Source organism: Thermogemmatispora carboxidivorans (assembly GCF_000702505.1).
GTDB classification, from domain to species: Bacteria; Chloroflexota; Ktedonobacteria; order Ktedonobacterales; family Ktedonobacteraceae; genus Thermogemmatispora; species Thermogemmatispora carboxidivorans.
Map to the genome: position 1 here is coordinate 5,013,469 of NZ_JNIM01000001.1, position 57,671 is coordinate 5,071,139.

Here is a 57,671-nt window from a genome sequence, read left to right on the forward strand (position 1 = left end):
GAGGTTTTGCGCCACGCCGCGGAGGAGGCTCTCCAGCGCCTTCAGGCCGGCGAGGCCGAGCTGGCAATTCACCCCAACTGCGGCACTAACCTGGCCGTGGGCATCTCGCTGGTTACCATCGGAACCATGCTCGGCTTTGCTTCCTCACGGACACGGACACGGGTCACTTCGACGGTTCTTTCTTCTCTGGCCGGACTGCTGGCAGCGCGCCCCCTGGGGGAGCTGGTCCAGAAATACGTGACCACTTTGCCAGATCTGCGCGGCGTGCGCGTGACCGAGATCAGGCGCCGAAAGATCTTCGGCTTTCAGGTGATTGAGGTCCGTACTGCTCAGGAGTGATGCTATGTTTGGTCTGCCGATCCCAATCTTTCATTGGATTGTTCAGTATGGCATTGGCCTGATCCTTTTTACGCTGGTCTTACGGGCCATCGCTTCGTGGTTTGGCCTGGATGAGCGCTATGGCTTTTTCCGCTTTCTTGCAAGCTACACCGACCCGTTCATCAAGCCAGTGCGCCGGCTGGTGCCGCCGATCATGTTCATCGATGTCTCGTTCATGATCACCATGTTCCTGCTGTATACCCTGATGGTGCTGCTACTCCAGGCATTACCCCCAACATGGTAGCTCCTTGCGGAACAGATGGGAAAAGGCAGACAGACAGGTGGGAGGCCAGGCCAGGCAAAACCGCGAGATGACAGGCAGAAGAAGATGCTGAGGGTGCAGGCGCATGTGACGCCGGGCAGCCGACGGGAAGCGCTGGAGTGGGATGGTTCGCGCCTGCGGGTATGGGTGCGAGCTGTGGCGCGTGAGGGCGAGGCAAACGCGGCCCTGCTCGCTCTGGTGGCACGCCGTCTGGGAATCGGGCAGCACCAGGTGAGTATTGTCCACGGAGCTACAGCCCGTGAGAAGGTGCTGGCTCTGGAGGGCCTGACTCTGGAGGAAGTCCAGCGCCGCTTAGGTGGCGGCTCCTGAGTTGTGTCATCCTTCCGTGACGGTAAATCGGCCCGGCCCATCTTACCTGTCCAGGCCGGCTGCTTGAGGCCACCCAGGCCAGCATAGGACAGACTCAGCGTCAGGATGAGGGCCAGGAGGGGAAGGCTGCTTGACGCTGACAGGTCAGGAGCTCCTGGCGTCGCAGCGCTTCCCTTCTCCTGCAGAGAAGTTTTTTGGCCCTTTGCAACGGGTGTTCAGTTCTCCAGGCCGCGCAGGAGCAGATCGGCCTCTTCAGGAGAGAGCCGCCCCTCAGCTACCATGCGCAGGATGGCGGCACGGGCTTCGGCGCTTTCGCTGCCGCGCTCATGAGTGCAGTCCCCACCGGTTAGATCAATCCGCCAGCTACGCCGCCGCCTCAGCTCGCGGGCCACCTCAGAAGCTTCACGCCCTAGCTCGCGGCCCAGACGCCCTAGCTCCTCACCGACAGAGGCAAATTCCCGTCCCAATTGCCGCCCCCACTGATCCCAGGCGGGTCCCCAGGACCAGGACCAGGACGGTCTTCTCAGTCCCCAGGTTGCTGGTGCACCCGCTCCCCGCAGGCTAAGGTCACCACCAACTTGCAGCTCCATGGTGGCTGCCCCATCGCCGTAGGTGAGACTCACGGCCCCACCATCAGGAACAGGCACGTTGGCGCCGCTGATCGAACCCGAGACAACTGCCTCTATCTTGAGGTTGGCCTGCTCGGGCAGGATAATACGCGCATCGCCTCCAACACGCAGGCGCGTATAGCTGCCCGCCGGAAACGTACCGGCCAGCGAGAGATTGCCGCCGATCGCGCTGGCTTCGACGCCCCCACCCATTTCACGTAGATCAACGTCGCCGCCTACATGCCCCAGGCGGAGCGGGCCGGCCAGCGCCACCCCGCTCAGATCACCCCCAATGTTCCCTAGCTCAACCTCGCCAGCCAGCACCTGGATAAAGACATCACCCCCAATGTTATTGGCGTACAGGCGCTGCGCCTGAACAACGCGCAGGTCACCGCCAACATTGCCCAGTGACAGCGCGGCTTCAGCACTCTCTTCAAACCGACAGTCGCCGCCAACGTTGCCCGCCTCGCAGCGACGCCGCACCTGACGCACCTCGAGATCGTCACCAATATGGTCGATATCAGCTTCCTCCAGCTCGCTCAGCTGGACCTTTCCCCCAACTCCATGCCGCACGCGGAGGGTTCCCAGGCGCCGCGCCCGCAGGTCAGCACCACAGGCCAGCACCTCTGCCGGCTCCTGAATGGCTTCCAACACCAGGTCGCCTTCACAATGGCTGAGTCTGGTCCCTCCGCTGATCTCGCTCAGCACCACATCGCGCGCCTTCTCGATGCTGACATGCCCGCTCAGGCGCCGCACATAGAGATCAGTGATGGCCTTCGATCCTCCCAAGAAACGGCTGCCCAACGGGATGCGCAACGTCAGGTCGCCGACACCACCACGAATCTTGAGGAGATCCTGCTCCTGACTGATCTCCGGCAGCTCGCCAGCGGCCTCCACCGCGATGCTGTTCTCTTCCCAACCCCAGACCTCCAGACTTCCCGCAAGATCCTCAATGCTCACGCGCGGATGCCGCCCAACAGGAAACAATTGCTGTTGTCCCATCGCTTTTCTCTTCCTCTCTTCCGTTCCTTTTCTTTTTCAGCCCTCTTACTCCACAGACGAACACAGTGCGTCTCCAGACCTCAGAGCTATGGCCCATACCCACTGCTCTCCGGAAGCGAGGGCACAAAATCACCATAGCCCTAACTATTAGAGCTATCACTATCGTGATTTTATCACAACATTGCCATAAATTCAACATATCTATGCGAAATAATGCCAATATGATGAGGATATTTTGCCTGGGGGAAGGGTGAGCTGGGAGCTGGCGTCAGCAGCAAGAAAGCGCGACCGACCTGTCCGCTCTGGTCTGGCCTGAGAAATGAAGCGGACCAGGGTGGTCGCGCCTGGCTCCTGGTCGCTGTGTTGCGACCGCGGCTGGACTGCTACTTGAAGAACTTGCCTTCAATCGAGTTAATCTTGATGTGTCCCTGGGCGTCGACGTACAGGACGACGATTGCCTTATCGACGGGGTCGCCGTTACTCGCGAAAGAGATCTGGCCACTGAGGCCCTGGATCGCTCCGCTGCCACTGATCGTAGTGAGGGCCTGGCGCAGTTTGCTCCCCGTCAGGCTTTGCTGATTGCCCCCCAAGCCCAGCGCCCGTCGATAGGCTTCGAGCAAGGTTTCCGTGGCGTCGTAGGCCAGGATCGTATTGAAGTCAGCGCGGGTGTAGCCGTAGCCACTGTGCTGACCATTGCCGCTATAGAGGCGCGCATAGTCGCTGAAGAAAGGCGGCAGAGAGCGCCCCAGATAGCTCCACTCATCGGGATAGGCAAAGGTAGTAAAATGCAGGCGCGTGAAGACTTGCTTGACGTTGCCGTAGCCCTGCGGCTGGTAGAGGGCATCCCCGCCAAGGACAGGTAGCCTGGCGAATGTACCAGTGGTAGGCAGATACGTGAGCAAGGGCGTAATATCGCTGGCATAGCCTGCAAAGTAGATGAGATCGGGATTCTTGCCCAGGGCATCCGAGAGCAGGGTTGGCAACTGCTCGGTATGGCTGCGCTGGTAGTGCTCTTCAGCGACGATCTGTCCCCCTGCCTGGGTAAAGGCATCACGGAAGTCGCGGAAGAGGCTGCTACTATAGCTATTGCCTGGATCGTAGAAGGCCGCCACGCGGTGGGCGTGAAGGACCTGCAGGGCATAGCGGGCCCCGGCGCTGGCCTGGACGTGGTTGGAGGGCACCACGCGGAAAAAGTAGGGCGAGAGACCGCTGAGCTGGTCGCTGGAGGCCGTTCCCGAGACGAGCGGGATCTGAGCCTGCGCCAGCACTCCCACCGCATTGATGGTCTGCGAGCTGAAGGGCCAGCCCATGACACCCACAATGGTGCGATCCTTGCGAGCCTCCTGCACAATCTGCTGGGCCACCGTACCGGCGTAGTTGTCTTCGCTGCCCGAGTTGGCAATGAGCAGGCGTAGCTTGAGACCGTTGAGTTCATTGGAATCGTTGAACTCACGCTGCGCCACATAGGCACCCTGCAGAACCTCTCGCCCGACATCGGCGTCAGATCCGGTAAGCATGGCGCCGATGACGAGCGTCAGGTAAGACGAGCCAGAGGCCAGGACGCGCAGGTTTTCCTGATAGATGAGCGCCTCGGCATCATTGCTATCCTCGGCGATGGCCTGAGCAAGATAGGACTGGGCAGAGGCGTAGTCATGAGCTTTGAAGCTTTCAGCCGCTTGCTGCTTAAGGCTGGCATCTCCACTGGCGCGTGTCGTGTCGAAGATGATGCTGCCATCGCTGAGACCCAGCAGCTCAGGCTGTCCCCCGGTGTCTTTGATGGTGAAGGCCCCAATGCCGTTGATGTTGGCCGGCAGCGCTGTGCTGACGGCGGTCGCGCTGCTCTGCTCCTGCGAGCTTCCCGACCCTTGCAGGCGCTGGCGAAAACCGCTGAAGGCACCCAGGGCAATGGCTCCGATGAGGATCAGCACGAGCACCAGCACCAGAAAACTGGCGATCATCTGGCCATTGTAGCTTCGCTTGCCTGGTAGGCCAGGCTGGACGACAGGCGGAGGCAGAGGCTGAGGTGTTTGTGGCGCTTGCCCGACCTGACGCTGCCGCCGGCCTGGTACTGGGCCGGTGACAGGCCCCTGGGCAGTGGGTAGCGCTGAGGGTATCGTGGGCGGGAGCGGCGTAAAGGGACTCCTGCTCGGCGTGCTTACAGTTGTGCTTGTGCCTCTCGTCGGACTGGCCGGGACGGGACCGGGATAGCTGAAGCCGCCGCTCTGCGGGCGCGATCTGGTAATGGGATGAGCCCCCGTGGTCAGACTGGCACCCAGCAGGCCAAAGCGCTCCTCCAGGATCTGGTCAACCTCCTGCTTCATCTCACTGGCACTCTGGTAGCGCTTGGTGATATCATTCTGCAGGGCACGGGTCAGCAGCCGCTCGATCTCCAGCGAGAGCTGTGGGTTGAGCGCGCGCACTGGCGGATAGACAAATGGCGGATGCTCGCGTGGGTCACGGTTGGTCAGCAAATGATGCATGGTAGCCGCCAGGGCATAGAGGTCCGAACGCGGGTCGGCCTTCCCTTGATACTGCTCCGGCGGAGCGTAGCCAGGCGTGCCAAGCGCGCTCGTCTGCTTGCGCGCTGCGTCGGCAGCCAGATCAGGACGCGCGATGCCGAAGTCGACAAGGTGGGCTCGGCCATCGTTGCTGCCGATGATGATATTGGCCGGCTTGACGTCGCGATGAACAATTGGCGGCTTGCGGCTGGCCAGGTACTCCAGAACCAGGAGAATATCGGAGGCGTAGACCAGAACGTCGTCTTCGGATAAAGGCCGCCCCAGGCGATTCAGACGCTCTTCCAGGTTTTCCCCAGCGACATACTCCTGGACCATGAAGTAGTGCGAGCCTTCCTGGAAATGGTCGGTCACCGCCGGCACGAGAAAGTGATCAACGCTGGCCAGCGTCGCTACCTCACGCTTGAAGTTGCGCACGTCTTCCTGTAACTGGGCCGGGTCGCTGCTGTCAGAAATCAGCTCCTTGATGACGACGAGCTTGTTATTGAGCCGTGTATCTTCAGCCAGGAGTACTGCCCCCATCCCCCCTTCGCCCAGAATCTGCTTGATGACATAGCGATCGTTCTGGAGCCGGTCACCGGGTCGCAGCGAGGTCGAAACTTTCTCTCCCAGCCCTGGCCCCTGCACCTGTGTTTGCTGGGCTCCGCTGAGATCACTCGTCTCAGCATTTAATCGCCTGCCACATTGGTTACAGAAGCGCCCGCCCGGGCGGTTTTCAGCACCACAGTAAGGGCATTTCATGCTCAGCCTACCTTAATAGCATATAGAAGAACTTCGAATTTATCGCTTCTCTCTGGAGAAGTCGCTCACGATTTGAGAAAGCGGCCTTGAACCGATTCTAGTTTAATATGGCCGGCGTTATCGACCATCAGGACGACGACGGCCTTGTTAGCGGGATTTCCGTCCGCTCCGAAGGAGATGACCCCACTTATACCTTGCACTGCCTGCTTCCCCTTGAGTCCGGCCAGGGCCTGCCGCAGCTCTGAGCCGCTGAAGGAGGTTTTCCCCCCGCCACTGCTGAGCAGATGCCGACTGGCCTCCAGCAGTACTAGTGTAGCATCATAGGAGAGGATGGCATCGTTGTCCGGGCGCGTGTAGCCATAGCCAACGTGGCGGCTATTGGCATTAAAGGTCTGCGGGTAGACCGTGAAGAAGGCCGGTTGGGGCAGTGCCAGATAGCTCCACTCGTCGGGATAGGCGAAGGCTGTGAAGTGGAGACGTAAGAAACCGGCTCGGGCGCTGCTCTGATAGCCCTGCAGCTGATAGAGCGCATCGCCGCCCATGACCTGCAGTCCAGCCAGAGAGCCAGTCGTGGGCAGGTTCGTGAGTAGGGTGGCCACATCGCTGGCGTAGCCGGAGAAGTAGACCAAATCGGGACGCCGGATCAGGGCATCTTGCAGCAGTGCTGGCAGATTCGACGGCTTTCCAACGCGATAGCGCTCCTGGACGACAATCGTTCCGCCGTCGGCGATGTAGCGCCGGCTAAAAGCCTCGGCCAGGCTCTGGCTATATGGATCAAGCGGGTCAAGGAAGAGAGCCACGCGCCTGGCTCGCAGGTGCTGATAGGCGTAGTCAGCTCCGACAGTACCTTGTTGCTGGTCCGAGGGACAGACGCGGAAAAAGTACGCCGATTTACCGCTGAGCTGATTGCTGGAGGCGCTAGGCGAGACCATTGGTAGCTGCGCCTGGCTCAGGATGGGCAGCGCAGGTAACATGCGCGAGCTGTATGGCCAGCCCATGACGCCGACTATGGTTTTATCCGCCCTGGCCGCCTGCACAATCTGCTGAGCGATGGCAGCAGCAAAGAGGCTGCTCCCCCCCGAGTTGGCAATCAGCAGACGCACCAGAACCCCTGAGCCAAGTTTGTAGCCGCTGTTGTACTCCTTCTGAGCCAGATAGGCCCCCTGGAGGTTGTCGCGCCCTGTCCCTACTGCGCCGCTGTCGTTCCCGGTGAGAATGGTGGCCACGACCAGGGTGATGTAGGGGCTGCCAGAGGCCAGAACACGCTGATCTTCGAGATAGATCAGGGCTTCGGCATCGTTACTGTCGATATCAAGGGCCGACTGCCAGAGGGCCTCGGCCCCGCTGACGTCACCCTGCTGCAGGCGCCTGGCGGCCTGTTGCTTCAGATCGCCGTCAGGACGCGCGACGTCAAAGGCCACGCTGCCATCGCTGAGGCCAATATAGTCTTTCTGGCCCGTATCGGGATTCACTACGCTGTAGGCTCCAAGGCCCTTCTTAAGGGTCGGCGGCGGGGTAATCGTCCTGCCCTGAGCCTGAGAGTTTGCCGGACCGCTGCGGCTGACCAGGCGCGGCACCAGGAAGACCACAAGGCTGCCGACAATGACTAAGGCGATGACAAGCAGCAGCAGAGCCAGGTAGAGTACTCTCAACGGGAAAGGGCGCCCTCCCTTTCCACCGGCAGCCGCTGGGAAAGGAGTGGGAAAGGGACTGCGTCCACTTGTGCTGGCCGGAGGAACAAAGGTGGCAGCGGCAGCCGACGCCGGAGCAGCCCAGTCGTGCGGCAGTATGCCCCCGCCCTCTGTCGTCTGCATTCCTCCAATGAGACCCGTGGCCTGCGTCGGCTCCTCTGGTTTGACAGGACGAGCACCAGAGATGTAGCCAAAGCGCTGGAAGAGCAGGGCTTCAATATCACGCTGCATGGCGGTGGCGCTCTGGTAGCGCTGATCTGGCTCTGGCTGCAGAGCGTAGAGCAAGATGCGCTCAATCTCCGGCGAGAGCTGCGGATTCAGGCTACACACCGCTGGATAGCTGAAGGGCGCATAGTTGCGCGGGTCACGCCCAGTCAGGAGGTGATGGAGGGTTGCCGCCAGCGCGTAGAGATCAGAACGCGGGTCGGCCCTCCCCTGGTACTGCTCCGGTGGGGCATAGCCGGGGGTACCAAATGCACTTGTCTGCCTGCCCAGAGCACTGCGCACCCCTTCGGCACGGGCGATGCCAAAACCCACCAGATAGGCATGTCCATCGCTGGCGCCAATCACGATCTTGGCCGGCTTGATGTCACAATGGACCACCGGCGGGGTCTGCAGTTCCAGATATGCCAAAATATCGATGATATCGGTAGCATAGATCAGGGCTTCTCGCTCGCCTAGCGGACCCCGGCGCTCTAGCAGCTCTTCCAGGTTCTGGCCCTCGATATACTCCTCGACCATAAAGTAGCGCTCGCCCTCCTGGAAGTGGTCAGTGACGGCGGGGATCAGCGGATGATCCAGATGGGCCAGTAGCGCTACCTCGCGCTTGAACTGCCGAAGCTCTTCCTGGTGTTGCAGGGAATCGCTCGCTTCAGAACGTAGCTCTTTGATGACGACCCGCTTGCCGTTGAGGCGGTGATCGATGGCCAGCAGGGCGGTCCCGCTCTTCCCTCGTCCAAGGAGACGGATGATCTCATAACGCCCCCCCTGCAGGCGCGTACCCGGCATCAAGGGGTCAGGCACAGTCTGGCTACTGGCAGGAGAGCTGCTTCCAGCAAGCACAGGGTGGCCACAAGAGCTGCAAAAGCGCGCCTCGGGGCGATTGGCTGCGCCACAATGAGGACATTCCATAGTTTCGCGCCTGCCTCCTCTGCCCAATGGCAAAGCCTGTTCATCCGAATTGATCGCTGCTGCCCGCACCAATGGGGCGACCGACCGCCTGGCGTTTCAGTAGCCTGCCTTCCAAGCCTCAGCCAGTCGTCCAGCAGGTTGCCACCTCTCTTTTCCTGGCAGAATTGAGGAAGGGCAAAGGTCAGCCAGGAGCACCGGGTGCACACGAGAGAAGGCCTGGCCGGATCAAGCAGATCATCAGCTATCTCCGCTCGCCAGTCCGTCAGTCAGTCAGCCAGCCAGCCAGTACGCTTCTATCAGAGATGTTCTCTATCAGATAGAATACGCATACTGAGGGCGAAAGTTAAAGGCTGCCATGCGCTGACAAAGTCACCCAGCCGGAGCCAGAGAGCCGAGGGCCGGACAGAGCGGCTCTACAAAGAAGAACGATCGGCAGGCGTCCCCTGTTGCAGAGCCGCTCTGGTCGGAGGCCAGGTTGCTATTGGCGCCAGGGCTTGGGTGCAATCCTCAGAGGTAGGAGCTGCCTATTTCAAAAAGTGGCCCTGAATGGACTCCAGCCTGATATGGCCGATATTATCAACCATCAGCACCACTACCGCCTTGTTTTGGGGATTGCCGTCACTGCCGAAGGCAATGGAGCCGCTGATGCCTTGAATGCTGTGCGGACCATTGAGCTGCGTCAGCGCCCGCTGCAGGTCCTGGCCATTGAAGGCTGTCTTGCCGCCGCTGACAAGCAGCTTGCTAGCTTGCAGGAGGGCCAAGGTTGCATCGTAGGCCAGGATGCTGTCCGTGAAGGGTCGGGTATAGCCGTAGCCACTGTGCTGCCCGCTGGCATTGAACACCTGGGCATAGGTCGTAAAGAAGGCCGGCTGGGGCAACCCCAAATAGCTCCATTCGTCAGGGTAGGCGAAAGCCGTGAAATGGAGGCGCAGGAAGCCAGCGCGGGCATTGCTGGGATAGCCTTGCAGCAAATAGAGGCCGTCGCCCCCCATCACTTGTAGATGGGCAAAAGGACCAGAGGTCGGCAGCTTGCTGAGCAACGAGGCAATATCAGCAGAGAAGCCGGCAAAGTAGATCAGGTCAGGCTGATGGGTCAGGGCATCCTGTAACAGGGCCGGCAGAGTCGCCGGTTTGCCGACCGTATACTGCTCGCGGACGACAATGCTGCCGCCATCGCTGCGATAGCGCGTGCTGAAAGCGGTAGCCAGGCTTTGGCTGTAGGCATCGGCAGGGTCGAAGAAGAGGGCCACCCGTCTTGCTTGCAGACGCTGATAGCTGTAATCGGCCCCGATGAGCCCCTGCTGCTGATCAGAGGGGCAGACGCGGAAAAAGTAGGGCGAGCGGCCCGTCAGCAGATCGCTCGAAGCCGTCTCCGAGACCATCGGCAGATGAGCCTGTGCCAGAATGGGGAGAGCATTGAGAGCTCGCGAGCTGTAAGGCCAGCCCATGACGCCCACGATCGTTTTATCGGCCTGGGCTGCCTGGACGATTTGCTGTGCAACTGTGGTAGCAAAGAGGCTGCTGCCTCCGGAGTTGGCGATCAGTAAGCGCACCTGCAGGCCACCACCGAGCTTCCCGCCGCTGTTGTACTCCTTCTGAGCCAGATAGGCCCCTTGCAGATCACCGCGCCCGGCTCCTACTGCCGCGGGATCAGGTCCACTGAGCATGGTGGCGACCACGAGCGTGATATAGGGACTACCCGAGGAGAGGACGCGCTGATCTTCTCGATAGATGAGGGCCTCCGCATCATTTTCATCGACGCTGAGAGCCGATTGCCAGAGAGCAGCAGCCCCGGCGACATCTCCGCTCTGCAGGTGCTGGGCGGCCTGCTGCTTCAGCTTGCCATCGGGACGGCTCGTGTCAAAAGCCGCCCGCCCATCGCTGATACCGATGTAGTCCTTCTGACCTGTCGTTGGATCGATCACCGTATAGGCGCCAAGGCCGTTCTTCAAAGCCGGCGGCGAAGGCGCTACCGGTGGAGAGGCCCCCGGACGTGTAGCTGCCGTCGATCCGTTCTGGCTCACAGCGTGCGGCAGAGCCAGCAAGACGGTCGCTCCCAGGATGACCACTAGCAAGCCGACGGCCACAAGAAGGTGCACTAAAGGGACTTTCCTGCGACCGAGGGAGAGCGGCCTGGAGAGTAACGACTGCTGCCTGTTGAGAGGCTGAGGCCCAGGCCCTACCGACGAGGCAGTTGCAGCGGATGAGGGCGGCGGCAGCAGTTGCGGGCTTTCCGTCTGTGCGCTGGAAGCCGGGGGAGGTGTCTGGGGCAGACCTGGCCATCTCGAAGCGGGCACCGGGCTCTCCATCAGCGAAAGGGGCGTGCTCGGCCCAGCCGCCGCGCCGGGGGCCGGAGGGCTAAAGGGCACACCGAAGCGATGGAGCAAAATGGCGTCGATCTCACGCTTCATCAGGGCAGCATGCTGGTAGCGCTGGCCGGGGTCACGCTGCAGCGCCTGCATCAGCACGCGCTCAGTCTCAGGGGAAATGCCCGGGTGCAGGGTCCGGACAGGAGGATAGCTAAAGGGAGGCTGCTGCCGAGGGTCCCAGCCAGTCAAGAGCTGGTGGAGGGTGGCAGCCAGAGCATAGAGATCCGAGCGATGATCAGCCTGGCCTTGATATTGCTCTGGCGCCGCGTAACCCGGCGTCCCCAGGATGGTCGGGCGCTGACGCAGCCGATTGCGGGCCCGCTGCGCCGTGGGGGGCAGCAGGTTGACCAGGTGAATATCGCCATCTCGCTGGCCAATGACAAGGTTCGTTGGCTTGATGTCTCCATGAAAAATAGATGGTATGTTATTCTCAAGATAATCCAGCAGATCGAGAAGCTCAGAAGCGTAAATGAGCACCTCGCGCTCTGCAAGCGGCCAGGAAGATTGCGCAAGCCGCCTCTCTGCCTGCTCTCCTTCTACGTATTCCTGCACGAGAAAATAGCGCTCTCCCTCTAGAAAATGATCAAGCACTCGTGGCAGGAATGGATGATCAAGGCGTGCCAGCAGGGAGACTTCAAGCCTGAGCTGTTTGAGATCTTGCTCACGGCGCCAGGGGTCAGTGGCCTCAGTGACTAGCTCTTTGATGACCACCCGCCTGCCACTATGCTGCTGATCGTTGGCCAGCACCGCAGCGCCTGCCCCACCCCAACCAAGCACGCGAGAGACGTAATAGCGCCCGCCGTAAAGAAAGCTGCCTGGCGTCAGGGGGCCAGCAACGACGCTGGCTCCATCGGTAGCGGCTTCTCTTGGCAGAGGACCAAAGCAGTGGGCACAGAAGCCAGCCCCAGGGCGAGTCATTGCCCCGCAGTGAGGACATTGCATCGTTCGTGTACCTGCCTTCCTTGCCCGAACATTATGACTGGGCACAAATTGAAGAGAGAGCCAATGCTAACTTTCACTCTCCTCTTATGAGGATTCTCACCTTCTACACCCAATCAGAGACACCGGACACACTGCCTGTTACACGTGTTCAGAACAGACATCTATCCCCTCTAGGAAGAAGTACGTCTCTACCAGGGAGAGATTAACAAGCAGGGAGAAAAGCAGGAGCTTTGTCGGTGAGGCCCAGCTGCAGAATAAAGGGAGCACTGGGGGAGAGGGGAGGAGAAGAGGAAGAAAGCAGCAGCTACCCACGCCACGCGCAGGGGGGCCAGGGCAAAGCGCCAGGAAGAGCAGTCAGCAAGCGGTCAGCCAGGCAGGCAGCTTGCTTTTTTAGCAAAGGAGACTATCTGCTTTCGCCAGCCAGCGCTCAGCCAGGTTGACCCACCTGCGCGCAGCAGAGAGCTATGTCATGGGCAGGTCTTGCCACCCAGAACAAAGATGCCTTAGAGGTGCTGACAGCGCAAGGAGATGATTCCAGGAGCGAAGTGGTTTGCTTTTTTGAGATACTCCTCTTCGTTCCCTTCGATCATCAGCTTGTGCATGACCACCACATCGCCGTCGGGCAGAGGCTCGGCGGGCTGCAGGCACAGCTCCATGATGGGGCAGCCGCGTTCATAGACCTTGACCAGGCCACCGGCACCGGGAATGCGGTAGACGCGATGACTGATCGTGGGGCTAGCCACCTCCAGGTATCCGTACTTAATCAGCTGCTGATACTGGCTCTCCGTCAGCATCTCGCGCAGCAGCGCCTTGGCGCGGCTCTCGGCAGAGAGGCGCTCATTGCGTGAGAGACGCGGCCCGACGCTGTTCCCATCGAAGGATCGGGAGAGATAATAGATGGCCAGCAGCAAAAAGAGCAGCCAGATACCCAGGAAGAGCGTCAGAGTTTCTAACATCGCTGCTTACGCTCCTCGCCGGTTGCGCCGGTTAGCCTCCTACGACGCGCGGCACCATCACGATCTGCTCGGCTGTTCGATCAAACTCATCGATGCGCTGCGCTGGCTTGCCTGGCTCGACCTTAAAGGCCGTGGCACCACGCATACGCTCCTCGCGAAAGATACGTTCGGCCTCGCGCACAGCGGCCAGAGCTTCGGGATCACTGGACTCAACCTTCTGCAGATCCCAGGAGATCCGATCGTCGCCGCGACGGGACATTACCCGTAGCATTCCCAAAGCTAAACTCCTTCTCTGTTTCACAGACAAGCAAGCACACTAGACAAACCGAGCTCACCTGCATTGGCCTACCTTTCTTTGCTTTTCCTCGCCCTTGCACCTCCTCCAGCGCGCTGCCTCAGCCCTTCCTGATCTGACCCCGGGGCAAAGAACAGGAGCCTGATACAGGTTAGAATCAGGATAGCATGCTTTACCAACCTGAGTCAAGGGCTGCATGACTGTACTTTTTCATGTCAGCGTGGGCAGAGTGACGCTGACGGTGGTACCCCTCCCAGGTGTAGATTGCACCGCGATCGTCCCGCCGAGCTGTTCGACCAGGAGGCGCGCGACGCTTAGGCCCAGTCCCAGACCAGCACTGCTGCCCTCCAGAAGTTGCTCGCTGCCAGCGGGCGGCTCGGCTCGATAGAACGGCTCGAAGATGTGGGGCAAGGCTTCGGGCCGGATACCCACGCCGCTATCGGCGATGCTAATGGTCAGGCCCGTCAGGCCAGTGGGCAGGGTGACAGCCGTCGCCTCCAGGCTGACCTGCCCTCCAACTGGGGTATAGGCGAGGGCATTGGCCAGCAGGTTGCGCAGAATCTGGCGCGCGCGCTGGCTGTCGGTCCGTATCGTCCGGTAGTGCATCAGTAGCTCCTGAGCAAGGCTCTTCTCTAGCCGCAGCTGGCGCAGCCGTGCGCTATACTCCAGTTCTTCGACGGCGCTCTCTACCAGCTCTTCCAGGGCAACAACATTGCTGCTCAGGCGTAGCTGGCCACTGCTGGCTCTTAGCCAACAGAGGAGGTTCTCTAGCGAGAGATAGAGTTGCTCACTGCTGGCGCGCGCGCGCTGGAGGTAGTCGCGCGCCTCTTGGGAGAGTTCTGAGCTGCCCGGGGCCGCGCTCCTCTGGAAAGCACTCGCTTCAGCAGTGAGAAGCAGATCGAGAAAGCCGTTGATGCGGTTCAAGGGTGCCCGCAGCTCGTGGGCAATGCGCGCGAGGGGCAAATCGCTCAATGAGAGACCGTCACCCTTTTTGCGCTCCTGTCCACTCTGGAGCTTCCTGCGCTCGCCATCTTTGAAGAGATCGTCTGGCGCGGCGCTGTCTCGCTCATTGCTCATGATCGCTTCCACTCTCGTCTTTCAGCTAAAATAGGGTGTGAGAGTTTTGGCTTGCTGTAGATGTTCCTACGATAGAATTGGCGACCAGGCGCTTTCAGGCAGCGGCGCCAGGCCATTGCGGTTATTATAGCAAAGGCAAGGTGAAGAGGATACGGGCGCCGGCTCCGGGCACGTTCTCGGCCCAGATCCTGCCGCCGTGGGCTTCGACGATGGCGCGGACAATGGCCAGACCCAGGCCGCTGCCCCCAGTGTCGCCGCGGCGGGCCTCATCGGCGCGATAGAAGCGGTCAAAGATGCGCGGCAGGGCCTGGGTGGGAATACCGCTACCGGTATCGGTGACCGCTACAACCATTTGTCGCTCCTGCTGCACGGCGTCGATGACGACCATGCCGCCCGGTGGAGTATGGCGCAGGGCATTGTCGCAGAGGTTGGAGAAGACGCGCGTCAGCATATCGGGATCGGCCTGGATTGGCGGCAGGTTGTAGTCGATGGTGTTGCAGGGTTCGACATTGGCACGTTCAAATTCGGGCGCCAGAACGGCCAGCACTTCATCAACCAGGACGGCCAGACGCACGGGTTTGCGTTGCAGCTGCAGGGCGCCGGCCTCCATCTTGGCCATCATGTGCAGGTCTCTGACAAGGCGACGCAGGCGCAAGGTTTCGCGCACGATGATGCGACCGGTGGCCTCGTAGTCCTCGCGACTGCGGTTGACCCCATCGACGAGCGATTCGCCGAGGCCGGCAATGGCCGTCAGGGGCGTGGCCAGATCATGGGTGATGTTCATGATGAGTTCGCGCCTCCACAGCTCTTGCTTGCGCAGCTCCTCGACGTCGCGCTGCAGTTGGACAGCCATCTCGTTGAAGTTGTGGGCCAGCTCACCCAGTTCACCTTTGGCCTCGGTCTGGACACGTACCTCGTAGTGGCCGCTGGCCAGTTGTCGCGTGGCACGGGTTAGTTTGGCCAGCGGGCGCGTGATGGTGCGTGAGAAGAGGATCGCCGCCAGGGCGGCAATGAGGGCAACGGCGATGGAGGCGATGAGGACGGAGCGACTCAGGGTGGCCACCAGCGGGGGCATGGTGCCCTCCAGGGCGTAGCGCGAGGTGAGAAAGAGGACACCAACGACTGGACCGCTTTGGGAGTCTCCCCCGTAGAAGATGGGCATGACCACGAAAGGACGGGCCGAGCCTGGAGGACCCCCATCGCCTATGTCGGCGACGGTCTGCTGTCCATGCGTGCCCTGGGTGAGGGCCGCGCGCACCCGGGCATAGTTGATCTTGAGATCTGGATCGGTCGAGGCCACCAGCACGGTGGCCAGGGTGGGCCGCCCGCGGATGAGGGCCGGATAGACTGGCTGCAGATGGGTGGTCGCTCGCGGGAGATAGGCATAGACAATGACCAGGGAGTCCTGTCCCTGAGCGCCGCGTACGATGGGAGCCAGGACATCGCTGGCAGCCTCCGCCAGGGTGCGCTGATGGGCCAGCATGTCGCTGCCAATACGCCGGGCACTGCTGCTGGCCAGGTCGGTCAGTTGTTGGCGCTGGTCCAGACCATAGAAGTAGGCCACGGACAACAAAATGATAAGCGCCAGCAGGGCAGTTGCTAGCAGCGCAACAAGCATCGAGCCGAGCGCCAGCCTCCAGCGAATGCTGTGCCACCAGTGCGTACGCATCGTTCTCGCTCCCTTCCTCTCACTTACGCGAGTTACCTCTCACCACGCACCGTCTGACTGACCCTGTCAGTGCAGCCTTTTCCGCTTACTGCGACTTGCCATTAGCGGGTCAGTGGCGCAGGTGTCTAGCGTGCTCCTTTGAGAGCGCCAGCAGCGTCAAATTTGTAGCCCACACGCCAGACGGTCTTGATGTAGCGCCTCTCAGCATTGGTTTCGATCTTCTTGCGGAGGGCGCTGATGTGGACGTCGATGATGTGACCATCCCCCAGGTAGTCGTAGCCCCAGACTTTGTTCATGAGCACCTCGCGGGTAAAGACGCGATCGGGCGAGCGCGCCAGCAGGGCCAGCAGGTCGAACTCGGTCGGCGTGAGGGCGACTTCGCGCCCGTCAACTTCAACGCGTCGCGCAGGCAGATCAATGGTCAGACCAGGAAAGCGCAGCACTTCGCTTTCGCGCTTCTCCTGACCACCATTGCCCTCGCCACCGCCTCCGCTGGTGCGACGCAGGATGGCCCGCACACGACTGACCAGCTCACGCGGGCTGAAGGGCTTGACCAGATAATCGTCGGCTCCGAGGTCCAGGCCCCGAATGCGATCGTCTTCGTCACCACGGGCCGTCAGGATGAGAATAGGCGTCGAGGACCAGGAACGAATGCGACGGCAGACTTCGAAGCCGTCCAGCCCCGGCAGCATGATGTCGAGAATGACCAGGTCGGGCTTCTCGCGGGCGTGGAGGGCCAACCCATCCGCTGCATCGTGGGCCGCGACGACACTGTAGCCCGCATCTTTGAGGTACAGATTCAGTAAATGGATGATACCCTCTTCGTCTTCTATGATGAGGATTTTCTGTGCCATTGCTCGCTGCTGCGCGCTCCGCTCTCAGCTGGCCGCCTCGCTCCCACCCGGTTTGCCCCACCCAGGGGAACGGACCGGGAGCGCCCGGGTCGGCGACGCGCCGGAACGCGCGACCTCCTGTCCGTTAGATAATAGTATCATACGCTCTTCCTGCCAGCCGGCCCTTGAGCTGGCAGTTCCCTTCCTCGCTGCCAATCTTGAGCAAATCTTGAGCTTCTCATTGAGGACTTCTTTATTTCTGAGCGCTATGATACTTAGCGCCAGGGAGAGCGAGCGGATGTCAGAGAAAGTGGATGGCGCTCGCTCCCTTCCTCAGTGCCCTATGCGCTGAGCATGTCTGTCTTGTTTGTGCTCAGGAGAACTCTGTTAAAGGATCTACTCTTGAAAGAGCGAGAAGAAAAAGGAGCGATGTCGCTATGAAGCATATGAAAAAGGCGTTCTTGATCGGCGGTGGCGCTTTGCTCTTGCTGCTGTGTATGGTTTTCGGCGCCCTCTTTGCCAGGCCGCTGCTGGCCAGCGCGACCGGCCAGAGCGGCAGTCCGCAGGCAACGGCGACGCCGGCTGCGACCAGCAAGACCGGAGCCTATTGTCAGCAGTGGCTCAAGGATCTGGCGAACCGTCTGCATGTTTCGGTCGCGACGCTGCGCCAGGATAGCACCGCTGCCCTCAGCGATGTTCTTGACCAGATGGTCAAGGATGGCAAGCTGACGCAGAGCGAGGCCACGGCCATCAAGCAGCGTCTGGCCGCTCATCCGGGCTGCAGCGGCGTGCTCAAAGGCGCGACGCGGCTCGCCATCCGCCAGCAGCTGAAGCCTTACCTGCCCGATCTGGAGAACCAGATCGCTCAGGGTCTGCATCTGAGTGCTGATCAGCTCAAAGCGCAGCTGCAGGCAGGCAAGACGCTCAAGCAGATTGCTGATGCCCAGCACATTTCGGCCAGCCAGCTCCATACGATTGTCCTCAATGCCATCGAGCATGAGCTGGATCGCGCGGCCCAGGCCGGCACCATTACCCAGCAGCAGGCGAGCGCTATCAAGCAGTACCTGCAGAAGCACCCGGTGCTGATTACCCGGCTGGTCAACCGCCACTTTAAGTCTGGTACGCTCTAGTTTCCTCCTTTCCTGTCTCATGGTCTGATCGCGTCATAATGCTGGCGCTGCCAGCAGACAGGAGGGGTCGGGCGCAGGTCCTCAGATCTGCTGGCCCGACCCCTTTTGTGCTGCCTGCTAGGAGGAGGCTCCTGACTGGCCACTCTGGTCAAGCTTGCGACGACGCTCCAGTTCGCGTAGCTCGACGCGGCGGATCTTGCCGGAAATGGTCTTGGGGAGCGTCTCGACAAATTCGATCTCGCGCGGATACTTGTAGGGCGCGGTGACGCGGCGGACATGCTCCTGCAGCTCGCTGGCCAGCTCGGGCGAGGGGCTGTAGCCCGGAGCGAGCACGACAAAGGCTTTGACGATCTGCCCTCGGACCTCATCAGGGCTGCCAACGACTGCAGACTCAGCGACAGCAGGATGCTCCTTGAGAGCGCTTTCAACTTCGAATGGCCCAATGCGATAGCCGGCGCTGATGATGACGTCGTCGGCTCTGCCCACAAACCAGAGATAGCCGTCTTCGTCGCGATAGGCGCGGTCGCCGGTGATGTACCAGTCGCCGCGGATGGAGGCCGCGGTTGCTTCGGGATTGCGCCAGTACTCCTGGAAGAGCCAGCGCGGGCGCTCGGGCTTGATACGCACGGCGATATCACCTTCAGCACCAGGAGGCAGCTCGTTGCCTTCGTGATCGATGACGGCCACGTCGAAGCCAGGCGAGGGCTTGCCCATCGAACCAGGTCTGACCTCCAAGGGCGGAAAGTTGCCGCAGAGCAGGACGGTCTCGGTCTGTCCGTAGCCGTCGCGGATGGTCATGCCGGTCGCTTCCTGCCATTGACGAATGACCTCGGGGTTCAATGGCTCGCCCGCTCCGACGCAGTGGCGCAGGGCGCGGGGTGAGTGCTCCTTGAGATAGGTGAGCGGCTCCTCCAGGACCAGCATGCGGTAAGCGGTGGGTGGAGCACAAAGGACGGTGATCGGGTAGCGATGGAGCAGCTCCAGGGTCTCCAGGGGATTGAATTTGCCACGGGCGTCCTGGACGAAGACAGCAGTGCCCATGACCCAGGGACCAAAGAAGTTGCTCCAGGCCCATTTGGCCCAGCCGGTTTCACTGAGGTTCCAGAGCAGGTCGTCCTCATGCAGGTCGAGCCAGTATTTGCCGGTGATGGTGTGGCCGAGCGGGTAGCTGGCCTGGGTGTGCAGAACCATCTTGGGATAGCCGACAGTGCCCGAGGTGAAGTAGACCAGACAGGGGTCGTCGCTGCGCGTTTTGGGACCGCTGAAATCGGGAGAGGCTGCCGCTACGATTTCGCGATAGCTGGTCCAGCCGGGACGAGCCTCGCCATCGACTAGGATGGCCTGCTTGACGGTGGGACACTGCCCTCGTACCTGATCAAATTTCTCTGCCCCTTCGCGGTCGGTGATCAGGCCCTGGGCTTCGGCTACTTCGGCGCGATATTGGAGATCTTTGCTGGTGAGCAGCGTGGTGCAGGGAATAAAGATGACACCAAGCTTCATCAGGCCCAGCACACTTTCCCACCATTCGGGCAGGCGCGGCAGCATGACCAACACGCGATCGCCTTTTTTGAGGCCAAGGGCGGCAAAGGCGTTGGCGGCCCGACTGGAGCGCTCGGCAAATTCGGCAAAGGTGATCTGCCGCTCTTCTCCCTGCTGACCGAGCCAGTGGACGGCAATTTTCCGGGGATCTTGCGCCCATTTGCCAATGATGTCGACGGCGAAGTTGAAATACTCGGGGACATCGATGTGGAAGGCACGCCGCTCGACTTCGTAGTCGACCATGTTGGGGGTTCGCGAGACGGTCATTGTGAAGCCTCCTTTGTGCTGTAGAGCGCTCCTCTGACGGCGTTGTCAGAGGCGTGGGCTAGTGCGAAACGCTTGTGCTCTCTTTTCCTATGATACCATACGTCCGGCGAGCGGATATAATAAAACCTGATCTGTATTGATGGGGCTGATCCCTAGCCTCTTCATCTGGCGTATCAGTCAGCGATAACCAGGAGGCACTTTGCAACTCTTTGTCTTTTTTACTCCCCAGGCGATTTTGCCCGAGCGGGCCCAGGCCGGCGATGTCTATATTGTGATCGATCTGATTCGCGCAACGACGACGATGACAGTGATGTTGGAGCGCGGAGCCAGGCGCGTGTTGGTGGCTGAGTCGATTGAACAGGCGCAGGCCGGCGCCGCTTACCGCCCCGGTCGCGCCCTCTGCGGCGAGCGCAATGTGCGCCGCATTCCCGGCTTCGATTATGGGAATTCGCCGCGCGAGTTCGCTCAATTGGATCTGGCGGGTCGCGAGCTGATTTTGACGACGACGAATGGTACTCGTGCTTTCCATGCCTGCCCGCCTGAGACGATTCGCTTGGCTGGCTGTTTTCGAAATGCTCATGCGGTGACTTCGGCGGCTCTGCGGCTGGCTCGCTCCCACGATCGCGATATTGCTCTGGTCTGCGCAGGCGAGTTCGGTTATTTTGCTCTTGATGATGCGGTCTGTGCTGGCTACCTGGCCGCCGAGCTGCTGCGCCTGGCCGGCCACGCTCTGCACCCTCACGGCAGTGTTCTGGCCGCCATCGCCATCTATGAGACCTATAAGCCGCCACGCCTGCTGGAGCACAGCGAGTCGGCTTTGACGGTCGTGAAGGCCGGTGTGATCGATGATCCTCCTTTCTGCGTGGAGATCGATCAGAGCATGGTCGTGCCAGCAGTCTCCGGTCGTGAGGAGGAAACGGGCCTGCTGATCCTTGAGCCGCTCTCTCTCTGAGACCTCTCCCCCGCTGGGTGAAACGGCAGCAGCAGGCTCCGCTCTCCCAGCGGTCTCCCACTCCGGGTCGCTCTCTGGCCTCATCTGCCCAGGCATGGGGCAGGCCGAATGGCGGCCCGGGGTCCTGTGGGAAACCAGTACTTCTACTGAGGTCGCTCCCTGCCTACTCCCTCGGCTTAGGCTTCTGGCACTCGCTCAAGCCACTTCTCACCGCTTCCGAAGCCTTACCACCCCCCCCTCTCTCTCGCTTCAGCCCTCTGAGGCCGGCTGACACTCTCTCGGGACTTGATCCGTGTAAAAGGTGATATCGGTAGAGACTCAACAGCGATCGGAGTATCTTCAACGGTAGAGGAAACATCCTCGTTATTGCCTACAAGGTAGCTTTAGCGAGAGGAGGAGAAATTACATATGGTAACGGGTTTTGTTCTGGCGAGCGTGCTGGGCACGCTATGGGCCTGGATTGTCTGGATCATCATCGGTGGCTTAGCTGGGGCGATCGCCGACCGCCTGGTGCAGGGCGATCAGCTCGGCATCCTGGGCAACATTATCGTCGGCATCATTGGCGGTCTTCTGGGCGGTGCCATTCTGGGCGCCCTCGGCATTACGGTCAGTGGCATCTTCTGGACATTTGTCACCGCTCTACTAGGCGCGATTATTCTGCTGGTCATTGTCAAGGCCGTGACTGGCGGACGGGGCCTTGGTGGCAAGCGCCCCACCGTCTAATGGCCTCTTGCTCTTCGTCTCCTTGCCTCGGCAGACTTCCAGGTCGAGGCACAACAGTCTCTCTTCTGCGGGCTAGCCACAGATGCTAGCCCGCTTTTTTTCTTGAGAGACTGATCTCGCTCAGATGGTCTGCTCCTCGGCTGTGCGCTGAAACTGCTCGGCGTAGAGGCGGGCGTAGAGTCCCTGACGCTGTAGCAGCTCTTGATGGGTGCCGCGCTCGACAATCTCTCCTCGATCCAGGACGAGAATGGTGTCGGCGGAGAGGATGGTCGAGAGCCGATGCGCAATGGCCAGCGTGGTGCGCCGGTGCATGAGCGGCTCCAGGGCGGCCTGAATGAGGCGCTCGGAGTGGGTGTCGAGGGCACTGGTGGCTTCGTCCAGGATCAAGATGCGTGGATCTTTGAGGATGACGCGCGCAATGGCGATGCGCTGCTTCTCACCGCCAGAGAGCTTGTAGCCGCGCTCTCCGACCAGGGTGTCGTAGCCATCCTCTAGCTCCATGATGCGATCGTGAATGGCTGCCGCCCTGGCGGCAGCGATCATCTCTTCTTCGCTGGCTTCGGGCCGCGCATAGAGCAGGTTTTCGCGAATGGTGGCATTGAAGAGGTAGGTCTCCTGGGTGACCATGCCGATCAGTTCGCTCAGGGATTGCTGGGCAATGGTGCGCACATCGTGGCCATCGATGCGGACGCTGCCTTCGTCCACATCGTAGAGACGGGCCAGCAGATAGGTGATAGTGGTCTTGCCGGCTCCGCTTGGCCCTACGAGGGCCACCAGCTGCCCCGGCTCGATAGTGAAGGAGATATGGCTGAGCGCCGGACGCTCCTCGGCGAGGTTCGTCTCTGCAGCCAGCGAGGCCACGCTACCGTTGCGCTTCTCGTTTGCCTCTCCTGGTTCGGCTCCGGCTGTCTCCCACGGCGCTTCTTCCTTGCGGTAGCTGAAGGAGACGTTTTCAAAGCTGATGGCGCCCCGCACCTCCTCGGGCTTGAGCCGGAGGGCATCGGGCCGGTCTGCTATTTCGATCGGCAGATCGAGATACTCGAAGATACGATCGAAGAGGGCCAGAGCGCCCTGGATGTCTACTTGAATGTTGAGCAGCTGGCCAACTGGGAAAAAGAGTCGGCTCTGTAGGGTGGTGAAGGCGACGATGGCTCCCAGGGTAATGGCCTGCCGTGGGTCGAAAATGGCTTGCAAGCCGGCTACCAGGTAGACGACCGCCGGGGTGATCGAGAAGAAGGTGCCGACGAACATGAAAAACCAGCGCCCGATCATTTGCTGGCGAATTTCCAGGTCGGAAAGACGCTGGTTCTCCTCTTCAAAGCGCTGCTGGGCCAGCTTCTGCCGGCCAAAGGTCTTGATGAGCAGGATGCCGCTGACAGAGAGGGTCTCTTGCATGAGGGCACTGAGGGAGGCCATGCTCTTCTGCGTCTCTTTACTCGTCAGGCGGCGGACGTTGCCGACTTTGTAGGTGATCCAGAGGAAGAGCGGCAGTAGCCCCAGCGAGATGATGGTCAGCAACGGGCTGATGATGGCCATAGCAATGATGGTTGAGAGGGCCGTGGAGATGTTGGCAACGATGCTGGTGGCAGTGCCCGTGACGACGTTTTCTACGCCGCCGACGTCGTTGGCAAGCCGCGACTGAATTTCTCCAGTGCGGGTGGCCGTGAAGAAGCGCAGCGACATCTGCTGCAGATGAGCATAGAGGCGGTTGCGAAAGTCACGCATGACGCGCTGCCCAACCAGGTTGCTGAGATAGCTCTGGCCTACGCCGATGACTCCGCTGACAACAGGGGTGATGAGCATGATGCTGACGAAGATGATGAGCAGCGTGAGGTCACGCTTGCCTATGGCATCATCAAAGATGAAGCGGATCATCAGGGGGTTGATCAATCCCAGCAGGGTCGTCAGGATAATGGCTATGAGCATGAGGGCCACTTGCCCTCGATAAGGCCGGAAGGCCGCGATGACTCGACCGAGCGTTCGCCGATCGGTCTTGCGCCCTGTGCGCCGCTGCTCGTCAAGATAGGTCTGCAGACCTCCGTCCATGCTGTGACCGTGTGCTGCCATCGTTGTCGCTGCTCCTTGTTTGCTCCTCTGGTCGAAGTGGTGTGCTGAGAATAGGCAGCCTGCCCCCGCCTTGCATCGCTCCCCACCCGCCACCTTGCTGCATTGGGAGAGTATAGCACAGGGCCAGAGCACCGACACTGGTCAGGAGAACAGTTCTGTTTGTCTGGACGGCCAGTCTCTGTTGCCTTGTTTGAGTTTGCAATGCTGTTGCTTATCTTGTGTATCATTACACAAGCTAACAAAAGGACCTGATAAAAGGTCCTTTTGTTTTCTTGATACCCTCCTTTTGTTTGATAGAATCGTGCCAGGTTCGTCTATATAGTAGCAACATGAAGGCTGGCCAGGACGAGACGGCCCGCTTCCTCTGATCAGTGCCTGCTTGCCATGACCGCCTCGCCCTGGCTGCCTGTTGCTCCTTAGCACAAGCAAGGAAGATCCCGACGGGAACAAAGGCGTGAGCCGCTGCTCGCCCACTGATCAGAGACAGGCAGACGGGTAGGAGCAGAGGCACCAGCAGTGGCAGAAGGAAGGACGTGGTATATGGCGAGGAGGGAAGCGACCCCTGATGTATGTCGAGATGGCCCGCGCCGCGCTGAAACTGGCGCGGGTCGGTCAGAGCTGCAGCGTTGTGCAGCAGCCTGATCGGCGGCTCTGGGTCAGAGAGCTGGCCGCTTCCCAAGAGCGGCAGTAGAGAAGGCGGCCAGAGGGAGGACCAGAGCCAGAATCTATCTCCAGGCCCAGCAATCGGGCTTTTTCCTGGTCTTTTCGGCAGGTAGCCAGACCTGGCCATCTCATTTATGAACGCAATTTTTTGCATTGATTACTTTGATGCATTGTTGTTCCCCGCTTGCACCAAGCCGGGGTTGTGGTTGGATGATTTGCTCTCAGCTGAGGGCAGCCTTGGGCCGGCCCAGGCGTTGGGTTCAGCGTTTGAGCGCTTTCCCAATGTCTCAGCTCAGCTTGTACCTCTCTCCTCCTGCGGAGGGGAAGGGCGAATCTGGCGCCTCAGACGCCCGAGCGTTGCGCCCAGTTCACAGCCAGCAGCACCGCTCCTATCCATGTATGCAGGGTGAGAGGAAGGATGCGCTGGTAAAAGAAGGTCATATCATGGAGTTTCCACAAACCATCAAAAACATTGTGGTTTCTCGGGCCATTCATGCTCTGGAGCAGATGGGATATCTCTATCAGGATGCTTCAGCCGAGGGGGCAGGCCATTACGCTATTACCGGGCGCGGCAGCGCCGAGGAGGTGGTGTTGCTTGAGCCTCTTCGTGCGGCTCTGCAGCGTTTGAATCCCGAGGCCAGCGCGGAGCAGATTGCCCACCTCTGCGCTCTCCTGACACGCGATCGCAGTGCGCTGCATCCGCTGGCTGCGAATCGCGAAATCCATCATCTGCTGCGCGAGGGGGTAGCCCTGAGCGACGAGGGGCAGTCAACTGCCCTTGCTAAAGCCCAGCCAGGCCGGCGGCGCTCCAACGGCCTGGCCTCAGCTTCGGCGCTGAGTAGGGAGGGTGGTGAAGTGCCGACCCTGCGCCTCATCGATTGGCAACATCCTGCGGCAAACGACTGGCGCCTGATCTCGAACTATTGGGTGCAGGGGCGCTGTGGTCAGCACTGCCTTCCCCTGGTTGGCTTCGTCAACGGCCTTCCGCTTCTGCTGTTCGTCATCGGCGTCGAACCACTTGAGCAGCTCTATCAGAACTATCTCCATTGTTATCGCAGCGAATTGCCACAGCTGGTGTGGTATAATGCCCTGGCGCTCCTCTCCAATGGTCCTTTGAACCGGGTGGGCAGCATTGATAGCCTCTGGCCGCAGTTGACTCCCTGGAAGCGCGCCCAGGGCGAGGACGAGCCGGAAGATTGCTCGCTAGAGGCAGCACTCTACGCTACCTGTCACCCCAAGCGCCTGCTTGATCTTGTCGAGCACTTCACGCTTTTCTTGACGAAGCCACGACCCGGTAAGGTTGTCGCACGCAATCATCAGTATTTGGCGGTCAATGCGGCCTATGCCCGTCTGCGCGAGGCTGGGGCTTTGCGGGGCCGCCTGGGAGTGCTCTGGCAGGCGCATGGCAGCGGCAAGAGCTATACGCTGGCCTTTCTCCTGCAGAAGGTCTTGCGCCAGGGCCAGGGGTCGAGGCCGACGTGCCTGCTGGTGACAGGTCACGAGGATCTGTGGCGCCAGCTGGTACGCTCGCTGACGGACTGCGGTCTGCTGGCAAGAGAGGCAAGACCGGCCCTGGTGCCGGTGACGACTCCAGGCGAACTGCAGCGCGTGCTGGAGCAGCCAACCCCGGATCGCTCGCAGCCGGGTCGTTCCGCCCTTCTTCCTCTCTATGGCGCTCTGCCTTCGGCTTTTGAAAGCGCTGAGCCGCTTTCGCTGCGCACGGATCTGCTGGTGCTGGTCGACGAGCTGCAGACCTGCACGCTGGAGCAACTGCAGCGGATGCGCCAGGCGCTACCGGCGGCGGCTTTTCTTGGCCTGACGGCCACTCCCGGCAGCGAGGAGCAGGAGCCGGCCCTGCGCAGCCTCTTCGGCCCCTACCTCAGTTGCTATTCCTGCGCTCAGGCGCTTGCCGATGGCGCTATTTTGCCAGTTTACTACGAGGATCGGAGCGCCTTGCTGGGTGCGCAGACTCCACCTGGTTTCTCCGAGGCCATGCAGCAGCTCGCCGAGGCTGCCGGCCCTTGTAGCGAGTATCAGGAGGAGCTGGCTCAGCAGCTGCGCACCCCCTATGCGCTGCTGACTCATCCTGAGCGCCTCGACCTGGTGGCCCGCGATCTGGTCGAGCATTGGATGGCCCGGGGCTATCGCGCCAAAGCTCTGGTGCTCACGCTCGATAAAATCACCGCTGTGCGCCTCTATAACCGGGTGCGCTCTTTCTGGGAGCGCCTGCTGCGCCGGCTGCAGCGGGAGCGGGATGACACTTTCGACTGGCGCCGCCGTGCTCTGCTTGACGAGCACCTGGCCTACTACCGGGCGACGGAGATGGCCGTGCTCGTTTCTTCGTCGCCCGATGACTATCGCCGCTTCTCCGACTTCAATGATAGGCAGGGCCACGTCTACTGCGAGACGATCGAGATCCGTTCCCATCACGAACGCCTGCATCAGGAGGATCTGATCGCTCGCTTCCGCGAGGCGAATGATCCGCTCCGCCTGGTCTTTAGCTGCGATCCCTGGCTGGCAAGCCTGGCCGCGCCGGTACTGGCAACGCTCTATCTCGATCGTCCTTTGCAAGGTCCAATGCTGCTGGCCGCTCTGACTGCCGTGAATCGTGTGCACGATGAAGAGAAGATCTGTGGGCTGGTAGTCGACTATATCGGTCACTGGCCGACACTCTCTGCGCTGCAACAGCGCTACGTCCGGCTCGCTGAGCGGGCGCTCCCTCAGTCGCGGAGCGTCCGCCGCCGGACCAGCCGCGAACCTCTCGAACCTCTCGCTGCCGAGATGAGCGCTATTCTAGAGAAGCGTCAGCTGGTGGCGGAGCTAGAGAAGACGCTCGGGGAGACACTGGATTTTTGTGCTCGCCACGGCGTCGAGACCAGCGCGCTGCTGGCCGCCAGCGAGGAGCAGCGGCTCGAAGGGGCCGTCCGTCAGGCCGCTGATCGCCTGCTCAAGGGGAGCGAGCTGCGCCAGGCCCTCTTTGCTCAGGTGAGGCGCGTCGAGGCGCGCTATGCCGCTCTGCTACCCGACGAGGCGGCGCCTCGCTTCACAGGAGCGGTCAAGGCCCTGGGGTTGGTGGCCCGCCTTATGCGCCGCGCCCAGCGCTGCCGTAGCCTGGACGAGCTGCTCGATCGCCCACGCGCTCAGGCCGGGCTGCTGGCCGAGGAAAGCCTGAGCGCACGTTACGGGGACGGGAGCCAGCCGGGGCCTACAGAGAGCGGCCCGCCTTCGCTGACCAGCCTCAATCTGCAGCGTGTGAGCTTCTCGCGCCTGGCGACGCTGCTCAAAAAGAGCCGGACGCCGCTGCTGAAGGCCGAGCAACTGCGCAGCCTTCTGACCTGGAACCTGGAGCTTATGAGCAGCCATCAGCCACGCTGCGCTGAGGCCCTGGCACGCCTGCAAGAGCTGCAGCACAAGTACGAGAGCGGTCAGGCTCCCTGGGAGCAGTATCCTGCCGAGCTGCTGCTTTTCGTGCGCTCCTTGCTGGAGCCACCTACCAGCGGCAGGCAAGAGCCAGGCAAGGGAGAGGCCAGGCCACACCCACGGCAGCGCTCTGGCGGCACCCAGCCTAAAACCAGAGGCCCAGCGGAGGACGACGACCAGCGTCCCCCAGACCAGCGTGGCCCGGCCAATCCTTCAGCAGCGCACTGACGGCGGCCAGCCACGCCGGTCACCCAGTCGGACGGTCGGGGTTTTCCAGATACGTTCTTTCCCCTCCTCTCTCTGGTTGAGCCGCTCGCCGCGCCAGCCGGGCCCTGCTCTCGACCCTGGCAGGCGCGACGGGCGGCTTTCCCCCTTTCGCCTTGCTGTTCCTCCCTCGGCTGCGCTTAGTGGGTGTGCTCGCTTCCCTGGGCCGGTCCTTCTAGTAGCAGGAGACCATAGATGCGGCGCTCGACAGCTTCGATGACTTCTTTGAGGATGAGGCTGGCCTGGCGATCACCCGCTACTTCCGCTAGCCGCTCGTAGGTCTCGTAGGAAGGGGCTGCATCGCGCTCGCCGGCCCGCAGCGCCTGCGCATACTCGTGCGCTAGCTGCTCCTTCAGGCGCCCGATCTCCTGGCTCGCTTCTGGCTGCTCACGGTCACGCTGCCCATCACGCTTCTCTTCATGCCATTCTTCAAGGCCAGACATGGCGTTCTCCTTCCTGCTCTGACACTGGCCCGGCCTGGTTCAGCCTCTCAATCTGACCCTGCCCGGCTCAGCTTTGTTCACCCGCTATACAGCAAACGATGCTATGATTTTAATGCTAGTGTATAGCGATAGCGTTAATAGCTATCTCTATAGAGCTTACCTCTACAGTGTATAGCATGATGTCACTGCTGTCAAGTCTTGGAAGCTGCTACACTCCTTCTGAGGATATAGCTACAGAGCACTGGGATGATACGCCTACGATTACGAGAGATAGCTGAAGAAAAGAACATCAGTATGAGTAAGCTAGCGAAGCTAGCAGATGTCGATTATCGAACCGTTCGAAAAATCTTTCGCGACCCGCACGCTATTGTCGACTCAGATACCTTAGACAAGCTCTGCTGGGCTTTGGGGGTGACGCCAGCCGAGCTGATCTACTACGAGCCGACGGCGCCTTTGATCTGGCAGAAGCGCCTGGAGCAGCTTGCAGAGGAGCAGAAAGAGAAGGAAAAGAGACAAGTGGACCAGGAAGAGCGAGATTACGAAGAAGAGGAGCAGTAGAAGCGCGATCTGAGCTGACCCATGAGCAGCAGCGAGGAGTGTACAGATGGCGACGCCAGTGAAGCTCTTCTATGTCTACGCGCGGGAAGACCGTCCCTTTCTGGAGCGGCTAGAGCAGCACCTGGCTCTGTTGCAGCGTCAGGGTTTGCTGGCCACCTGGCACGATGGTGCCCTCTTGCCGGGCAGCGACTGGCGGCGGGTCATTCGCCAGCAACTGGAGCAGGCTCAGCTTATCCTACTGCTGGTTAGTCCTGCCTTTATGGCCTCTGACTATTGCTACGGCGTTGAGATGCAGCGCGCTTTAGAGCGTCAGCGGCGAGATCAGGCCCAGGTCGTACCAATTCTGCTGCGGCCCGTCGTCTGGGAAGGCGCCCCTTTCGCCCACCTGCAGGTTCTCCCTGCTAATGCCCGGCCCATCTCGACCTGGGCCAACCAGGACGCTGCCTTTGCCGAAGTTGTCGGGGGACTGCGGCGTGTCATCGCCTACCTCATGGAGCAGGAAGACCAGCGCGTGTATAATAGAGCACAACAGCACGCTCACAGAAAGGGGTCGTCGTCCGTGTCCACCAAGGTTCTGATCAGCACGCCCGCCGCACTCACACCCACCTTACTCAAGCGGGCCATCGAGCGCTACCGCAAGCAGCTCCGCTCGTACGAGGGCTTCGCCACTCATGAGCTGGCCCTGCGCACCGCCTTTCAGCGCCTGCTAGAGGAGACCGCCAGCGCTGTCAATCTCAAGCTCATCCCGGAGCAGACCCTACCCAATGGCCTGCGACCTGATGGCGTGCTTCGTGATGTCAACGAGTTCTTCATTCGTGGCCTCTGGGAGGCCAAGGCGCCTCACCTCGACCTCGAACGCGAAGTCCAGCGCAAAATCGAGGCCGGCTATCCCCTGCGCAATACCCTCTTCGAGAACAGCCGGCGGGCTATCCTCTACCAGGACGGTCAGCGCCTCCTCTTCAACCTGGACGACGACAGCGAGCTGCGCGATCTCCTGACCCGCTTTCTCACCTACAGCGAGCCGCAGATTGCCCGCTTCGAGGCCGCCGTTGAGGAGTTTCAAGACCGCATTCCCGAGCTGGCGGCCCGCCTCCTGGAGATTATCCAGCAGGAAGCCACCCACAACCGCGCCTTCATCGCGGCGCTCAACGACTTCACCACGCTTTGCCGCAGCAACCTCAACCCGCAGATCAGCCAGGCAGAAATCACCGAAATGCTCGTGCAGCACCTGCTCACCGAGCGCCTCTTCCGCACCGTCTTCGACAACCCCGATTTCGTCAGCCGCAACGTCATCGCCGCCCAGATCGAGCAGGTCATTCGCGCTCTGACCAGCCGCGCTTTCAACCGTCAGGAATTCCTCCGTTCGCTCGATCACTTCTATCTGGCCATCGAGGAGGCGGCGCGCAGCATCCGCGACTGGACCGAGCGCCAGCGCTTCCTCAACACGGTCTACGAGCGCTTTTTCCAGGGGTTCTCAGTCAGAAAGGCCGACACCTACGGCATCGTCTACACCCCGCAGGAGATCGTCGACTTCATGGTTGCCAGCGTCGACGAGGCCCTTCAGCGCGAGTTTGGCTGCTCGCTGGCCACGCCCGGCGTTAAGATCCTCGATCCCTGCACCGGCACCGGTAACTACGTGGTCAATATTCTGAAGCGCCTCCCCCGCAGCACCTTGCGCCAGAAATACACAGAAGATCTCTTCTGCAATGAAATCATGCTGCTGCCCTACTACATCGCTTCGCTCAACATCGAGCACGCCTACTACGAGCGCATGGGGGAATACGAGCCATTTCCGGGCATCTGCTTTGTCGATACGCTGGAGCTGGCCGAGCGCGTCCAAAGTAATGGCGGCACGCTGGTCACGCAGCCGCGGCTCTACTTCGTCGAGGAGAACACGCAGCGTGTCTTGCGCGAGAAAGAGGCCGATATCATGGTCATCATCGGCAACCCGCCCTACAACGTCGGCCAGAAGCGCGAGAACGAGAACAACCCAAATCGCCCCTACCAGCTCCTCGACCAGCGCATCCGCGAGACCTATGTCCGCGACTCCCAGGCCACCAATCGTAACATGCTCTACGATGCCTATGTGCGCTTCTTCCGCTGGGCCAGCGACCGCCTGCGGGGTCGCGACGGCATCGTCTGCTTCGTCTCTAACAATTCTTTTATCGATCAGTTTGCCTTCGACGGCATGCGCCATCACCTCCTCCAGGACTTCACCCACATCTACCATCTTGATCTGCATGGCAACGTCCGCCGCAATCCGCGCCTCTCGGGCACGACCCATAACGTCTTCGGCATCCAGGTTGGCGTTGGCATCACTCTGGCGATTCGGGCGGCCCATCAGCAGGAGCGCCGCCTCGCCTACTACCGCGTCCCCGAGGACTGGCGCAAGGAGGAGAAGCTAAACTTTCTGCGCGAGAAGCGCAGCATGGGGCAGATCCCCTGGCAGCGGCTAGAACCACCCACACCACGGCACTGGCTGGAACGGGCGCCAGCCCCTGAGTGGAGGAGCTTCTTGCCGCTGGGCACTAGGGAGAGTAAGCGTGGTTATAGCTCTGACCCTGTCCTCTTCCTCTCCTATTCAAGCGGAGTGAAGACCAACCGTGACGTTTGGGTCTACGATTTCCAGTGCGAGGCTCTGGAGCAGAAGGTGAAGCGCCTCATCGAGACCTACAATAGCGAGCTGGCACGCTGGCAGCGGCGCCCAGATGACTCCGTCGCCCTTGATCAGTTCCTGGTCAGCGATGAACGCTTGATCAAGTGGAGCAGCGACCTGAAAGTGGCACTCCAGCGCGGCAAGACAGCCGCTTTCGAGCCAAGCCACATCCGCCTCAGCCTCTACCGCCCCTTTACCAAGATGTACCTCTACTTTGACTCTATGCTAAATAACAGCACCCACTTGCTGCCCTCCTACTTCCCCACCCCAGCCAGCGAAGAGGAGAACCGCCTCATCTGCGTCCCCGGCCCGGGCAACCGCAAGCCCTTCGGCTGCCTGGCCAGCAGGCACATCGTCGATCTTGATCTGGCCTTCGAAAAGATCCAGTGCTTCCCCTTCTATGTCTACGCTGACGACGGCAGCCGGCAGGAGAACATCACCGATGGCGCCCTGGCCCTCTTCCAGCGCCACTACGGTCCCCAGGTCAGCCAATGGGACCTCTTCCACTACGTCTACGCCATCCTGCACCATCCCGCCTACCGCGAGCGCTACGCCGAGCAGCTCAAGCACGAGCTGCCACGCATTCCCTTGCTCAAGCGCAACGAAGCTTTCTGGGCCGCCGTCAGCCTGGGTCGGCAGCTTCTCGACCTGCACATCCACTACGAGCGGGTTGATCCCTATCCGCTGCGCGAGATCGAAGACGAGCGCTTCAGCTACCGCGCCAACCGCCGCATCGAGCGCCTGCGCCTCAGCCCCGACCGGCGCACCATCCAGGTCAGTCCCGGCCTCATCCTGGCCGACCTCCCAGAGGACTGTTTCCGCTACGTGCTGGGCGGTCGCTCAGCGCTGGAGTGGGTTCTGGAACAGTACCAGCTCCGCCGTGACCCCCATAGCGGCATCGTCCTTGATCCCAACCGGCCCGACGACCCTGACTACATTGTGCGCCTCCTCAAGCAGGTTGTGGCCGTCAGCCTGCAAACCCTGACCCTGGCGGAAGAACTCGAACAGGCAGTCACCCCGGAGGACTGGCAGGCCGCCTTTCCATCAGCCTGAAGCCAGAGCGGCGAAGCCCGCTCACCAATCTGCGGCTGGCGACGATCAGGCAGATGGCTTCTCGCCGATCGTCAGATAAACCTCCCAGCGCCGACTGCGCACCCGCTCTGCGCGACGACGCAGTCCATAGCGCTCCAGCGGAATGCGCCGCCCGAAAGGCGTCGCCGGCAGCTCCTCCGTCGTCAGCCCGGTCGCCTCATCGCGCTCCACTCGCACCACACGATGGCGCTCTTCTAGAGAAGAAGAGCGCGGATAGAAGCCATAGACCAGCAGATGGACCAGCAACAGCACAGGCTGCAACAGGCCGACCGGGAGCAGATTGGCCCCCTCCACCACTACCAGACGCCCACCCGGACGCAGCACGCGCGCCACCTCAGCGATGGTATCGGGATCAAAAATATAATCAGAGGGGAAAGTACTGACCACCGTATCAAAGGAGGCATCAGCAAAGGGGAGATGCTGGGCCTCGCCGAGCAGCACCTGACCTGGCTGACCAACCCGGCGCCGCTGCAAGGTTGCGCGCGCCGCCGCCACCATCTCCGGCGAGCGTTCAACCGCCATGCAGCGATAGCCCTGCTCACAGAGATCGGCCAGCAGATCGCCCAGACCACAGCCCAGCTCCAGCACGTCATGCCCCACCACGCGCGGCAAGACCAGCCGCTGCCAGACGCGCCACTGTCCCGCAAAAGGCACCGTGCTGGCAAAACGATAGAGATAGCGATTGCGATAGAGCGTCTCAAAAAGCACCTGCCGCAGACGCTCTCTCACACTCACAGCTCACCCGCCTTTGGAAAAATCTCCAGCAGATCGCTCAAACGCTCGATCATCAGATCGGGCTTATACTCCTCCACGTCGCTCGCCAGCAAAGCCAACGGATCGCTCCCTGGCCCCTGCACCGTCGAGAGCACATAATCATCATCGGTCACATGCAGTCCCGGGGGCAGATCCGGCGGGAGATCGCTGGCCGCGCTCACCACCGTGGGAGGAGAGAAGGACTCTGGATGCCCGAAAGTAGCGCTGGCACTGGCCGCCCCAGGCGCCACCAGCCGGGCCTGCAGCGCCTCACGTACGCGCGGCTTCGGCTTCCAGATCGCCAGCAGACCGAGGCGCTTGGCCCCGACGATATCGGAGCGCAGCGAATCGCCGACCATCGCCGCCTCAGAGGGAGAGACATTGAGCGCCCGGAGCGTATGCAGAAAAATCGCGGGGTCGGGCTTGCGCACCCCCAGATCGGCGGAAATAGCGATCGTCGCGGGCGGGAAGTACTCAAAGAGGCCAAAGGCCCGCAAATCCTCTTGAAAAGGAGGACCTCCCCAGAGGCGATTGGTCACCACACCAAGCAGGAAGCCACGCCGGCGCAACTCTGCCAGCGTCGAGAGCGCATCATCGTAGAGCAAGCGCGAATCGATAATGCGCACGCGCAACGCCTCAAAGAGGGCCGCCCCAAGCTGGCGATCGATCTGGCCCCAGCCCAGTTGAGCCAGCGTCTCCATCGCTATCTCGGCCCCATCTGGCTCATGGCTGGGATCACGTCGAATGCGCGCCCGCGTCTGCGCATCAAAGGCGACGCGCAACGACCGGCCCAGCGCCAAATCATCTTGATCTGGGAGGCTGCACGACTCCAGATGCGTCCGTAGGAGGGCGATCGCCTGGCAATTAGCCGCGAACTCCAGGCGACGCCAGGTCTCTTGATCCTTCCGGTACCAGAGCGTATCGCCAAGATCAAAGAGCACGCAGCGAATGATGCGTCCCTTCACAAGCAATAACCTCAAGTCGCTCTTCCCTTGAGCGGGGGCAGGGGCCGCCCCGCCTCTCTCCTTCCCGCCGTCGTAGCCATCCTCGCAGGCTCGCCCGAGCGCTCTCTTGTCATAGCGCCCAGGAGACTCTTCACCCGCCACCGCGAAGTGTTTGCTAGCTAACACTTCGCAGAGCAAGCAAGAGAGCTAGATAGCATCCAACGGCAGGAACGATGAACGGACAGGGGCAAAAAAGGACGGCCCGCCCTTGGCGGCTCCCCGCCTCAGCTAGCGCTCGCTCTCCTCAGCTTTGGAGAGGACATCATCGGCGAGACCGTACTCTACCGCCTGCTGCGCAGAGAGGTAGTAGTTGCGGTCAGAGTCCTGCATGATGCGCTCCACCGTCTGGCCGGTGTGACGCGAGAGGATCTCATAAATGATGCGGCGCAGGCGCAGGATCTCGCGAGCCGTGATTTCGATATCGGCAGCCTGGCCTTCAGCACCACCCAGCGGCTGATGGATCAGCACCGTCGAATTGGGCAGGCAGAAGCGCTTACCCTTGGTCCCAGCGGCCAGCAAGACCGCCCCCATGCTCATGGCCATGCCCACACAGACCGTCGAGACATCTGGCTTGACCCACTGCATGGTGTCGTAAATCGCCAGACCCGCATAGATGCTGCCACCTGGAGAGTTGATATAAAGGTAGATGTCCTTGGTCGCATCCTCGCTCTGCAGGTAGAGCAGCTGAGCCACCGTGACATTGGCTACCTGATCGTTAATGGGTGTCCCGACAAAAATGATGCGCTCCTTCAGCAGGCGCGAATAGATGTCCCACATGCGTTCGCCGCGCGGAGTCGACTCCACAACACCGGGGATGACGCCTCGCGGCTCTAGAAATTCCCTGGACTCCTTAATCCACTTGGGGTCCCGGGGGTTGAATACCGCTCCCATGTTCGCTCCTTATGATCTCAGTCAGTTCTTGTTCCTGAATATATCTTGAGAAGAAGCGGCTCTTATATCCGAGCTCTGCACTTCCTACTCTATCTGCTTATGACTGACTTGCCAGGCCAATCGCTCAAGCGTGATGCCTCCCTCCAAACCAGCTCAGATCTGGCACCGCCCGCGCAGACTGCTCGGGCACCGGCCCGGCTCCCTGTGGACATAGCCCGGTTCCTACCATCCGCTGACCAGGCCAGCCACAGCAAAGCCGCGCTCTCTGTCTGTCCATGCCATCTGTTGTCTCTATCATATCCTATCTGCCTGCGAACCGCAAGCAGCGAGGTCGCCGCTCCAGCCCCGGCCCCTGGTGCCCTTCCAGCCTTCTCGGCTGACGCTCAGTCAGTTAAGCAATCAACTGATCATGTCAGGCGCCAGAGCGTTTCGGCATACCAGGCTTCACCGAAGCGCCAGCCTCCGTAGAACAAGAGGGCCGGCTCGCCCGTGGCCGAGATCTGTCCGTGGTGAGTAAAGAGGAAGGAGCGCAGGCTCTCGGCGCGCGCCGGCAGCGAGAGGAGACGCTCTATCTCCCGATCCTCCGGCTGGCGCTGCCTGACCTCCTCCAGTGGAAGACGCAGGCAGGTAAGAAAGCAAAGTTCAGGATGGGGCATCATCAGATCGTAGACCAGGCCCAGGCAGAGCTGGCGGACAATGTCTTCACTTCGCAGGCCGGTCTCCTCGCGAATCTCACGCTGGATAGCCCCAAAGAGGTCGGGCTGCCCCACGTTATCGCGATCGCGCTCGCTCTCAGAAAAGCCACCAATGACATGATAGCGCCCCTCGTAGACATCCACGCCCCGCCGCCGCTCGATCAAAAGCTGCCCGTCGGCGGTCTCGATCACAGAGCAGACGGCCAGAGGGTTGCTCAGCTCGCGCCGCCCACGACCCTGGGCAAAGCGCGCGTCTCGGCTCGCCACATACTCTTTATAGCTGGTGACTCCTAGCTCCAGCCAGAGACATCCGTCAAGGCGCACCTCCCAGTTAGCCAGTCGATAGAGGGTCCCATTGTAGAGAGCCGCCCCGCGTTGCTGCATCTCCTGCATCTTCTGACGCCAGCATGCCTCAATGCAGTCCTCATCATCGTGCTGAGTGCGCGGCATGCGCAGGCGCTCGTCGAAGCTGACGACGAGCCGCCCGGCATCGAAGCAGCCGCGCACCAGGATTTCAAACTCGCGCATGGCTCGCCCTGCACTTCTACACTGAAGAGATGTCGTTACGAGTAGAACCAGACAATCATTCTGACGCCATCATCGCCATAGTTGGACGCCAATGCCTCCATGACCGAGAAAGTCGCTTTCCAACTAGCACGCGCATCTTTGCGTCGCAGGCGCACAGAGCGATACACTTTTCCTCCGATTTCCCACTCCTGCCCTTCTGGCCAGGTGCAGGCGCCGAAGATCCCCTCGATCAACGAGTGACCGACTACTTCGGCAAAATCCCGATCCCAGGCGGATTTACCTTCATAAACGAGGCTACCATCTTCAGCGCGGCGGTAGCAGTGAATGCGGGCATCTGGCAATTCTGCCGGCTCTTCCCAATCAATGGCCTTGATCTCGGCCCAGGTAATCCAGCTTGCCCCAAAGATCTCATCGCCCCAGCGCTCATAGGCTGCCCGCACCTCAGGTGAGACATCCGTGGGCAGGCCGCGCCCCTCAGCGACCGGGCGAAAGTTGGCATAATTCTTGACCCCGAAGAGGCAGCCAAAGGCATCGTAGTTACGGTCATGAAAGAGAAAGCCCAGCCTGATGGCTGGTTCCCAGGGGGTAGTCTCGCTTTCCAGGATAAAGAACTGGCGGCACTCGATCCAACCGGTGATATCGACACCCATTGCGATCTGCTCCTTGCGTCAATGCATCTCCTTTTTTGCCCTGACAGGATGCTGCCCCCAGCTGGCTCGCCTGGGCAAGATGGTGGCAGCGGTCTGCCTGGCAGGTCAAAGCGACTTACTCCCATTCGATAGTTGCAGGTGGCTTCGAGGTGATGTCATAGACGACGCGGTTAACGCCAGGTACCTCGTTGACGATGCGATTGGCGACGCGGGCCAGCAGATCGTAGGGGAGGCGGGCCCAGTCCGCAGTCATAAAGTCCTCGGTAGTCACGGCGCGCAGCGCCACGACCTGAGCGTAGGTGCGGCCATCGCCCATCACTCCTACGCTGCGTACGGGAGTGAGCACGGCGAAAGCCTGACTGACCTGACGATAGAGGCCGGCGCGGCGGAGTTCCTCGATGAGGATGGCATCGGCAGCCCGCAGGGTCTCCAGACGCTGCTCGTCGACAGCGCCGATGACGCGAATGGCCAGACCTGGCCCGGGGAAGGGATGCCGCCAGACCCACTCTTCAGGCAGCCCCAGAGTCAGGCCAATCTCGCGGACCTCATCTTTAAAGAGCCAGCGCAGCGGCTCCACAAGCTGCAACGTCATCTCTTCTGGCAGGCCACCGACATTATGATGGGTCTTAATGCGCGTGGCGGTGCTGGCGGTATCGCGCCCTGCGCTCTCGATGACATCAGGGTAGAGCGTCCCTTGAACCAGGAAGCTGATCAGCCCCTGTTCTTGCGCCAGGCGCAGGGCCTCCTCTTCGAAGACACGGATAAACTCCTCGCCGATGATCTTACGCTTCTGCTCAGGGTCAGTGATCCCCTCCAGGCGAGCCAGAAAGCGTCGGCGCGCGTCAACGGCGATCAGGGGAATGTGCAGATGGCGGCTGAAGGTCTCTACAACCTGCTCAGGCTCGCCAGCCCGCATGCAGCCAGTGTCGACAAAGATACAGGTGAGGCGCTCGCCAATGGCACGATGGACCAGCAGGGCCGCGACTGCGGAGTCGACGCCACCGGAGAGGGCACAGATGGCACGCGCCTCTCCCACTCGGCTGCGAATCTGGGCCACAGTCTCGTCAATGACCGAGCCGGGCGTCCAGTCCGCGCGACAATCACAGACGCGGAAGAGAAAATTGCGCAGGATTTCCCGCCCCTGGGGGGTGTGCGTGACCTCGGGGTGAAACTGCAGACCAATCAGACCGCCTGGCCCGGCAATCGCTGCGCAGGGATTGCTCTCGCTGCGCGCCAGCACCGTAAAGCCGGGCGGCAACTGGTCGACGCTATCGCCGTGGCTCATCCACACTCTCAAGCTGCGGTCACTTGCTGGGGCCTCCGCCCCTGGAAGATCGGCAAAGATCTCAGCAGCACGGCCCTGCTCACCAGCGACGGGCTGCAGTTCAATAGTCGCTGGCCCATACTCGCGCCGGCCCCGAGCCGGGGCGACGTGACCGCCAAGCTGATGCGCCAGCAGCTGCATGCCATAGCAAATGCCCAGCACCGGCAGGCCGCTCTGGAGAATGGCCGGATCGCAGCGCGGAGCCTGGGCATCATAGACGCTGGCCGGCCCTCCTGAGAGGACAAACCCTTTGATATCAAGATGAGCTTTCTCACGCTGCAACTGCTCCAGCGTGGTCTCAGCCGGCACCAGCTCGCTGTAGACCTGATGCTCGCGAATGCGCCGCGCAATGAGGCGGCTATACTGTGAGCCGAAATCGAGAACAATGATGGCCTGACGACGCGCGTAGTTTGTCACGAGGCTACCTTCCTCCCCTTTCATGGCCTGGATCAATGAGACTCTCCCCGCTTTACGAAGTAATACGTGTCTCTATTGTAACCCTTCACAGGCCCTTCCCGCTATCCCTCGCTCCCACCAATCTTCGCCTGGTCGCTTGCCCATCACTCTGCTTTGGTGAGCCGAAGCGAAGAGGAGTTCCGCAGGGGAGGACGCACCGAGGAGGTGCAGCGGTCAGGCCGCCGTGAGTCGGGGAGGGCAATCGGCCAGTCTGGCAGAGAGAGCAGGAAGGACCGGGAGGTCTGTTCGCCAGGAAGACGCAGCGTTCCCGGTCCCGGTCCTTCATTGAGGGCGACGACGGCTCCCTATCTTCTGTTTGCTTGCAGGCCCGACTTGTCGAAGCAGCTGAGTCAGAGAGGGGCCTGCCAGGACCGAGGTTCAGGAGCGCGGCGCCGGCCCGCCTGAGACATAGATGATCTGCCCATTGACAAAGCCAGCCTCTTCTGAGGCCAGGAAGCAAATGACGTTAGCTACGTCCCGCGGCTGCCCCACGCGCCGCACGGGGATGCGCTTGGAGGCCTCCGCAATGACCTCCTCGGGATCAAGCCCCTGCCGGCGGGCCGAAGAACGGGTCATCTCGGTATCAATAAAGCCGGGGGCCACGGCGTTGGTCGTGATCCCAAAAGGGCCTAACTCGATGGCCAGAGTGCGCGTGAAGCCCTGCAAGCCCGCTTTGGCTGTCGAGTAGTTGGCCTGTCCCCGGTTGCCCAGGGCCGAAGTCGAAGAGAGAGAAATAATGCGACCGTAGCGCTGCTGCACCATGTGCTTTTGCGCGGCACGGCTGCACAGAAAAGCGCCTTTCAGATGCACGCCCATGACGGCATCCCAGTCCTCTTCACTCATCTTGAAGAGGAGGTTATCGCGAATGATCCCCGCGTTGTTCACAAGGATATCGAGCCGCCCAAACTGGCTGACTGTTTTCTCCACCGCCTCCTCAACCAGAGCGTTCTTGGAGACGTCGCAAGGCAACACAAGACACTGCGCCCCCAGACGCTCCAGCTCCTGTGCGACCTGCTGGCAGCCCTCCACGTCGATGTCGACCAGGGCGACACGCGCGCCCTCCTCGGCCATGCGCAGCACTGTCGCCGCGCCAATCCCGCGCCCGGCTCCGGTCACAAAGGCTACTCGTCCATCAAGTCGTCCCATAGTATGCTCCTTTTCGCAATGTGGTGAAGGCGACGTTGGTACAGGTTACATTAAGTATAGTATATCTTTAGCAATCACCAGCGCAAAGGGGCCGCTCGCTCTCTTCGCCGGTTTTGCGCTGGCACCTGCACGTCCCCCTGTCCCAACCAACGCGCCAGACCCAGGGAGCGAGGCAGCCAGAGAAGACAGCAAAGACCAGGGCCCGCTAGCGCCCAACCTGCTCGTGTCCCTGGGAACGCCTGGTCGGCGTGCGCTGGGCCTCCAGGCAGGTCACCCCCTTCGGCCCGACAAAGGCGCTGTGGCGCGTGCCCGCCGGTAGAATCATGCAATCCCCTGGCCCCAGGTCAATGATACCCTCCGGCCCAGGCGTGTCAGGCAGCACAAAGCGAATGGAGCCACGCACACAGTAGAGCACCTTGTCGTAGCTGTGACTGTGCACGGCATAGGTATCCCCCGGAGCGTTGGACCAGCTGTACGGGACAAGTCCTTGCTCCTGCATCCGCTGTCGCAATTCTTCCTCATCAGGAAGATGTGATCCTTTCCAACGAATTACTTGCATAGCTTCTCCTTCATGTTCTGATGCTAAGCTGGCGCCATTATCCCGGCCAATCGTATTTTCAGCAGTATAGGATGCATTTGTAAATAGCCGATGATGGCCTGCTAAAAGCTCTGTTAACAGAGACGAGTCAGCCAGATGAGCCAGAGACAAAAGGACCGGGGTTCGCTCCCCGGTGTGGGAGTGAGCCCCGGTCTTCACCTTTCTACGATATGAAGAGAAGCTGAAAGTAGCCAGTTCGCTGGCCAGCCAGCAAGCAGGCTGAGCAGGGAGAATCAGGCTAGGGCTGACGCTCCTCCTTGGCCTCTTTGGCCTTGTCGCCGGCGTGTTGGGCGGCCTCTTTCACCTGCTCGGCAGCCTCGTGCAGCTTCTCGCCGACTTTGCCGAGCAGCCCCTGGGCCTTGCCCTCCACCTTGTCGGCCTTACCTTCGGCCTGTAGCTGCTCATTGCCAGTCAGGTTCCCCAGCGACTCTTTCAGGCCACCCTGAGCCTCTTTGGCCTTGCCTTCGAGTTCATCTTTATTCATCGTAGTGTTTCCTTCCTTTCTTAGTCATCTATCACCTGATCTCTCCTTGGGCGCAAGTACGCCAGCCAAACAGACCAGCATACCCCTGGCAATCGCCGCCTGGCCTATGAGGATCACAGAGAGGATCGACCCTTTCAGCGGTCACGATAGTGCGGGTGGCGAGCAGAGGCTACCCACGTGCCAGCGAGGCAGACCAGTGCTCCCCCCAGACCCCACAAGAGGCACCAGAGCACCTCTAAGACAGCGGTGCCGGCATCCAGTGTGGCGGTACCAGTCAGATTGCCCGGATAGGCGGGAATAAAGCTGGTCGGCCAGAGAAGCAGCGAGTAGACAATGCCACCTACGCCCCCCGCCAGGAAGCCCAGACGCCGACGCACAGCGATCCGCCCAAGAATGAGACCACCGATGAAAGCTACAATGAGCGCCACCAGCCAGGTAATCCCGTAGATGGCGGCTAGCAGCAACGCTACTCGCACGGTGAGCGCATCGCGCATAACCTGGCGATGAGCCTCATTGAAGAGGCCAGCGTTCACCAAGACGAGAACAATGGTGACCAGAGCTACGAGTACGCCCATAAGCAGGCCGCTGATCAGCGCGTAGCGCGTCCCCCGCTCGGGCAAGCGCCCCGGTTCCCGCGCCGAACCGGCCTCCTCTTTCCTCACACTGGCCCCCGGCGTCGATTGTACCGGCTCTACGCGCACGGTCTCCGGCTCAGCAATCGGGACCTCCGCACCTAAGCCCCCGACCTGCTCCGCCGGTCTGCCTGCTCCTTTCGCTGCTGTATGGAGCTGATGAACATCTTCCATAATGTGCTCACTTTCTCTGACCCTTTAGCGACCGGAGTAGCTCGTTGCTGTCCTGTAAATTTATAACCGACCCGCATCCCTTTCCCCTCTGGACGCAGCTGCGCCCTTTGGGAATACTTGTGCAAAGGTTCGGTCCGTGTAGAAACACGTGAGATCAGACGCTCGGGTTTCAATCGTTAACCCCAACAGCCGCCGACGCCGGCTCCCGCAGGTCTGCCCCGCTATACGGCGTGGGGACTGGCCTGGGCCACACCACGACTTTATTGACAGCCCTTGAAAAAGCTCCCCATAATAGGATCAAGAACATGCCTTGAAAGGATGGTTGCTTACAGAACAGGCAGAAGGGTATGACACCGCCGGAGTCACTGCGTGGTGTTGGGGCCGTCCCGGGTTCGCCTGCGCCACGCAGAACGATGACCAGACAGACAAAGCAGACCAGGCCAGCGAGAAAGGCCGGGGAGGGTGAGCTATGAAGCAGACCTTCTTCTCGCGCTTTGTAGCACTGCCCCCACGTCCAGGCCGGAAGTCAGTCGTCACGCCGTCACGCCGCTTGATCAGGGGCCTGTTGGCGCTGACTGTGGCTTTGTTGGGCTGTATCAATGGCCTTGTGATCTTGCTGCCATTCCACCCGGGACGTCTGGAGCTGCTGCGCGACCTGCTGACCGCCATTGATCTGCTAGCGCCTTTTGGGCCTGCTTTCTGGCCCTTCGTCCAGACCAGTCACACCATCGCGCTGCTCATCGGCTTCTTCTTGATCCTGCTCGCACTCGGCCTGGCCCGTGGCAAAGAGCGCGCCTGGCAAGTGACCATGTTTCTCCTACCCTTGTCGGCCTTGCTGCATGTGCTGCGCGGTCTGGCCCTTGAGGAGGCCCTGCTTTCCTGTGGCCTCTGGGGAGTACTGTTGCTGGCGCGTCCCTGCTTTCAGGTGGCAAGCGATCCCTGGCGCACTCGCCAGGGCTTTGCCCTGTTGGCCATTGGAGCCGCCTTGCTCCTCCTCTACGGCATCGGTGGCTACTACCTGATCGAAGGGCAGTTTCTGGCAACGAGTGGCGCCGGGGCCACGCTGCTGGCCCTGCTGCGTCGGATGCTGAATCTGCCCGCTCAAGAGCTGCTGCCGTTGACCCGACGTGCGCGCTGGTTCCTGGACTCGCTGCCCATCTTAGCGGTCACCGCCTTGTTGACCGGCATGATGGCCTTGCTGCGCCCAGTCAGCGCCCGCTGGTGGCTTGCCCAGCAACGGGAACATCTGGCCCAGGTCGAACGCCGGGCCCTGGATCTGCTGCAGCGCTATGGACAGGAGACACTGGCCTTCTTCGCCCTGGACCCGGCGAACTTACGCTACCTGGCTCCCAATGGCGAGGGCCTCGTCGCCTACCGGCTGGTCAATGCGGTCGCTGTGGTCCCCGGTGACCCCATCTGTCCCCCAGAGGCACGTGAGCAGGTCAGCCGCGCCTTTCTGGAGCTGTGCCAGCGCAATGGCTGGCAGGTGGCCATCTACCAGGTCCACCCTGCTTTCCTACCATACTATCGCGCCTACGGCCTGAGCATCTTCAAAATTGGCGAGGAGGCCCTGATCGACCCACGCAGCTTCAGCCTGAGCGGCCCAGCTATGGCCAATGTGCGCACCAGTAGCCGTCGGGCCGAGCGCGAGGGGGTGACCCTGCGTTGGCTGGAAGAGGCGCCCCCACCAGAGCTGTACGAGCAGATGGTCCAGCTCTCGCGCGCCTGGCTTCAACAGAAAGGGGCCCGCGAAACGGAAGAAATGGGCTTCAGCATGGGACGCCTCAGCGAGTTGCCTGCAATGGCCCAACGGGCCCATCTGATCGCGGCAATCGCCGCTGAGAGCACGCACTCACAGGTAAGTCGGCAGCCCGTGCCTCGTCTGACACTGGGGTTGGCTTTCGATCGCGCAAACAAGCTCTGCGCCTTTGTCTCTTTTACACCAATCTATGGTCTCCAGGACAGCAGGGATGGCCTGCGCCGTGACTGGGGCTGGGCCCTCGATGTGATGCGCCGCGCGCCTGATGCCCCTTATGGGGTCATGGAGCTGCTGCTGGTACGCGCTATTGAGCGCTTCCGCGAGGCCGGGGCCTGGCTCATGAGCCTGGGTCTGATCGCCGCCAGCGATACCAACCAGGAGCTTTCCGCCGGCCAGCGCGCCGTCGCCAACTTTTTGCTGGAGCATGTCCATATTCTGGAAGAGCATCGCACGCTCTTTCGCTTCAAGCAAAAGTTTCAGCCGCGCTGGGAGAGCCGCTATGTGGCCGCCAGCAATACGCTGGCCCTGCCGCGCATCGCGCTGGCCATTCTCAACGCTCACCAGCAGCGCCCAGCGGCTGGGGAACCTGTCCCTGGACTACCAAATCCGAATCTACTCACGATATATCGATGAAAAATACATGGGAACTTTCGGGCCTGGTCAGAGAGAAACGCCCGCGCCGCCCGCTGCGGGCGTTTGTGCCGCCGCTGCTCTCCTTTGTCGGAGCTCTGGTCGGCGGCGCGCTGCTTATCGTTGGCATGACCCCAGGGCTGAGCGCACTGCTCATCGCGCTCGGCCTGGATATACAGCGCACCCAGATGCTGACAGCCCTTTTCTGCTGTGCGGGCGCTGGTTTCTGCGGAGGTCTGGTCGGACGTCGCCTTCTGGGAGCCTTACCTGCCAGCCTCCTGCTCTTTTGGTCGGCTTATCTGCAGGATTTCATCGGGGCCGAACTCCAGCCAGTACGTGACCCCGGCGGCCAGTTGGAGCCGCTCAACGCGGAAGCCTTGCTGCATACGGTGCTGATGCTGCTGGCTCTGGCATTGCTGGCCGCCTTTGCCGGCTGCGCGATCGGTGAGACCCTGGCCCGTACGCTCTTCGATCCCATCGCCCAGACCTGGCAGCTCCTGCGCTCTCAGCAGCGGCTCGCCACCCCGCAGGAGACTGCGCCGCTTCCCACCTCAGAGCTGGCCGCGCCTGCTGCCTCTCCATCACGGCCCCTGGCTCTCGCGGGGTCCTGGCTCCTGGTCGCCCTGCTGGTCGCCTCGCTGGTGCTGGCTGCCGGCTCAGGCGATCTTTTTCTCTTTGCTCCCGATACCGGTATCCACACACCGCCAGTCATCCAGACCGCCGCCGGACGCCCGAGCAAGGGCACTGTGGTCAAAGATGGCTTCGCCAGCCCCGCCCTGCACGGACAGCGCCGCTCGTTCCTGGTCTACCTGCCGCCGTCCTACAATACACCCGCCGGCCAACAACAGCGCTACCCGGTGCTCTATCTGCTGCATGGCTCTCCCGGCAAGATCGTCGACTGGATCACCGGCGGCAAAGCCGAGCAATCGGCTGATACCCTGATTGATCTGGGGAAGATTCCCGAGCTGATCATGGTTTTCCCCGATGGAAATGGGCGTCCCGGTGCAACCAGTGAATGGGGCAACAGCGGCGATGGAAAGCAATTGCTAGAGAATTATGTGGCTATCGATTTAGTTCACTACATTGACAGCCACTATCGCACGATCCCCTCACCGGCGGATCGCGCGATCGGCGGGAACTCGATGGGCGGCTTTGGAGCGACCAACATCGCCATCCACCACCCTGACGTTTTCGGCTTTGTCATCTCACTGGGTGGCTACTACCGCGCCGAGGGCCTGATCTGGGGCAGCAATGCGACCTACCGACGCGCTAATAGCCCTCTCTCTAGCATCGCCAGCAATCGCTCCAGCCAGCGGCTGGCCTTCTTCCTGGGAGCGGCCACCAGGGACCAGCCTTATTATAGCGACACGCTACAGTTCGCCCAGGTGCTCAAGAAGCTCCACGTGCGCTATACGCTGGACATCGAAAAAGGCTATCATTCGTGGCACGTCTGGGAGACTCAGCTTTACCATGCTCTGCTCTGGCTCCACTGGGGCCAGAGCACTTCCCAGTAAGCTAGGAGAAATGGGGGGCTGCTGGATCGTGGAGTTCTAGAGGCTCAGCGCACCAGCTTGCCGATTCCCCCACCCGCGTGCTATACTCTGACAAGACATATTCATGCTTTGTTCCGTTTGTGTGATCCCCGTGACCGCGTCTATTCTTTAGCTCCAGCCCCAGGTGGAGTGGCCAGAGCGCTACGCCTCCTCTCTGGAGCGCCGCGGCTCAACGGGCCAAGGAGGTGAGGGACATGGACGCTGGCCCAAGTAGTAGTAGGCGTGTAGCTTTTACATGCCTGCTCGCGGGTAAGTGTGTGTCACCTCATCGAGTAGGGGGGATCTAGCTTTCGCCCGACGTATACTGGCGCACGGTCTCATCGCTCACTCCTTTATTCTGGAGAGCAATTAGTCAGTCAGTCATCGTCTCCTCTGCATCACCACCTTACTCGATGAGCGTGATCCTCTGCCAGCGGTCAGCCGCTATCGAGTAAACACTTCCCGCTGCCAGTCAGTCCTACGTGCCCTTTTTTCAAGGGTGCCCCTGTGCATAAGGGTTTCCCGCTACAACAGCAGCCCTGACCGGGCCGATACCCGGCTTGCCCCAGCCTGCTCTGGCCTCTCGGTCTCAGAGCAGCGCGGAGCGGCCCTTTGGCCTGGGGTCCGTGCCCGGCATCGCGCCTGCCCGTGGCTTCCGGTCAGGCTGCATTCACCGTGTCCATCAAGCAGATACACACACGTCGCTATCTCCTCTCGCTCAACCACATTGCTGTGGCCGAGCGACCGGCCTGTATTGTCTATCGAGCAGACGAGGAAAGGTGGTGATACCCTTGATCTACTTGAGCACACTGCTGCGTCAGAGTGTCCATGATAGCGAGGGGCGGCGCCTGGGTACACTTTGGGATCTGTATGTCTCGCCGCGCGAGACCTTTCCCTGTGTCACGGCGCTGGTGGTGCGCCCACCATTGAATACCAATACGCTGGTTGTGCCCTGGTCGCAGGTGCACAGCCTTGAGGAGACTCCTATCACTTTGAAGGTTCGTCAGGCCGAGATTACCCCCTACACTCCCCAACCCGACGAGCTGCTACTCAAGCGCGATATTCTGGATAAGCAGATTGTCGATACGCAGGGCGTGCGCGTCGTGAAGGTCAACGATCTGAAGCTGGCGCAAATTAAAGGAACGGCGCGCCTGATCGGCGTGGATATTAGCGCGAGCGGCCTGCTACGCCGACTTGGGCTGCTGGCTCCCATCGAGCTGCTGGGCCGGGTCCTGCCGCTGCGCCTGCAGGACCGAACCATCACCTGGAACTATGTGGAGCCGATCCAGGTCGTTCAGACAAGCACCAGCGAACAGCTCGCGCCGGCCCTGGCCGGGGCCGGCGTGGGCAGCGCTGGCACAGTCATGGCCGGCGGCGTCGTCCCCCAGGTCCAGCTGAGCGTCAGCCGCACAAAGCTGGCCGACCTGCACCCGGCAGATATTGCCGATATCCTGGAGCAGCTCGACGCTCAAGAGGCCGGCGCCATGCTGGAGCGCCTGGATACCGAAACGGCTGCCGACACCTTGAGTGAGGTCGAGCTGCCGCTGCAGGCCGAGATTATCAGCGGCCTCGACTCTGAACGCGCTGCCCGCCTGTTGGCAGCTCTGGCCCCCGACGACGTGGCCGATGTCCTGGCCGAGCTGCCACGCGAGGAAGCCGAACGCCTGCTGAATCTGCTGCCCGCCGAGGCGGCCCGTCAGGTACGTGATCTGCTTCACTATGACAAACAGACTGCCGGCGGCCTGATGACAACTCGCGTCCTCGGGCTCCCCCAGCATCTGACGGTCGAAGAGGCCCTGACCTACCTGCGCCGCCACGCCGATCATTTGGAGACAATCTACTACCTCTACGTGGTCGATGACGAGCAGCGCCTGATGGGCGTGGTCTCCTTGCGGAGTCTGGTGACCGCCGATCCACAGACACGCTTGCAGGACCTGCTCAATCCGGATGTGATCCACGTCCACACCGATACCGACCAGGAAGAGGTGGCTCGCCTGATCTCGCACTACAATTTGTTGGCACTGCCAGTGCTTGATGAGGAGGGCCGCCTGGTCGGCCTGATCACGGTGGACGACGCGATCGACGTGATCCGTGAGGAGCAGGCCGAGGATCTCTCAGAGATTGCCGGCACGAGCGTCGAAGAGTTCACTACCGAAGAGGAAACGCCCTCCTGGCGCGCCGTGCTTGGACGTGTGACCTGGCTGGCTGTCAATGTAGCCGCCGGCCTCCTGCTGGCGCTGCTCTTGAATGGCCTCTTCGGCCCAGTCTTGCGCGCCAGTGCTCGCCTGGCTCAGGACCCGGCGACCTTCGGCGGCCTCTTGCGCGCTCTCCACTCACCTACCACGCTCAGCGGCATGGTCTCGCTGCTGCCCATGCTCTTGCTCACCAGCGGTAGTGTGGGTTCACAGGCCCTCGGCGTCACTGGCTGGCAGCTGCGTTCACAGCGCGGACGCGACTTCTGGCGCGGCTTCTTCCGCGAGCTGCAGCTGGGAACCGCCGGCGGCGTACTGGCGAGCGTCTGCGTGGCCGCCCTCAGTTGGGTCCTCTTCGGCTCGCCCTTGTTGGCGCTGGCGATGGGGTTCGGCCTGGGCCTGACGCTCCTGCTGGCCGCTATCCTGGGCCTGGTGCTGCCTACGCTCTTCTACCGCCTCCACCTGCGCGGTAGCTTGCTCAATGCACCGCTGCTGGACCCCCTGATTGCCGTCCTCAGCGTGTGCACTTTTCTGGGAATTACCCTGCCTTTGCTGACAGGCCCGCTCTATACGGGCTGACCCCTGCTACAGGGATGGCGGGCCGCCGGGCACGAAGAGCACGAGTGCGGCCCGCCCCTGCCCGGATAGCCGACCTCCTCTCCTCTTCTCTCCGCCCCTCTCCGCTCCGCCCTCCTCCTTTCCTGGCTTGACATCTCGGCAATTCCTTCTCTATACTCAATTTGTGAATACTCAAAAATAGAGTTTTCACCTCTATTTCAAGCGCGCTCATAGCTAGAGAGTAGGGAGAAGAAGGAGGCCCACCATGTCCACTGTCTCCGCACGAACAGCCTATTTCTCAACCTTGCCGCGCCGCCAGGCTCGCTGGCGGCACCTGCCCGGCGCCCTCACGCTTGTTCTGGTCCTGGCCCTGGGGCTGGCTGCCTGCGGCAGCAGCAGTGGAAGCAGCAGCAACACCGGTGGCGCCAGCGCCCCGGCGGTCACGCTGAATGTTTTCGCCGCCGCATCCCTCAAAAATGCCTTTCAGGACATTGCCAACCAGTATCACAAGGCCCACTCCAACGTCAGTTTTAAGTTCAACTTTGCCGGCTCGCAGGTCCTCGAACAGCAGCTGGCCAATGGCGCGCCGGCGGACGTCTTCGCCTCAGCCGATCTGGACAATATGAATAAAGCCAGCCAGGCCGGCCTGGTCAGCAATCCCCAGGTCTTCGCCAAGAACCGGCTGGTCATCATCGTGCCCTCCTCCAATCCCGCCGGCGTCAACACGCTGCAAGATCTGTCCAAGAAGGGCCTGAAGTTTGACATCGCCGCCTCCACGGTGCCTGCGGGCAAATACTGCCGCCAGGCTTTCGACAAGATGGCGCAATCCTCGACCTACGGCCCCCAGTTTGAGAAGGCCCTGCTGAGCAACGTCATCTCTCAGGAGGACAATGTGACGGCGGTCCTGCAGAAGGTTGAGCTGGGCGAGGCCGATGCCGGCTGCGTCTATCAGACGGATGCCGCCAGCGCTCAGGGCAAAGTCAAGATCATCCCGATCCCGGACGAGTTCAACGTCATCGCTCAATACCCGATTGCGGTCGTCAAGACCTCGGCACACGCTTCCGAGGCCCAGGGCTTCGTCGACTATGTCCTCGGGCCGCAGGGACAGGCAACTCTGGAGAAGTATCAGTTCATTTCGAAGAATGGTTGATGTGCAACAGGCGCCGGCCCCCCACGCAACCAGGCCGCGAGGCCGGCGTCCCTGGCTTTCACCCGCGCAGGGCCGCATTCTGATGGCGATCCTGGTCGGATTGCTGGCCGCCAGCTTTCTGCTCTTTTTGGGCATCCCCCTGGCGGCCCTGCTCGTGCATGAGCCACCACAGCAACTGTGGAGCGCCTTAACCCAGCCCGACACTTTTACGGCCCTGCAGTTGAGCCTGGTCACCACGACTGCCAGCACGGTGCTCAGCGTGCTCTTCGGTCTCCCAGTGGCCTGGGTCCTGGCACGCACGCGGCTGCCAGGCCGCCGGCTCTTGGAAACCCTGGTGACGATGCCAACAGTGCTCCCGCCGGTGGTGGCCGGCGTGGCCCTGTTGTTGACCTTCGGTCGCTTTGGGCTGCTGGGCCGCTATCTGAGCGCCGTGGGGATCAGCCTGCCTTTTACAACAGTGGCCGTGGTCATGGCCCAGACCTTCGTCTCGGCCCCGTTCTTCGTCAACAGCGCCCGCGCCGGCCTGGAGCAACTCGATCCTCGCTACGAGCAGGCGGCCTACACGCTACGCGCCTCGCCCTTCTACACCTTTCTCCGCGTGGTCCTGCCCCTGATCCGCCCGGCCCTGCTGAGCGGCATGGGCCTGACCTGGGCCCGGGCCCTGGGCGAGTTTGGAGCCACCATCACCTTCGCCGGCAACTTCCCCGGCACAACCCAAACTATGCCCATCGCCATCTACATCGCGGCAGAAACCAATCTCGATGCGGCGGTAGCGCTCTCGGTGCTGGTCTTAGCCGTCTCCTTCGCCTTGCTGCTGGCCCTGCGCCTGGGACGCGAGAGCTAACAGCCAAGAAGCGCGAGCGCAGCCCCCACCACACCCGGCCAGCCTTACAGAGAGGCTTCCCGTTCCCAGCAACAGAGCGAGCGCAAGAAAAGCTGTTCCCAGTTGCGTCAGCTCTTCCCATTTGTTACAATGTAGGTGCCACTTGCAACACGCGCGGTCATGCTGTCAGTACATCCTTTACACCCGCCCGGCGACGGATCGGTTCGATCAGAAAGGTACGGAAGTAACCAGTGTCGAAAGTCTACGCAATCGCCAACCAGAAGGGCGGGGTGGGCAAAACCACCACCGCTATCAACCTTGCAACCTATCTGGCAGCCGCGGGTCGCAAAGTGCTCCTGGTTGATATGGACCCGCAGGCCAATACGACCAGCGGCATTGGCGTTGCTCCGAAGGTGCGCGAACACACCGTCTATGACCTGCTGGTCAGGCAGGACGAAGGTGTCACCATTTTCGATGTCATCGTACCGACCAAGCGCCGTGAGCTAGTCGTCGCGCCCTGTACTGTTGATCTGGCCGCGGCGGAGATCGAGCTGGTTAGCGCCCTGGCCCGCGAGCAGCGCCTGCGCCAGGCCCTGGAGCCTATTCGGCGCCGCTGTGACTATATCTTGATCGATTGTCCCCCCTCGCTCGGCCTGCTGACCGTCAATGCGCTGGTGGCCGCCGATGGCGTCATTATTCCGATCCAGTGCGAATATTTGGCCCTGGAGGGCCTCACCAAGTTACTGAATACGATCCAGCTCGTGAAGAATAAATTGAACCCCGACCTCTACATCGCCGGCGTCCTGCTGACGATGTACGATCCCCGCACGCGCCTGGCCGGTGAGATCGTCCGTGAGGTTCGCGGGCATTTTCCGAACGAGGTCTTTAATACGATCGTGAATCGCAATGTGCGCCTCAGCGAGGCCCCCAGCTTCGGGCAGCCGATTCTGGACTACGATCCCGATTCGCCCGGCGCCCTCGCCTATCGCGCGCTGGCAGAGGAGGTAATGGCCCGTGGTTAATAAAAAGTCTCCAATCGGGCGCGGTCTCGATATTCTGTTCTCTGGCTCGGGCGCCTCTCCCACCCCCGCCGCGGAGGCCCCCGCCGCACACCAACCGCCGCCGCGGGCGGAGGCCGAGGGCGCGACTCAGCTGGTTCCTATCGATAGTATTTTGCCTAACCCACGCCAGCCGCGGCGCCTCTGTCGCGACGACGACCCCGCCCTGCTGGAGCTGAGCGCTTCCATTAAAGAGCATGGCCTGCTGCAGCCTCTGATCGTGACGCGCCTGGAGGAGGAGAGCGCCCCCCCTCCCGATCCCTGGGCTGGTGCTCCCGACGATGACCCCTGGGCCGCTCCCGCTCCTGCCTCGGAGGCGCGGGCGAGTACTGCCTCCTCTCCGCTTCGCTACCAGTTGATCGCCGGTGAGCGCCGCTGGCGAGCTGCCCGCCTGGCCGGCCTCTCCCAGGTACCGGTGATTGTCAAGGAGGCCAGCCCTCAGCAGATGCTGGAACTGGCTTTGATCGAGAACGTCCAGCGGGCCGATCTGAACCCCATCGAGGAGGCCCTGGCCTACCAGACCCTGGCCCAGGAGTTCGGCCTGACTCACGAGCAGATTGCCGAGCGCGTCGGCAAGCAGCGGACGACAATCACCAACACGCTGCGCTTGCTGAATCTGGCCCCCGCTGTCCGCGAGAGGCTACTCAACCCGGGCGAGCATTTTACGGAAGGCCATGCCCGCGCGATCGCCGGCCTCTCTAGCTACGAGGACCAGGAGGAGGCACTGCACCAGGTGCTCTCTCGCCGCCTGACGGTGCGCGAGACGGAGGAGCTGGTGCGCGGCTGGAAAAGTCTGGAGCAGCCTGCCCGCCCCGCTCCCAGTCGCACGGCCCCGGTGCGCTCCCCCGACCTGGAGGAGCTGGAGTCTCAGTTTCGTAATTCGCTGATGGTGAAGGTCGATCTGCGCTGCAACGCCAAGGGTAAGGGCACGCTGGTTCTGCATTTCAATAATCAGGAGGAGCTGGAGCGACTCTACGCTCGCCTGGTCAAAAACGACGTGGAGTAGTTTCGGGAGGCTGCGATGGCTACCCTGGAAGATCCTTTTGGAAAGGTGCGTCCGAAGTTAGTGACGGCACGCACCGAGTTTCTGGCTGAGTTAGCTCGCTTTCAGGCCGCCGAGCTGGAGCGCCGTCCCTCGCCCGAGGACTGGTCAGCCCTGGAGGTGGCCTATCATCTCTACGTGGTCGACGGAATGACCCTGCAGGAAATGCGACGTGTGCAGGCGGAGGATAATCCCGAGCTGCCAGCACTGGAGACGGAGGGGCCGCGAGTGACGCGCGAGACGGCGCACGACCTCTCGCTGGATGCGGTGCTGGCTGGCATGGCGGCCCGCCGCGAGGAGATCCTCCAGTTCCTGGCTGAGCTGCCTCCTGCTGCCTGGGAACGCCCCTGCCACCACCACGCCTGGGGCGCGCTGCAGTTCTACCAGCTGGTGAATGTCCTGGCTCAGCATGATCGGCAGCATGCCCGCCAGTTGGTGGAGATCCGCGAGCGCCTCCGCAGCAGCGAGCGCGGGACCTCGCAGGCGGCATCGGCGAATTCCTCGCTTTCCCCCTCTTGAATCCCTCCCGCCGAACCAGTCCGCCCTTGCTTTTGTCTTTCGTACGAGATCAGCGGCGGCTAACTAACCTCATCAGGCTGGCTGGAGGCCTCCTTCGCCGCCTTGTCGGCAGCCAGCCCTCAGCTCAGTAGTTCGGCGTCAGAGCAAGAGCAAGAAACGAAAAGAGCAGGCAGGAAACCCTACCTGCTCTTGTTTCGTTTCTTTACTTCAGAACGTACAAACAAATAAGTAGGAAAAGAGAGCTCACCGCCAACCACCACCCACCCGCCCACTTCGACCGGACCGCCGGCCTTGAGGAGGGCCGGAGATGCAACCATCAGGGCGGACGGACAGCACCCTCGGCCCGGCTCAGGATAGCAGAGGGAGCCAGACTTTCCGTCGGTCGCGCCTGGCTCCTTGCCCATGTCTACCTGCTCGCCGTCAGTCAGCTAGCTCTGCTGCTCTGAGACCGAGTCACGGGGCGACTCGCCCAGGAGCTTATCAAGCGTCGTGCGCTTGATCCGGTAGCCATGCCGCTTGCTCTCCTTCTCGTGATGGGGAAGCAGAATGGCCTCTAGCATGCCGTTCTTGATCCAGCGCCTCACGGTGGTGGTCTCGACGCGCAAGAGGCGGGCAACTTCGCTGACGGTTAACAATTCTTCCATGTATGGTCACTCCTTTCCAGGTACAGAGGGATAGGAAACGGAAGACGGGCTTCACGCATCGTGACCGCCTCCCTCCTGAGCCATATAATTACTGATGACGGTATGAACGTATGTATGTATCTCATTGATATGTGCCTATCATATGCGATCAGGTTTTCTTTTTCAAGGGTTTGCGACAGAAATAGCCATGAAGGGGAGTCTTCGCGCTGACAGCGAAGCTAAAAGTGTCGCACAGAGTGAACATGAGCTGCCTCTCAAACATATCGCATGTTCGCAACAATGCAGAGCGCGATGTTAAGTAGATGAGAGCAGGGAGTACTGGGAGCGCCCAAAAGCAAACAAGCAGACAAGAAGATTGCCGACAGGGGAGAGAGCCAGTAGAGAAATCGTCAGGAAGAAAGAGAGCCTGGGGCCTCAATCCCGCGCCGCCTCAGCAGCAGCGTCTCTCTTGCTGTGGCTCCAGGCTGCCGACCAGCCAACAAGGGGCGCTGGCCCGACCCACCCCCGAGCGAAGGTGATCGCTCGCCCAATAGAGTGGGACCACTGGCCTGTCAGGGCCATGTCAGGGCCATGTCAGGGCCATGTCAGGGCCATGTCAGGGCCATGTCAGGCCAGCGCTAGAGGCGCAGGGAACGTGAAAGCAGATCGGCAGGTGAAGTGGAGGTGTGCCCACTCATCGCTCCTCCTGGCGCTTGCAGCCGCCCCGATGGCTCGCTGCTGGCGCTCCCTGCCTCCACTGTTTCGAACTGGAACCCTACCAGGCTGCTGCGCATCTCTTGGATCACCGTCGTTAGCTGCTGGGCCAACGTATTGACTTCGCTGGCGAAGGCCAGCGCGAGACGTACCACCTCAGCACTCTCTCCCCCTCCCGCTGTTCCTCCCCCACTACCAGAGGCCGCGCCGCCGATGGCATTCAGCTTCATCCGCAGCCGGCTCATCTCTTGCCCTACGGTCAGTAACTCTCTATCGACATCCTTCAATGAAGACGCTAGCTGCTGCTGGAGAGCGCTTAGTCCCTGCTCCAGTTGGTGGAGCAGAGGAGTAGGAATGTGCAGCTCGCGGCGGATGCCCTGGGCGTTGGCTGTCCAGCGGGAAGGTCGGGCGGCTTCCTCCTCAATCTGGCGCAGCAGGGTGCTCAGGCGCTGCAGTTGCTCGACGGTGGTGCCATCGAGCACCCCCTGCAGACGCTCACGGCTGCGGCGCAGGCGGCCTTTCAGCTCACTCAGCTCGCGTTCCACCTTTTCCCCCAGGCTCCTGCCAGCCCCAGCCGCGCTCGGCGTCGTCAAGGTGCCAGAAGGCGTACGGCCTCTCTCGTTCAGCGCAAGCGAGCTGCTTCCCGGGCCCGGCCCCTGGCTCTCTGACCGCGCAGGGACTTGCAAGAGGTGCAGGCTCTGGCTGAGGGCCTCGGCATGCTCCTGTTGCCGGCGGGCGATGACCTCCAGCTGCTGAATCGCCACTTGCACCCGCAGGACAAAGCGCCGGAAGCGCCCGACGGTGAAATTGAAAGCGTTGGCGAGCAGGCCAATAGGATCATCGCTCACTGGGGCATTGATACGTAGATCGCCAGCGCTGACAACGCGCATGTCGCTGAAGAGATGTTCGGCAGCGTTGGTCAGGGCATCGCGCTGGCGTCGGGTCTCCTCTAGCAGGTTGAGCAGGGTCTCCAGCATGGCATTAAAGGCCGCCGAGACCTCCGCGATCTCGTCGCGCCCGATGACGGTGACGCGCGCCTCCAGCTGTCCGCTCTCAATGGCTCGCGTGACTTGCTGCAGGTGGCGCAGACGACGGACGAGCGTGCCAGAGATGAACCAGCCGACGAGAACGATGGCCAGTGAGGCGACGATGGCACCGATGATGCTGGTAATGAGCTGGTTGCGCTCTTCGACGGCTGCCGCCTGCTGCACGGCAGCAGCCAGGCGCTGATTAAGTTGAATGAGTGCCCGCAGAGCGCTGAGGGCGTCGGCATTGGTCGGCTCGACCTGGAAGCGGAGCAGGTTCTGGGCCTCGCTGAGATTGCCCTGGGCAATGTCCTGCAAAACCTGGTCCTGGGCGGCGCGATAGAGATGCCAGGTCCGTAGGGCACTGGCCAGGAGGGTTTGTTGCTGCCCTTGCTGACCGCTCTGACCAGCCTCAGCAAGCAGTCCCATCTCATCAGGATGGTTGATCAATAGGTCCTGAGCGACGTAGGTCGACAGGATGGTGTCATAGCGCGTCGCCAGTCCTGTGATGGCCTGACGCTCCTGAGTGATCGTTTCGTGAGATGGTGCCGGGGCGCTGGCGGAGGCCATGAGATTGTGTACTTCGGTGTTCATGAGCTGGAGATAGTCGGCGCCAGTGGTGAGCGAGGTGTTGATACTCAGCAGTTTCTGATAAAAGCTGGACTGCCGACTGAGGGATTGAGAGCGCAAGACACCGATCAGGCCCGCCGCAATGGCCGCGATGAGGGCGGCTAGCAGGAAGCCGAGCGTGAGACGCTTGCCAATAGAGAGGTTGAGGAGCAGGTTGCCGCTGCGCCGCGAGCGGGGACGAATGCGAAGGCCGGGACCGTCGCCGAAGGCCGCTCCCCCTTGAGGAAGCGAGGGGGTCGCCAGCGAGGGGAGTTGCGCCTGGCCCTTTCTCTGGACTGGCTGCTGCATCCTTACTCCTCCTTTCTGCGGCTGAAGGCGAAGGCGCGCTCTTGCGCTGGCCCGGTCACCACGGCCAGGGAGAGAGCGCTGGCACCTTTTCCGCTGCTCCCTTTAAGGTTCATAGCCGCAATGGGAATATAACCCATCTCCTGCGCCTTCTGCTGCACTGGCTCGCTGAGCATGAAGTCAAGGAAGGCGCTCAGCAAGGGATTATCGTCGCCCAGCGTATACATGTGTTCATAGCTCCAGAAAATATAGCGACCGGCCACAATATCGGCGAGCGTGGGCCTGGCTCCTTCGATGGCCAACACACGCACCGCCGGGGTCAGCACAGAGAGCGCCAGGTAGCCAATGGCTCCCGGCGTGTGGGCCACGGTCTCGCGCACGGTCACGGAAGAGTCGGTCTGCAGGAGCTTGCCCTTCTCGTCGCGCCCTCCCAAAATGTATTTGCGGAAGGTGTCGCGCGTGCCGGAGGTCTGGGGACGTACAACTGGCACGATGGGCAGGTCAGGGCCGCCGACCTGGCTCCAGTTGCTGATGCGCCCCGTTGAGAAAATATCAATGATCTGTTGACGTGTCAGTGAGGTGACGGTGACATCGGGATTGGCCACCATTGCAAAGGGGATCACGCAGACGATATGGTCGGTCAGGTTGGGATCGGGATAAATGGCCGGGTCCGCGTAGATATCTGAGTCGCCGATGTCCGCCTGGTGGCTGGTGACAGCGGCCAGGCCGGCCCGGCTTCCTCCTCCGTCTACCTGAATATGTGCCTGGGGATGCTGGCGCTCAAAGAGGCCGGCAGCAGTACTGACCAGAGGCTGCAAGGCGGTCGACCCGGCAATGTGCAGCCTCCCACTGAGAGCACTTTGCGAGTCTGCTCCTTCCCCACACCCCGCCAGGAGGATGAGTACGATGAGGCCAAAACCGATGAGGACAGCGCTGATTCCTCTCCTTCTTTTTCTGTTTACCATTTTTGCCAATTGCTGTCAGTCATTGAAAAAATCGATAATTAGAAAAGATCACCAGATCCGGCAGGCTTGCTGTGCGCTCTGCGCGCCCGAAGACCGCCTGGATCAGCTGGTCCGCAGGCCCGCAGAGCCTTGGGTGCCTCCTCCACATCTTATGCAAGACTTTGTTTAAGCTGCCGTTAATCGCTGGTGAAAGAAAGTTGATCCCAATGTTAAATCTCGCTCACCGTCTCGCTACGAGGAGACCACCTTGCTGGGAA

The 57,671-nt window shown here is 61.3% G+C and carries 43 protein-coding genes (1 of these 43 running past the window's edge); 18 read left to right on the forward strand and 25 right to left on the reverse strand.

The window, feature by feature from the left end:
- The 3 genes from N688_RS19780 to N688_RS19790 form a co-directional block, all read left to right on the forward strand.
- Window positions 1-339, forward strand: the 3' portion of a protein-coding gene (locus N688_RS19780) for a DUF6391 domain-containing protein (protein ID WP_052890889.1). It extends 159 nt beyond the left edge of the window; only the last 339 of its 498 coding nucleotides appear in the window; its start codon lies beyond the left edge, outside the window; its stop codon occupies window positions 337-339.
- Between the two features lie 4 nt (window positions 340-343).
- The gene (locus N688_RS19785) at window positions 344-622 is read left to right on the forward strand and encodes a YggT family protein (RefSeq protein ID WP_052890890.1); all 279 of its coding nucleotides are present in this window, start codon (window positions 344-346) and stop codon (window positions 620-622) included.
- 84 nt (window positions 623-706) lie between these two features.
- A complete protein-coding gene (locus N688_RS19790; RefSeq protein ID WP_052890891.1) occupies window positions 707-970 on the forward strand; it encodes a DUF167 domain-containing protein in 264 nt (87 codons plus the stop codon).
- A 215-nt stretch (window positions 971-1,185) separates the two neighbouring features.
- On the opposite strand, the gene N688_RS19795 is transcribed toward N688_RS19790, so the two are convergent.
- The 9 genes from N688_RS19795 to N688_RS19835 form a co-directional block, all read right to left on the reverse strand.
- Complete coding sequence (locus N688_RS19795; RefSeq protein ID WP_052890892.1) at window positions 1,186-2,580, reverse strand: SHOCT-like domain-containing protein; 1,395 nt, start codon at window positions 2,578-2,580, stop codon at window positions 1,186-1,188.
- A 383-nt stretch (window positions 2,581-2,963) separates the two neighbouring features.
- On the reverse strand, window positions 2,964-5,837 hold the full coding sequence (locus tag N688_RS19800; protein WP_081839045.1) for a protein kinase domain-containing protein: 2,874 nt from the start codon (window positions 5,835-5,837) through the stop codon (window positions 2,964-2,966).
- A gap of 65 nt (window positions 5,838-5,902) precedes the next feature.
- Window positions 5,903-8,659, reverse strand: a complete 2,757-nt coding sequence (locus N688_RS19805; protein ID WP_052890894.1) for a protein kinase domain-containing protein — start codon at window positions 8,657-8,659, stop codon at window positions 5,903-5,905.
- Window positions 8,660-9,183: 524 nt separating this feature from the next.
- Window positions 9,184-11,970, reverse strand: coding sequence for a protein kinase domain-containing protein (locus tag N688_RS19810; RefSeq protein ID WP_052890895.1), 2,787 nt, complete (start codon window positions 11,968-11,970; stop codon window positions 9,184-9,186).
- Window positions 11,971-12,473: 503 nt separating this feature from the next.
- Window positions 12,474-12,926, reverse strand: coding sequence for a hypothetical protein (locus tag N688_RS19815; protein ID WP_052890896.1), 453 nt, complete (start codon window positions 12,924-12,926; stop codon window positions 12,474-12,476).
- Between the two features lie 31 nt (window positions 12,927-12,957).
- Window positions 12,958-13,197, reverse strand: coding sequence for a hypothetical protein (locus N688_RS19820; RefSeq protein ID WP_202901976.1), 240 nt, complete (start codon window positions 13,195-13,197; stop codon window positions 12,958-12,960).
- 234 nt (window positions 13,198-13,431) lie between these two features.
- On the reverse strand, window positions 13,432-14,298 hold the full coding sequence (locus N688_RS19825; RefSeq protein WP_052890898.1) for a sensor histidine kinase: 867 nt from the start codon (window positions 14,296-14,298) through the stop codon (window positions 13,432-13,434).
- Between the two features lie 124 nt (window positions 14,299-14,422).
- Window positions 14,423-15,967 (reverse strand): sensor histidine kinase, encoded by a 1,545-nt coding sequence (locus N688_RS19830; RefSeq protein ID WP_052890899.1) that lies wholly within the window; start codon window positions 15,965-15,967, stop codon window positions 14,423-14,425.
- Between the two features lie 125 nt (window positions 15,968-16,092).
- Window positions 16,093-16,821 (reverse strand): response regulator transcription factor, encoded by a 729-nt coding sequence (locus N688_RS19835; protein WP_052890900.1) that lies wholly within the window; start codon window positions 16,819-16,821, stop codon window positions 16,093-16,095.
- A gap of 416 nt (window positions 16,822-17,237) precedes the next feature.
- On the opposite strand from N688_RS19835, the gene N688_RS19840 reads away from it, so the two are divergent.
- A complete protein-coding gene (locus tag N688_RS19840) occupies window positions 17,238-17,930 on the forward strand; it encodes a hypothetical protein (protein ID WP_052890901.1) in 693 nt (230 codons plus the stop codon).
- A gap of 117 nt (window positions 17,931-18,047) precedes the next feature.
- Here the strand turns inward: N688_RS19840 and N688_RS19845 are convergent, their stop codons facing one another.
- Complete coding sequence (locus tag N688_RS19845) at window positions 18,048-19,736, reverse strand: AMP-binding protein (protein ID WP_052890902.1); 1,689 nt, start codon at window positions 19,734-19,736, stop codon at window positions 18,048-18,050.
- 199 nt (window positions 19,737-19,935) lie between these two features.
- On the opposite strand from N688_RS19845, the gene N688_RS19850 reads away from it, so the two are divergent.
- Complete coding sequence (locus N688_RS19850) at window positions 19,936-20,688, forward strand: 2-phosphosulfolactate phosphatase (RefSeq protein WP_052890903.1); 753 nt, start codon at window positions 19,936-19,938, stop codon at window positions 20,686-20,688.
- A 408-nt stretch (window positions 20,689-21,096) separates the two neighbouring features.
- Complete coding sequence (locus N688_RS19855) at window positions 21,097-21,411, forward strand: GlsB/YeaQ/YmgE family stress response membrane protein (RefSeq protein ID WP_052890904.1); 315 nt, start codon at window positions 21,097-21,099, stop codon at window positions 21,409-21,411.
- A gap of 120 nt (window positions 21,412-21,531) precedes the next feature.
- Here the strand turns inward: N688_RS19855 and N688_RS19860 are convergent, their stop codons facing one another.
- Window positions 21,532-23,478 carry an ABC transporter ATP-binding protein gene (locus tag N688_RS19860; RefSeq protein WP_052890905.1) on the reverse strand — a complete coding sequence of 649 codons (1,947 nt, stop codon included), beginning with the start codon at window positions 23,476-23,478 and terminating at the stop codon, window positions 21,532-21,534.
- A 565-nt stretch (window positions 23,479-24,043) separates the two neighbouring features.
- On the opposite strand from N688_RS19860, the gene N688_RS23855 reads away from it, so the two are divergent.
- Both N688_RS23855 and N688_RS19865 read left to right on the forward strand, forming a co-directional pair.
- Window positions 24,044-24,169: a hypothetical protein gene (locus N688_RS23855; protein WP_272945049.1), complete on the forward strand. Its 126-nt coding sequence runs from the start codon at window positions 24,044-24,046 to the stop codon at window positions 24,167-24,169.
- Window positions 24,170-24,585: 416 nt separating this feature from the next.
- On the forward strand, window positions 24,586-27,789 hold the full coding sequence (locus N688_RS19865; RefSeq protein WP_052890906.1) for a type I restriction endonuclease: 3,204 nt from the start codon (window positions 24,586-24,588) through the stop codon (window positions 27,787-27,789).
- Between the two features lie 176 nt (window positions 27,790-27,965).
- Here N688_RS19865 and N688_RS19870 read toward each other — a convergent pair whose 3' ends face one another.
- On the reverse strand, window positions 27,966-28,268 hold the full coding sequence (locus N688_RS19870) for a hypothetical protein (RefSeq protein ID WP_052890907.1): 303 nt from the start codon (window positions 28,266-28,268) through the stop codon (window positions 27,966-27,968).
- 246 nt (window positions 28,269-28,514) lie between these two features.
- Between N688_RS19870 and N688_RS19875 the strand changes: the two genes are divergently transcribed.
- Both N688_RS19875 and N688_RS19880 read left to right on the forward strand, forming a co-directional pair.
- Entirely contained in the window at window positions 28,515-28,826 is a 312-nt protein-coding gene (locus N688_RS19875; RefSeq protein WP_081839048.1) for a helix-turn-helix domain-containing protein, read from the forward strand.
- 46 nt (window positions 28,827-28,872) lie between these two features.
- A complete protein-coding gene (locus N688_RS19880; RefSeq protein ID WP_052890909.1) occupies window positions 28,873-32,535 on the forward strand; it encodes a type ISP restriction/modification enzyme in 3,663 nt (1,220 codons plus the stop codon).
- Window positions 32,536-32,580: 45 nt separating this feature from the next.
- On the opposite strand, the gene N688_RS19885 is transcribed toward N688_RS19880, so the two are convergent.
- From N688_RS19885 to N688_RS19930, 10 genes are all read right to left on the reverse strand, one after another.
- On the reverse strand, window positions 32,581-33,309 hold the full coding sequence (locus N688_RS19885) for a class I SAM-dependent methyltransferase (RefSeq protein ID WP_052890910.1): 729 nt from the start codon (window positions 33,307-33,309) through the stop codon (window positions 32,581-32,583).
- The gene (locus tag N688_RS19890) at window positions 33,306-34,307 is read right to left on the reverse strand and encodes an HAD family hydrolase (protein WP_162179594.1); all 1,002 of its coding nucleotides are present in this window, start codon (window positions 34,305-34,307) and stop codon (window positions 33,306-33,308) included. Before N688_RS19890 ends, N688_RS19885 begins: the two co-directional genes overlap by 4 nt.
- Before the next feature lie 252 nt (window positions 34,308-34,559).
- Window positions 34,560-35,222 (reverse strand): ATP-dependent Clp endopeptidase proteolytic subunit ClpP, encoded by a 663-nt coding sequence (clpP, locus tag N688_RS19895; RefSeq protein WP_081839050.1) that lies wholly within the window; start codon window positions 35,220-35,222, stop codon window positions 34,560-34,562.
- Between the two features lie 407 nt (window positions 35,223-35,629).
- Window positions 35,630-36,445, reverse strand: a complete 816-nt coding sequence (locus tag N688_RS19900) for an NUDIX hydrolase (protein ID WP_052890912.1) — start codon at window positions 36,443-36,445, stop codon at window positions 35,630-35,632.
- A 35-nt stretch (window positions 36,446-36,480) separates the two neighbouring features.
- Window positions 36,481-37,095, reverse strand: coding sequence for a hypothetical protein (locus N688_RS19905; RefSeq protein WP_052890913.1), 615 nt, complete (start codon window positions 37,093-37,095; stop codon window positions 36,481-36,483).
- A 115-nt stretch (window positions 37,096-37,210) separates the two neighbouring features.
- Window positions 37,211-38,836: a glutamine-hydrolyzing GMP synthase gene (guaA, locus tag N688_RS19910; protein WP_238321096.1), complete on the reverse strand. Its 1,626-nt coding sequence runs from the start codon at window positions 38,834-38,836 to the stop codon at window positions 37,211-37,213.
- Window positions 38,837-39,253: 417 nt separating this feature from the next.
- Complete coding sequence (locus N688_RS19915) at window positions 39,254-40,021, reverse strand: SDR family NAD(P)-dependent oxidoreductase (RefSeq protein WP_052890914.1); 768 nt, start codon at window positions 40,019-40,021, stop codon at window positions 39,254-39,256.
- Window positions 40,022-40,226: 205 nt separating this feature from the next.
- A complete protein-coding gene (locus tag N688_RS19920; protein WP_052890915.1) occupies window positions 40,227-40,580 on the reverse strand; it encodes a cupin domain-containing protein in 354 nt (117 codons plus the stop codon).
- Window positions 40,581-40,857: 277 nt separating this feature from the next.
- Window positions 40,858-41,103 (reverse strand): CsbD family protein, encoded by a 246-nt coding sequence (locus N688_RS22510; RefSeq protein WP_081839051.1) that lies wholly within the window; start codon window positions 41,101-41,103, stop codon window positions 40,858-40,860.
- Window positions 41,104-41,237: 134 nt separating this feature from the next.
- Window positions 41,238-41,909, reverse strand: a complete 672-nt coding sequence (locus N688_RS19930) for a YrzE family protein (protein ID WP_052890916.1) — start codon at window positions 41,907-41,909, stop codon at window positions 41,238-41,240.
- 469 nt (window positions 41,910-42,378) lie between these two features.
- Here N688_RS19930 and N688_RS23420 point away from each other — a divergent pair, with 469 nt between their 5' ends.
- From N688_RS23420 to N688_RS19970, 8 genes are all read left to right on the forward strand, one after another.
- Window positions 42,379-44,301, forward strand: a complete 1,923-nt coding sequence (locus N688_RS23420; protein WP_052890917.1) for a bifunctional lysylphosphatidylglycerol flippase/synthetase MprF — start codon at window positions 42,379-42,381, stop codon at window positions 44,299-44,301.
- Window positions 44,298-45,812, forward strand: a complete 1,515-nt coding sequence (locus tag N688_RS19940; RefSeq protein ID WP_081839052.1) for an alpha/beta hydrolase — start codon at window positions 44,298-44,300, stop codon at window positions 45,810-45,812. Before N688_RS23420 ends, N688_RS19940 begins: the two co-directional genes overlap by 4 nt.
- A gap of 809 nt (window positions 45,813-46,621) precedes the next feature.
- Window positions 46,622-48,601: a magnesium transporter gene (gene mgtE, locus N688_RS19945; RefSeq protein ID WP_052890919.1), complete on the forward strand. Its 1,980-nt coding sequence runs from the start codon at window positions 46,622-46,624 to the stop codon at window positions 48,599-48,601.
- Between the two features lie 244 nt (window positions 48,602-48,845).
- Window positions 48,846-49,730: a molybdate ABC transporter substrate-binding protein gene (gene modA / locus N688_RS19950; RefSeq protein ID WP_052890920.1), complete on the forward strand. Its 885-nt coding sequence runs from the start codon at window positions 48,846-48,848 to the stop codon at window positions 49,728-49,730.
- The gene (locus N688_RS19955) at window positions 49,723-50,574 is read left to right on the forward strand and encodes an ABC transporter permease (RefSeq protein ID WP_052890921.1); all 852 of its coding nucleotides are present in this window, start codon (window positions 49,723-49,725) and stop codon (window positions 50,572-50,574) included. Before modA ends, N688_RS19955 begins: the two co-directional genes overlap by 8 nt.
- Before the next feature lie 230 nt (window positions 50,575-50,804).
- Complete coding sequence (locus tag N688_RS19960) at window positions 50,805-51,575, forward strand: ParA family protein (protein WP_052890922.1); 771 nt, start codon at window positions 50,805-50,807, stop codon at window positions 51,573-51,575.
- The gene (locus N688_RS23290; RefSeq protein ID WP_052890923.1) at window positions 51,568-52,617 is read left to right on the forward strand and encodes a ParB/RepB/Spo0J family partition protein; all 1,050 of its coding nucleotides are present in this window, start codon (window positions 51,568-51,570) and stop codon (window positions 52,615-52,617) included. The genes N688_RS19960 and N688_RS23290 overlap by 8 nt, the downstream gene beginning before the upstream one ends.
- A gap of 15 nt (window positions 52,618-52,632) precedes the next feature.
- Complete coding sequence (locus tag N688_RS19970; RefSeq protein WP_052890924.1) at window positions 52,633-53,172, forward strand: DinB family protein; 540 nt, start codon at window positions 52,633-52,635, stop codon at window positions 53,170-53,172.
- Between the two features lie 428 nt (window positions 53,173-53,600).
- Here N688_RS19970 and N688_RS19975 read toward each other — a convergent pair whose 3' ends face one another.
- From N688_RS19975 to N688_RS19985, 3 genes are all read right to left on the reverse strand, one after another.
- A complete protein-coding gene (locus tag N688_RS19975; protein ID WP_052890925.1) occupies window positions 53,601-53,816 on the reverse strand; it encodes a helix-turn-helix domain-containing protein in 216 nt (71 codons plus the stop codon).
- A 617-nt stretch (window positions 53,817-54,433) separates the two neighbouring features.
- Window positions 54,434-56,452 carry a HAMP domain-containing protein gene (locus tag N688_RS19980; protein WP_052890926.1) on the reverse strand — a complete coding sequence of 673 codons (2,019 nt, stop codon included), beginning with the start codon at window positions 56,450-56,452 and terminating at the stop codon, window positions 54,434-54,436.
- A 2-nt stretch (window positions 56,453-56,454) separates the two neighbouring features.
- Window positions 56,455-57,414 carry a phosphate ABC transporter substrate-binding protein gene (locus N688_RS19985; protein ID WP_052890927.1) on the reverse strand — a complete coding sequence of 320 codons (960 nt, stop codon included), beginning with the start codon at window positions 57,412-57,414 and terminating at the stop codon, window positions 56,455-56,457.
- Window positions 57,415-57,671: the final 257 nt, after the last annotated feature.

Excerpts from the sequence above, each read along its gene's own strand:
- N688_RS19840 (WP_052890901.1), top strand. The coding sequence starts at position 17,238 with ATGAAGCATATGAAAAAGGCGTTCTTGATCGGCGGTGGCGCTTTGCTC.
- N688_RS23420 (WP_052890917.1), top strand. The coding sequence starts at position 42,379 with ATGAAGCAGACCTTCTTCTCGCGCTTTGTAGCACTGCCCCCACGTCCA.
- N688_RS19835 (WP_052890900.1), bottom strand. The coding sequence starts at position 16,821 with ATGGCACAGAAAATCCTCATCATAGAAGACGAAGAGGGTATCATCCAT.
- N688_RS19985 (WP_052890927.1), bottom strand. The coding sequence starts at position 57,414 with ATGGTAAACAGAAAAAGAAGGAGAGGAATCAGCGCTGTCCTCATCGGT.
- N688_RS19805 (WP_052890894.1), bottom strand. The coding sequence starts at position 8,659 with ATGGAATGTCCTCATTGTGGCGCAGCCAATCGCCCCGAGGCGCGCTTT.
- N688_RS19930 (WP_052890916.1), bottom strand. The coding sequence starts at position 41,909 with ATGGAAGATGTTCATCAGCTCCATACAGCAGCGAAAGGAGCAGGCAGA.
- N688_RS19875 (WP_081839048.1), top strand. The coding sequence starts at position 28,515 with ATGATACGCCTACGATTACGAGAGATAGCTGAAGAAAAGAACATCAGT.
- N688_RS19855 (WP_052890904.1), top strand. The coding sequence starts at position 21,097 with ATGGTAACGGGTTTTGTTCTGGCGAGCGTGCTGGGCACGCTATGGGCC.
- clpP (WP_081839050.1), bottom strand. The coding sequence starts at position 35,222 with ATGGGAGCGGTATTCAACCCCCGGGACCCCAAGTGGATTAAGGAGTCC.
- N688_RS19905 (WP_052890913.1), bottom strand. The coding sequence starts at position 37,095 with ATGGGTGTCGATATCACCGGTTGGATCGAGTGCCGCCAGTTCTTTATC.
- N688_RS19870 (WP_052890907.1), bottom strand. The coding sequence starts at position 28,268 with ATGTCTGGCCTTGAAGAATGGCATGAAGAGAAGCGTGATGGGCAGCGT.
- N688_RS19800 (WP_081839045.1), bottom strand. The coding sequence starts at position 5,837 with ATGAAATGCCCTTACTGTGGTGCTGAAAACCGCCCGGGCGGGCGCTTC.
- N688_RS19790 (WP_052890891.1), top strand. The coding sequence starts at position 707 with ATGCTGAGGGTGCAGGCGCATGTGACGCCGGGCAGCCGACGGGAAGCG.
- N688_RS19865 (WP_052890906.1), top strand. The coding sequence starts at position 24,586 with ATGGAGTTTCCACAAACCATCAAAAACATTGTGGTTTCTCGGGCCATT.
- N688_RS19810 (WP_052890895.1), bottom strand. The coding sequence starts at position 11,970 with ATGCAATGTCCTCACTGCGGGGCAATGACTCGCCCTGGGGCTGGCTTC.
- N688_RS19815 (WP_052890896.1), bottom strand. The coding sequence starts at position 12,926 with ATGTTAGAAACTCTGACGCTCTTCCTGGGTATCTGGCTGCTCTTTTTG.
- N688_RS19880 (WP_052890909.1), top strand. The coding sequence starts at position 28,873 with ATGGCGACGCCAGTGAAGCTCTTCTATGTCTACGCGCGGGAAGACCGT.
- N688_RS19900 (WP_052890912.1), bottom strand. The coding sequence starts at position 36,445 with ATGCGCGAGTTTGAAATCCTGGTGCGCGGCTGCTTCGATGCCGGGCGG.
- N688_RS19820 (WP_202901976.1), bottom strand. The coding sequence starts at position 13,197 with ATGCTACGGGTAATGTCCCGTCGCGGCGACGATCGGATCTCCTGGGAT.
- N688_RS19975 (WP_052890925.1), bottom strand. The coding sequence starts at position 53,816 with ATGGAAGAATTGTTAACCGTCAGCGAAGTTGCCCGCCTCTTGCGCGTC.
- N688_RS22510 (WP_081839051.1), bottom strand. The coding sequence starts at position 41,103 with ATGAATAAAGATGAACTCGAAGGCAAGGCCAAAGAGGCTCAGGGTGGC.
- N688_RS19845 (WP_052890902.1), bottom strand. The coding sequence starts at position 19,736 with ATGACCGTCTCGCGAACCCCCAACATGGTCGACTACGAAGTCGAGCGG.
- N688_RS23855 (WP_272945049.1), top strand. The coding sequence starts at position 24,044 with ATGTATGTCGAGATGGCCCGCGCCGCGCTGAAACTGGCGCGGGTCGGT.
- N688_RS19825 (WP_052890898.1), bottom strand. The coding sequence starts at position 14,298 with ATGAGCAATGAGCGAGACAGCGCCGCGCCAGACGATCTCTTCAAAGAT.
- N688_RS19920 (WP_052890915.1), bottom strand. The coding sequence starts at position 40,580 with ATGCAAGTAATTCGTTGGAAAGGATCACATCTTCCTGATGAGGAAGAA.
- modA (WP_052890920.1), top strand. The coding sequence starts at position 48,846 with ATGTCCACTGTCTCCGCACGAACAGCCTATTTCTCAACCTTGCCGCGC.
- N688_RS19795 (WP_052890892.1), bottom strand. The coding sequence starts at position 2,580 with ATGGGACAACAGCAATTGTTTCCTGTTGGGCGGCATCCGCGCGTGAGC.
- N688_RS19940 (WP_081839052.1), top strand. The coding sequence starts at position 44,298 with ATGAAAAATACATGGGAACTTTCGGGCCTGGTCAGAGAGAAACGCCCG.
- N688_RS19785 (WP_052890890.1), top strand. The coding sequence starts at position 344 with ATGTTTGGTCTGCCGATCCCAATCTTTCATTGGATTGTTCAGTATGGC.
- N688_RS19970 (WP_052890924.1), top strand. The coding sequence starts at position 52,633 with ATGGCTACCCTGGAAGATCCTTTTGGAAAGGTGCGTCCGAAGTTAGTG.
- N688_RS19915 (WP_052890914.1), bottom strand. The coding sequence starts at position 40,021 with ATGGGACGACTTGATGGACGAGTAGCCTTTGTGACCGGAGCCGGGCGC.
- N688_RS19980 (WP_052890926.1), bottom strand. The coding sequence starts at position 56,452 with ATGCAGCAGCCAGTCCAGAGAAAGGGCCAGGCGCAACTCCCCTCGCTG.
- N688_RS19955 (WP_052890921.1), top strand. The coding sequence starts at position 49,723 with ATGGTTGATGTGCAACAGGCGCCGGCCCCCCACGCAACCAGGCCGCGA.
- N688_RS19860 (WP_052890905.1), bottom strand. The coding sequence starts at position 23,478 with ATGGCAGCACACGGTCACAGCATGGACGGAGGTCTGCAGACCTATCTT.
- N688_RS19830 (WP_052890899.1), bottom strand. The coding sequence starts at position 15,967 with ATGCGTACGCACTGGTGGCACAGCATTCGCTGGAGGCTGGCGCTCGGC.